General features: G+C 71.7%; 49 protein-coding genes (2 of these 49 cut by a window edge). 26 read left to right on the top strand and 23 right to left on the bottom strand.

Going from position 1 to position 57,671, the window contains the following annotated elements; all coding sequences use genetic code 11:
* The 4 genes from BCD48_RS00435 to BCD48_RS00420 form a co-directional block, all read left to right on the top strand.
* A protein-coding gene (locus BCD48_RS00435) for a (2Fe-2S)-binding protein (RefSeq protein ID WP_116271377.1) crosses the window boundary here: on the top strand, positions 1-425 show its 3' portion. Its footprint begins 259 nt before the window's first position; 425 of the gene's 684 nt are visible here — the last part of the coding sequence; its start codon lies off the left edge, out of view; the stop codon is at positions 423-425.
* The gene (gene pucD, locus BCD48_RS00430; RefSeq protein WP_241841406.1) at positions 422-2,833 is read left to right on the top strand and encodes a xanthine dehydrogenase subunit D; all 2,412 of its coding nucleotides are present in this window, start codon (positions 422-424) and stop codon (positions 2,831-2,833) included. The genes BCD48_RS00435 and pucD overlap by 4 nt, the downstream gene beginning before the upstream one ends.
* Positions 2,823-4,199: an allantoinase AllB gene (gene allB, locus BCD48_RS00425; RefSeq protein ID WP_071046193.1), complete on the top strand. Its 1,377-nt coding sequence runs from the start codon at positions 2,823-2,825 to the stop codon at positions 4,197-4,199. The genes pucD and allB overlap by 11 nt, the downstream gene beginning before the upstream one ends.
* Positions 4,200-4,370: 171 nt before the next feature.
* Entirely contained in the window at positions 4,371-5,921 is a 1,551-nt protein-coding gene (locus BCD48_RS00420) for an allantoicase (protein ID WP_071046192.1), read from the top strand.
* 437 nt (positions 5,922-6,358) lie between these two features.
* Here BCD48_RS00420 and BCD48_RS00415 read toward each other — a convergent pair whose 3' ends face one another.
* Complete coding sequence (locus BCD48_RS00415; RefSeq protein ID WP_274536476.1) at positions 6,359-9,577, bottom strand: AAA family ATPase; 3,219 nt, start codon at positions 9,575-9,577, stop codon at positions 6,359-6,361.
* 502 nt (positions 9,578-10,079) lie between these two features.
* Between BCD48_RS00415 and uraH the strand changes: the two genes are divergently transcribed.
* Positions 10,080-10,406: a hydroxyisourate hydrolase gene (gene uraH, locus BCD48_RS00410; protein WP_071046190.1), complete on the top strand. Its 327-nt coding sequence runs from the start codon at positions 10,080-10,082 to the stop codon at positions 10,404-10,406.
* An 80-nt stretch (positions 10,407-10,486) separates the two neighbouring features.
* Positions 10,487-11,794: a DUF6986 family protein gene (locus BCD48_RS00405; RefSeq protein ID WP_071046189.1), complete on the top strand. Its 1,308-nt coding sequence runs from the start codon at positions 10,487-10,489 to the stop codon at positions 11,792-11,794.
* A gap of 232 nt (positions 11,795-12,026) precedes the next feature.
* On the opposite strand, the gene BCD48_RS00400 is transcribed toward BCD48_RS00405, so the two are convergent.
* Positions 12,027-12,362 (bottom strand): hypothetical protein, encoded by a 336-nt coding sequence (locus BCD48_RS00400; RefSeq protein WP_071046188.1) that lies wholly within the window; start codon positions 12,360-12,362, stop codon positions 12,027-12,029.
* Between the two features lie 498 nt (positions 12,363-12,860).
* Here BCD48_RS00400 and BCD48_RS00395 point away from each other — a divergent pair, with 498 nt between their 5' ends.
* Positions 12,861-13,925 carry a helix-turn-helix domain-containing protein gene (locus BCD48_RS00395; RefSeq protein WP_071046187.1) on the top strand — a complete coding sequence of 355 codons (1,065 nt, stop codon included), beginning with the start codon at positions 12,861-12,863 and terminating at the stop codon, positions 13,923-13,925.
* 1,389 nt (positions 13,926-15,314) lie between these two features.
* Here the strand turns inward: BCD48_RS00395 and BCD48_RS56295 are convergent.
* The 6 genes from BCD48_RS56295 to BCD48_RS00370 form a co-directional block, all read right to left on the bottom strand.
* Complete coding sequence (locus tag BCD48_RS56295) at positions 15,315-15,683, bottom strand: GNAT family N-acetyltransferase (RefSeq protein WP_491677102.1); 369 nt, start codon at positions 15,681-15,683, stop codon at positions 15,315-15,317.
* 388 nt (positions 15,684-16,071) lie between these two features.
* A complete protein-coding gene (locus BCD48_RS45160) occupies positions 16,072-16,884 on the bottom strand; it encodes a GNAT family N-acetyltransferase (protein WP_083417966.1) in 813 nt (270 codons plus the stop codon).
* Positions 16,885-17,042: 158 nt separating this feature from the next.
* Complete coding sequence (locus tag BCD48_RS00385) at positions 17,043-18,338, bottom strand: hypothetical protein (protein WP_071046185.1); 1,296 nt, start codon at positions 18,336-18,338, stop codon at positions 17,043-17,045.
* Positions 18,335-19,390: a helix-turn-helix domain-containing protein gene (locus BCD48_RS00380; protein ID WP_071046210.1), complete on the bottom strand. Its 1,056-nt coding sequence runs from the start codon at positions 19,388-19,390 to the stop codon at positions 18,335-18,337. The genes BCD48_RS00385 and BCD48_RS00380 overlap by 4 nt, the downstream gene beginning before the upstream one ends.
* 81 nt (positions 19,391-19,471) lie before the next feature.
* Entirely contained in the window at positions 19,472-20,545 is a 1,074-nt protein-coding gene (gene add / locus BCD48_RS00375; protein ID WP_071046184.1) for an adenosine deaminase, read from the bottom strand.
* A 10-nt stretch (positions 20,546-20,555) separates the two neighbouring features.
* Positions 20,556-21,998: an 8-oxoguanine deaminase gene (locus tag BCD48_RS00370; RefSeq protein WP_071046183.1), complete on the bottom strand. Its 1,443-nt coding sequence runs from the start codon at positions 21,996-21,998 to the stop codon at positions 20,556-20,558.
* Positions 21,999-22,033: 35 nt separating this feature from the next.
* Between BCD48_RS00370 and BCD48_RS00365 the strand changes: the two genes are divergently transcribed.
* Positions 22,034-22,993, top strand: a complete 960-nt coding sequence (locus BCD48_RS00365) for a TrmH family RNA methyltransferase (RefSeq protein ID WP_083417965.1) — start codon at positions 22,034-22,036, stop codon at positions 22,991-22,993.
* 175 nt (positions 22,994-23,168) lie between these two features.
* Here BCD48_RS00365 and speB read toward each other — a convergent pair whose 3' ends face one another.
* Complete coding sequence (gene speB, locus BCD48_RS00360; RefSeq protein ID WP_071046182.1) at positions 23,169-24,239, bottom strand: agmatinase; 1,071 nt, start codon at positions 24,237-24,239, stop codon at positions 23,169-23,171.
* 226 nt (positions 24,240-24,465) lie between these two features.
* On the opposite strand from speB, the gene BCD48_RS00355 reads away from it, so the two are divergent.
* The 5 genes from BCD48_RS00355 (at position 24,466) to BCD48_RS00335 (ending at position 29,317) form a co-directional block, all read left to right on the top strand.
* A complete protein-coding gene (locus BCD48_RS00355; protein ID WP_241841402.1) occupies positions 24,466-24,879 on the top strand; it encodes a DUF2752 domain-containing protein in 414 nt (137 codons plus the stop codon).
* 143 nt (positions 24,880-25,022) lie between these two features.
* Entirely contained in the window at positions 25,023-25,865 is an 843-nt protein-coding gene (locus BCD48_RS00350) for an ABC transporter ATP-binding protein (protein ID WP_071046181.1), read from the top strand.
* Positions 25,866-26,144: 279 nt separating this feature from the next.
* Entirely contained in the window at positions 26,145-26,630 is a 486-nt protein-coding gene (locus tag BCD48_RS00345; RefSeq protein WP_071046180.1) for a hypothetical protein, read from the top strand.
* A 299-nt stretch (positions 26,631-26,929) separates the two neighbouring features.
* A complete protein-coding gene (locus BCD48_RS00340; RefSeq protein WP_071046179.1) occupies positions 26,930-27,805 on the top strand; it encodes a MarR family transcriptional regulator in 876 nt (291 codons plus the stop codon).
* A gap of 144 nt (positions 27,806-27,949) precedes the next feature.
* On the top strand, positions 27,950-29,317 hold the full coding sequence (locus BCD48_RS00335) for an ABC transporter substrate-binding protein (protein WP_083417963.1): 1,368 nt from the start codon (positions 27,950-27,952) through the stop codon (positions 29,315-29,317).
* Between the two features lie 333 nt (positions 29,318-29,650).
* Here BCD48_RS00335 and BCD48_RS00330 read toward each other — a convergent pair whose 3' ends face one another.
* The 8 genes from BCD48_RS00330 to BCD48_RS00295 all read right to left on the bottom strand — a co-directional run bounded on the left by BCD48_RS00330 (position 29,651) and on the right by BCD48_RS00295 (position 37,981).
* Positions 29,651-30,424 carry an ABC transporter ATP-binding protein gene (locus tag BCD48_RS00330; protein WP_083417962.1) on the bottom strand — a complete coding sequence of 258 codons (774 nt, stop codon included), beginning with the start codon at positions 30,422-30,424 and terminating at the stop codon, positions 29,651-29,653.
* Positions 30,421-31,185 (bottom strand): ABC transporter ATP-binding protein, encoded by a 765-nt coding sequence (locus tag BCD48_RS00325; protein WP_071046178.1) that lies wholly within the window; start codon positions 31,183-31,185, stop codon positions 30,421-30,423. Before BCD48_RS00325 ends, BCD48_RS00330 begins: the two co-directional genes overlap by 4 nt.
* A complete protein-coding gene (locus tag BCD48_RS00320) occupies positions 31,182-33,512 on the bottom strand; it encodes an ABC transporter permease (protein WP_083417961.1) in 2,331 nt (776 codons plus the stop codon). The genes BCD48_RS00325 and BCD48_RS00320 overlap by 4 nt, the downstream gene beginning before the upstream one ends.
* Positions 33,513-33,515: 3 nt before the next feature.
* Positions 33,516-34,079 carry a hypothetical protein gene (locus BCD48_RS00315; protein WP_071046177.1) on the bottom strand — a complete coding sequence of 188 codons (564 nt, stop codon included), beginning with the start codon at positions 34,077-34,079 and terminating at the stop codon, positions 33,516-33,518.
* Positions 34,080-34,408: 329 nt separating this feature from the next.
* Complete coding sequence (locus BCD48_RS51855; RefSeq protein ID WP_198543009.1) at positions 34,409-34,726, bottom strand: hypothetical protein; 318 nt, start codon at positions 34,724-34,726, stop codon at positions 34,409-34,411.
* Between the two features lie 119 nt (positions 34,727-34,845).
* Entirely contained in the window at positions 34,846-35,907 is a 1,062-nt protein-coding gene (locus tag BCD48_RS00305; RefSeq protein WP_083417960.1) for an NAD-dependent epimerase/dehydratase family protein, read from the bottom strand.
* Entirely contained in the window at positions 35,908-37,431 is a 1,524-nt protein-coding gene (locus BCD48_RS00300; protein ID WP_071046175.1) for a helix-turn-helix domain-containing protein, read from the bottom strand. It lies immediately after the preceding gene.
* A 274-nt stretch (positions 37,432-37,705) separates the two neighbouring features.
* On the bottom strand, positions 37,706-37,981 hold the full coding sequence (locus tag BCD48_RS00295) for a hypothetical protein (RefSeq protein ID WP_241841401.1): 276 nt from the start codon (positions 37,979-37,981) through the stop codon (positions 37,706-37,708).
* 426 nt (positions 37,982-38,407) lie between these two features.
* Here BCD48_RS00295 and BCD48_RS00290 point away from each other — a divergent pair, with 426 nt between their 5' ends.
* The 8 genes from BCD48_RS00290 to BCD48_RS00260 all read left to right on the top strand — a co-directional run bounded on the left by BCD48_RS00290 (position 38,408) and on the right by BCD48_RS00260 (position 44,887).
* On the top strand, positions 38,408-39,820 hold the full coding sequence (locus tag BCD48_RS00290) for a nicotinate phosphoribosyltransferase (protein WP_071046174.1): 1,413 nt from the start codon (positions 38,408-38,410) through the stop codon (positions 39,818-39,820).
* Between the two features lie 715 nt (positions 39,821-40,535).
* Positions 40,536-41,270 carry an NUDIX hydrolase gene (locus BCD48_RS00285; RefSeq protein WP_071046173.1) on the top strand — a complete coding sequence of 245 codons (735 nt, stop codon included), beginning with the start codon at positions 40,536-40,538 and terminating at the stop codon, positions 41,268-41,270.
* A gap of 74 nt (positions 41,271-41,344) precedes the next feature.
* Positions 41,345-41,635 carry an ATP-dependent Clp protease adapter ClpS gene (gene clpS / locus BCD48_RS00280; protein ID WP_071046172.1) on the top strand — a complete coding sequence of 97 codons (291 nt, stop codon included), beginning with the start codon at positions 41,345-41,347 and terminating at the stop codon, positions 41,633-41,635.
* A 16-nt stretch (positions 41,636-41,651) separates the two neighbouring features.
* The gene (locus BCD48_RS00275; RefSeq protein ID WP_241841409.1) at positions 41,652-42,251 is read left to right on the top strand and encodes a DUF2017 domain-containing protein; all 600 of its coding nucleotides are present in this window, start codon (positions 41,652-41,654) and stop codon (positions 42,249-42,251) included.
* 281 nt (positions 42,252-42,532) lie between these two features.
* Positions 42,533-43,027: a M67 family metallopeptidase gene (locus tag BCD48_RS00270; RefSeq protein ID WP_491677100.1), complete on the top strand. Its 495-nt coding sequence runs from the start codon at positions 42,533-42,535 to the stop codon at positions 43,025-43,027.
* A gap of 47 nt (positions 43,028-43,074) precedes the next feature.
* Positions 43,075-43,206, top strand: coding sequence for a putative leader peptide (locus BCD48_RS54735; protein WP_274536475.1), 132 nt, complete (start codon positions 43,075-43,077; stop codon positions 43,204-43,206).
* 275 nt (positions 43,207-43,481) lie between these two features.
* Positions 43,482-43,901, top strand: a complete 420-nt coding sequence (locus tag BCD48_RS00265; protein WP_241841400.1) for a MoaD/ThiS family protein — start codon at positions 43,482-43,484, stop codon at positions 43,899-43,901.
* Positions 43,902-43,939: 38 nt separating this feature from the next.
* A complete protein-coding gene (locus BCD48_RS00260; protein ID WP_071046170.1) occupies positions 43,940-44,887 on the top strand; it encodes a PLP-dependent cysteine synthase family protein in 948 nt (315 codons plus the stop codon).
* Positions 44,888-45,051: 164 nt separating this feature from the next.
* Here the strand turns inward: BCD48_RS00260 and BCD48_RS00255 are convergent, their stop codons facing one another.
* Positions 45,052-47,025 (bottom strand): primary-amine oxidase, encoded by a 1,974-nt coding sequence (locus BCD48_RS00255; protein ID WP_071046203.1) that lies wholly within the window; start codon positions 47,023-47,025, stop codon positions 45,052-45,054.
* Between the two features lie 217 nt (positions 47,026-47,242).
* Between BCD48_RS00255 and BCD48_RS00250 the strand changes: the two genes are divergently transcribed.
* The 3 genes from BCD48_RS00250 (at position 47,243) to BCD48_RS00240 (ending at position 50,762) form a co-directional block, all read left to right on the top strand.
* Complete coding sequence (locus tag BCD48_RS00250; protein WP_071046169.1) at positions 47,243-48,778, top strand: DUF2867 domain-containing protein; 1,536 nt, start codon at positions 47,243-47,245, stop codon at positions 48,776-48,778.
* Positions 48,779-49,224: 446 nt separating this feature from the next.
* A complete protein-coding gene (locus BCD48_RS00245) occupies positions 49,225-49,551 on the top strand; it encodes a PadR family transcriptional regulator (protein WP_071046168.1) in 327 nt (108 codons plus the stop codon).
* Positions 49,548-50,762: a serine/threonine-protein kinase gene (locus BCD48_RS00240; RefSeq protein WP_071046167.1), complete on the top strand. Its 1,215-nt coding sequence runs from the start codon at positions 49,548-49,550 to the stop codon at positions 50,760-50,762. Before BCD48_RS00245 ends, BCD48_RS00240 begins: the two co-directional genes overlap by 4 nt.
* 252 nt (positions 50,763-51,014) lie before the next feature.
* Here BCD48_RS00240 and BCD48_RS00235 read toward each other — a convergent pair whose 3' ends face one another.
* The 4 genes from BCD48_RS00235 to BCD48_RS00220 all read right to left on the bottom strand — a co-directional run bounded on the left by BCD48_RS00235 (position 51,015) and on the right by BCD48_RS00220 (position 55,519).
* Positions 51,015-51,905, bottom strand: coding sequence for a 1-aminocyclopropane-1-carboxylate deaminase/D-cysteine desulfhydrase (locus BCD48_RS00235; RefSeq protein WP_071046166.1), 891 nt, complete (start codon positions 51,903-51,905; stop codon positions 51,015-51,017).
* A 144-nt stretch (positions 51,906-52,049) separates the two neighbouring features.
* On the bottom strand, positions 52,050-52,229 hold the full coding sequence (locus BCD48_RS00230; RefSeq protein WP_071046165.1) for a site-specific integrase: 180 nt from the start codon (positions 52,227-52,229) through the stop codon (positions 52,050-52,052).
* A gap of 213 nt (positions 52,230-52,442) precedes the next feature.
* Positions 52,443-55,094: an ATP-binding protein gene (locus tag BCD48_RS00225; protein ID WP_083417959.1), complete on the bottom strand. Its 2,652-nt coding sequence runs from the start codon at positions 55,092-55,094 to the stop codon at positions 52,443-52,445.
* Complete coding sequence (locus BCD48_RS00220) at positions 55,091-55,519, bottom strand: hypothetical protein (protein ID WP_071046163.1); 429 nt, start codon at positions 55,517-55,519, stop codon at positions 55,091-55,093. Before BCD48_RS00220 ends, BCD48_RS00225 begins: the two co-directional genes overlap by 4 nt.
* Before the next feature lie 418 nt (positions 55,520-55,937).
* Between BCD48_RS00220 and BCD48_RS00215 the strand changes: the two genes are divergently transcribed.
* Positions 55,938-56,579 (top strand): sulfotransferase family protein, encoded by a 642-nt coding sequence (locus BCD48_RS00215; RefSeq protein ID WP_071046162.1) that lies wholly within the window; start codon positions 55,938-55,940, stop codon positions 56,577-56,579.
* Positions 56,580-56,718: 139 nt separating this feature from the next.
* Here BCD48_RS00215 and BCD48_RS56290 read toward each other — a convergent pair whose 3' ends face one another.
* Entirely contained in the window at positions 56,719-56,997 is a 279-nt protein-coding gene (locus tag BCD48_RS56290) for a hypothetical protein (protein WP_491677101.1), read from the bottom strand.
* Between BCD48_RS56290 and BCD48_RS52990 the strand changes: the two genes are divergently transcribed.
* Positions 56,884-57,671, top strand: partial view of a hypothetical protein gene (locus BCD48_RS52990; protein ID WP_241841399.1) — the 5' portion only. 19 nt of this gene lie beyond the right edge of the window; 788 of the gene's 807 nt are visible here — the first part of the coding sequence; it begins with the start codon at positions 56,884-56,886; its stop codon lies beyond the right edge, outside the window. The genes BCD48_RS56290 and BCD48_RS52990 overlap by 114 nt on opposite strands.

Here is a 57,671-nt window from a genome sequence, read left to right as displayed (position 1 = left end):
GCTGCGGGTCCTGCTCGGTGCTGCTCGACGGCCAGCTGATCGCCGCCTGCACGACGCTCGCCGCCGACGCCGCCGACGCCCGGGTGACGACGCTCGCCGGTCTGCCGGCCGACGGGCTGGCACCCGCCGTGCGGGCGGCCTTCCTGCGCCACGGCGCCGTGCAGTGCGGCTTCTGCACGCCCGGCTTCGTCGTCGCCGTCACCGACCTGCTGGGCCGGCGCCCGGAGGCCGACGAGGACGAGATCCGGGAGGCCCTCGCCGGCAACATCTGCCGCTGCACCGGCTACGGCCGGATCATCGCCGCCGTCAGGGCCGTCCAGGCCGACATCGCCGCGGCGGCGGCCGGCCGGGCGGGCGTGGCGGGCCAGGGCGGCCCGGCGGGCGCCGCCGGTCGTCCGGATGCCGGTCGGGGGGCCGAGCCGTGAGCACCGGGCTGCCAGAGCCGGGGCGCGAGGGGATCGGGGCGTCGGCCCTGCGCCCGGACGGGCCGGCCAAGGTGACGGGCACCTTCCCCTACGCCGGAGACCTGGCGCTGCCCGGGATGCTGCATGCGCGCACGCTGCGCAGCCCGCACGCGCGCGCCCGGATCCTCGCCGTCGACATCTCGGCCGCGCTGCGGATCCCCGGCGTCGCCGCCGTCGTGACCGCGGCCGACGTTCCCGGTGTCGCCACCTTCGGGCTGATCGGCCTCGATCAGCCGGTGTTCGCGGCGACGGAGGCACGCTACGCCGGCGAGCCGGTCGCCGCCGTCGCCGCCGTCGACGCCCATACCGCCCGGCGGGCGCTCGCGGCGATCCAGGTCGACTACGAGCCGCTGCCCCCGGTCACCGACCCGGAGCTCGCGATCGCACCCGGCGCCGAGCCGCTGCACCCGGGCAGCCCCGGCTACGGCCCGGGCGGCGAGTTCAGCGACCCCGGCCATCCCAACATCTACCGGCAGATCGACATCCTCCACGGCGACACCCCGGACCTCGCCGGCGAGGTCGTCGTCGAGGACACCTACGTCTTCGGCATGCAGGACCAGGCCTTTCTCTCCCCGGAGGCCGCGCTGGTCACCCCGGCCGCCGACGGCGGCGTCGATATGGCCGTCGCCACCCAGTGGCTGCACTCGGACCGGGAGCAGGTCGCCGCCTGCCTCGGGCTGCCGGAGGAGCTGGTGCGGCTCACGCTCGCCGGCGTCGGCGGCGCGTTCGGCGGCCGCGAGGACGTGACCCTGCAGGTCCATGGCGCACTGCTGGCGCTCGGCACCGGGGCGCCGGTGCGGATCGCCTATGACCGCGTCGAGAGCTTCCTCGGCCACCCGCACCGCCACCCGGCGCGGATGTGGTTCCGGCACTCAGCGACCCGAGATGGCGATCTGGTCGCCGTACAGGCCCGGGTCGTCCTGGATGGCGGGGCGTACGCGTCGAGCTCGCGGGCCGTGATCTCGAACGCGGTCACCCATGCCGCCGGGCCCTACCGGGTGCCGAACGCCCACCTGTACGGCGCCTCCGTCCGGACGAACAACCCGCCGTGCGGGGCGATGCGCGGCTTCGGCGTGCCGCAGGTGACCTTCGGGCACGAGGCGCAGATGGACCGGCTCGCGGACGCGCTCGGGATGGACCCGGTCGAGCTGCGGGCCCGCAACGCGCTCGCCGCCGGCGACATCCTGCCGACGGGGGTGCCGATCCCCGGCCCGGTACCGGCCCGAGAGCTGATCGAGCTGGTCGCCTCCCGCCCGCTTCCGCCGCCGCTCGACCCGGCCAGCCCCGGCGTGGGCAGCGGCCTCGCGCTGCCCGGCGGCCGGCCGGCCGGCGCCGACCCGGCCCGGGTGCGCCGCGGGGTCGGCTACGCGCTCGGCATCAAGAACCTGCTGTTCTCCGAGGGTTTCGACGACTCGTCGGTGGCGCGGGTGCGCCTGGAGCTCGGGCCGGACGGGGTACCGCGGGCGTGGGTGCACACCGCCTGCGCGGAGGTCGGGCAGGGCTTCGTCACGATCGCCGGGCAGATCGCGCGCACCGAGCTCGCCGTCGAGGAGGTGGTGCTCGCCCCGGCGGACACCGCCGTGGGCAGCGCCGGCTCCACCAGCGCGTCCCGGCAGACCTGGATGAGCGGCGGAGCGGTGCGCGGTGCCTGCGCCGCCGTCGCCGACCGGCTGCTGGCCAGGGTGGCGCGCGCCCTGGGCCTGCCGCCGTCGGTCATCGAGGCGCCTCGCCGGGTGCTCAGCCTGCGCGACGGGCAGATCATCGGACCAGAGGCCGGTGCGCGGATCCCGCTCGCCGAGGCGCTGGCCGACGGTCCCGTGGAAGCCGAATACACCCACCACCACCGGCGCACCGAGGCGCTCGACGGGCGCGGCCAGGGTGACGCGCACGTGGCCTATGCCGCGGCGGCGCACCGCGCGGTCGTCGACGTCGACCTTGACCTGGGGCTGGTCCGGGTGGTGTCGCTGGCGCTCGCGCAGGACTGCGGGACCGTGCTCAACCCGCTGTCGCTGCTCGGCCAGGTCGAGGGCGGCACCGCGCAGGGCCTGGGCGTCGCGGTGATGGAGGAGCTGGTCACCGTCGACGGCGTCGTCGTCAACCCGACCTTCCACGACTACCTGCTGCCGACCATCGCCGACGTGCCCGAGCTGGACTTCGTCGCGGTCACCTATCCGCAGCCCGACGCGCCGTACGGGGTCAAGGGGGTCGGTGAGGCGCCGACCGGCACGGCGACCCCGGCGGTCGTGGCGGCGATCCGCGCCGCCGTCGGCCGCGACCTGCGCCGCGTCCCGGTCCGCCCGGCGGACCTGGTGACGCCGTCGCCGGGCGGCGAACCGATACGACACGGACGGGACGACGATGACGACTGAGCCGGACGCGCCGGCGCTCACGCTGCCGGAACGGGTGGAGGTGCTGCGCTCGCGGCGGGTTGTGACGCCGCGGGGCGTGATGGCCGCGGCGGTGCACGTCGCGGGTGGGCGGATCACCGCGATCACCGGCCCGGACGAGGTCGGCCCGGGCGCCGCTGTCACCGACCTCGGTGACCTCGCCCTGCTGCCCGGCGCGGTCGACGCGCACGTGCACGTCAACGAGCCGGGCCGCACCCACTGGGAGGGCTTCGCGACCGCCACGAGGGCGGCGGCCGAGGGCGGCGTGACGACGATCATCGATATGCCGCTGAACTCGATCCCGCCGACGACGTCGGTGGCCGCGCTCGAGGCCAAGCGGGCCGCGGCCGCCGGGCAGATCTCCGTGGACGTCGGTTTCTGGGGCGGAATCATCGGCGCCGACGCCACCAGCGTCCGCGACCTCGCCGAGCTGCACGACGCCGGCGTGTTCGGCTTCAAGGCGTTCCTCGCCCCGTCCGGGGTCGAGGAGTTCCCGCACGTGTCGATGGAGGCGCTCACCGCCGCGACGAGGCACACCGCCCGGCTCGGCGCGCTCACCGTCGTCCATGCCGAGTCGCCAGGGGTTCTGGACGTCGCGCCGCCCGCCGCCGGCCGCGCGTTCGCGAGCTGGCTGCGCTCCCGGCCGCCGGCCGCCGAGACGGAGGCCGTCGCCGCGCTCGCGGCGCTCGCCGGCGCGACCGGCGCCCGGCTGCACGTACTGCACCTGGCGGCCGCCGGGGCGCTCGACGATGTGCTCGCCGCCCGCGACGAAGGGCTGCCGCTGACCGTCGAGACGTGCCCGCACTACCTCAGCTTCACGGCGGAGGAGGTCCCTGACGGCGCGACCGAGTTCAAGTGCGCGCCACCGATCCGGGAACGCGCCAACCTGGAGCGCCTCTGGGACGGCCTGGCCGAGGGGCTGTTCGTCGGCGTCGTCTCGGACCACTCGCCCGCGAGTCCCGACGTCAAGTCGGTCGACACCGGCGACTTCGGCACCGCCTGGGGCGGCATCGCCTCCGTCCAGCTCGGCCCGCGCGCGGTGTGGACCGGCGCGCGTCAGCGTTCCCATGGCCTCGCGGACCTGGCCCGCTGGGTGGCGACCGGGCCCGCGGACCACGCCGGGCTTGTCCACAAGGGCCGGATCGCGGTGGGCGCCGACGCGGACTTCGCGGTGTTCGACCCGGAAGGTTCCGATGTGGTGGACGCCGCAATGCTCGCCCACCGCCACCCACTCACCCCCTACGCTGGAAGAACGTTGGACGGCGTCGTCCACGCGACCTACCTGCGCGGCCAGCGGATCGACGGCGGCCGGCCGCCGCGCGGCCAGCTCCTGAGCCGAGCTGGCTGACCATGTTCACTGCCCGCGCTGGCCGACCCTGTTCGCCGCGCTCCGGGCAGCTTCCCGATGGCGGCGCGGAACGCGGCGCCAGGGGAAACGCGGCGCCAGGGAAAACAGACAGATTCGAGCATGCGTCACCCGGGCACACAGGCCTGGGAACGCAGGGAGGACAGACCCCGGATGGCTGACGCGCCCGACCTGACCAACCTCGTCGACCTCGCCGGCGCGCGGCTTGGGGGCTCGGTGGTCGCGGTCAACGACGAGTTCTTCGCGTTCGCCGAGCGGATGCTGCTGCCGGAGCCGCCGATCGTGCGGCCGGGGGTGTTCACCGAGCGGGGCCAGTGGACCGACGGCTGGGAGACCCGGCGGCGCCGGGTGCTGCCGGGGGCCGACTGGGCGGTGGTCCGCCTCGGTGTGCCCGGCATCGTGCACGCCATCACGGTCGACACCACCCACTTCACCGGCAACGCGCCGGAGGCTGTGGAGATCCAGGGTGCCACCGTCGGCGGCTACCCTGCGCCGGAGGAGCTGCTCGACGAGTCGGTGCAGTGGGTGACGCTCGTGCCGCGCACCCCGGTGAACGCGGACTCGGTCAACGTGCTGCCCGTCGAGGGCCCCGGCCAGATCCGGATCACCCACCTGCGTCTGACGATCCACCCGGACGGCGGCGTGGCCCGGCTGCGCGCCCACGGCCAGGTCGTGCCCGACCCGCGGCTGCTCGACCGAGTGACCTCCGACCTCGCCGCCGCCTATCTCGGCGGCGTGGTCGTCGCCGCCAGCGATATGCACTACGGCGACCGGCACAATCTCAACGCCTCCGGCGAGGCCCGGGTGATGGGCGAGGGCTGGGAGACCCGCCGCCGGCGGACCCCCGGCTACGACTGGGCGGTGATCCGCCTGGCGACGACCGGGCGGGTCGTGCGCGCCGAGGTCGACACCCGCCACTTCCGCGGCAACGCGCCGCGCGCCGTCGCGCTCTGGGCGGCGAACGCGCCCGAGCTGTCCTTCTCGGACGACGTCTCGGCGATCACCGAATGGCGCCCGATGCTGCCACCGACCAGGACCCAGCCGAACACCAGGCACCTGTTCGACCTGGAGGTGCCGGTCGAGGCGACGCACGTGCGGGTCGACGCGATTCCCGACGGCGGCCTCGCCCGGCTGCGCCTGCTCGGCGCACCGACCGAGCCGGGCCGCGAGTCGCTGGCGATGCGCTGGCTGGACGCGCTCTCGCCCGGCGCGGCCAAGGAGGAGCTGCTCGCCTGCTGCGGATCGGAGGACTGGGCGGACGCCGTCGTCGCCCGCCGGCCGTTCGGCACCCTCGACGAGCTGCTCGCCGTCGCCGAGCAGGAGTGGTGGCAGCTGACGGAGGCGGCGTGGCTCGAGGCGTTCACCGCGCACCCGCGGATCGGTGAGCGCCCGGCAGTCGCGTCGGCCCCGCCGACGTCGGCGCGCGCGACCGTCGTCGGGCTGGACGCCCCGCGCCGCGAGCAGGCCGCGCTGGAGTCGGCGAGCGCGGAGGTCCGCGCCGCGATGGCCGAGGGCAACGCCGCCTACGAGGAGCGCTTCGGCTACATCTTCCTGATCCGGGCAGCGGGGCGGAGCGCAGAGGAGATGCTCTCCCTGCTGCGGGAGCGCCTCGAGAACGACCCGGACCGCGAGCTGCGGGTCGCCGCCGGCCAGCAGGCGGAGATCACCGCCATGCGGCTGCACCGGCTGATTACGGGCTCCTGACGAAAAGGATGTGGGCTCCCCGGGTGTCCGGGCGTCTCCCAGGGGGATGCGGTGGCCACGAGCCGGCTGTGCCGTCTCGTCACCCGTTCCTGACGGGCTGGCCCCCGGGAGGCAGCGCGGTCCCATTGGGCCTAGGACGGCAAGACGCCGCTCAAGGAGAGGCCTTGCCTTACATGGGATTTTCCACTGTCGGTGGGCTCCTCGGGCGGCCTAGCATCGTCTACGGTGCCGCCCGGACGGTCGTCGGGGGGTCGTTCCTCCGGGCGCCCGACCTCCACGGCCCGGTCCGTCAAAATTACGGGAGGTGACGGCCCGGGTTGTGGAGGACCGTCTCGCCGCCACTTGCGGCGCGATACGAGGTCGGCTATGCGGCGGTCCGGCACGGGGCCGCCGCATAGCCCCGAGTCGCGACCGTCTTCGACGGCCAGGCGCGGCGGTCAGCGGCCCAGGGCACCGTCGGGGCTGTCCGTCGGCGGTGGCGCCGGTCGGGGCTCGTCCGCCTCATCCCGAGGCGGTGGCGGGGTGGGCAGCGGGTAGGCAGGGAAGTCGCCCGAGCCGCGCAGACCCAGGTAGATGCCGGCGAGTTCCGCGCGGGAGGTGACGCCGTGCATCCGGTACAGCTCTCGGGCGACGTTCTCGGCGTGACCCTTCGACATGTAGAGCTCCCTGGCGATCGACTCGAAGTCGTCGCCACGCAAAATTCTCGTCAGCAGTGCCTGTTCTCGGTCCGTCAGTGGCCTGCCGCCGGCGCCGCCGGCCACCGGCCGCGGACTCGCGCGGGCCTCGCCGCTCCCCGCGGCGGCCGGGGAGGCCAGGTGCGTGATCGGCGGCACATCACCCGGGTGCGTGGCGACCGGAGCGGTCCTGAGCGCCGCCCGCCCGCGCAGGGCGGCGATCAACTCGCGGCACCGGCGCGAGTACGTCGCGGCGCCCAGCGCGTCGAAGACGTCGAGCGCGGCGGTCAGCTCGGCCGCGGCCCTGGCGTTGCGGCGCTGGCGCCGGTGCACCTCGGCCGCGCGCAGCCGGGCCTGGGCCGCCGGGAACGGCATGCCCAGCGCGTCGGACTCGGCGGCCGACCTCTCGAACTGCGCGACCGCCTCGTCGTGGCGGCGCTGGCTCGCGCGCAGGACGCCGCGCGCCCTGGCCACGAGCGCGAGCGTCACCGCCGAGCCGCGGGTACGCGCGTCGGCCTCGAGGCTCGCAAGCTCCGCCTCGGCCTCGGCGAACCGGCGCAGCCGGGCAAGTGCCTCGATGTTGAGGTGACGCCACTCGAAGACACCGGGCGGGCGCGTGCCCGCCGGGTTCGCCAGCGCCGCGGCCCGCGAGCAGGCCACGACGACGCCGTCCGGGTCGTCGAGCGCCGCGGCCAGGTGCGCGGCTGTGGTGGTGCGGTAGGCGCAGATCGCCGCCACGCCCTCGACGTCGTACTCGGCCACCCGGGCCAGCATCCGACCGACGGTGGCCGCGTCGCCGCGCGCCGCCGGAACGAGCGCGGCCGTGGCGTGGACGACCGGCAGTGCCCAGAGGTGCCCGGCCGACTCGGCGAGCGTGACGCTGTCGCGGCCGCAGGCGAGCGACTCCTCCCAGCGCCCGGACCGGAAGGCCGCCTCGGTGTAGTGGATCATCCCCATGAAGCGCTGGTGCAACGGATCCCGCGGGGTGTAGGTCCCAGGGCGCAGGTCCGCGACGGCGCCGTCCAGGTCCCCGGACCACAGCCGCACCGCGCCGCGGCCGACCCGGATCGTCATCTGAGTGTGCGGCGTCGGGTCGAGCAGCCGCTCGCCGTCGGCCAGTTCGGCGAGCGCCCGCGCGCCGTCGCCGGTCGCGGCGGTAAGTGCCGACGCGGCCAGCGCCAGCCCCTGCGCCCGCATGGGGGACGGCGCGCCCGTCTCGTCGAACGCCCGTCGGGCCCAGTCCTGGGCCGCGTTGTAGAACCCGGCCAGGATGTAGGCCTGCCCGACCCCAGCGGCGCTCTGCGCGGCGGTCTCGGCGTCACCACGGGCGCGGGCGGCGTCCCAGCTGGCCATGAAGCCGAGAACGCCCTGCTCGGCCCGGTTGGCCAGCAGGTCCAGGTGTGCCCGCACATAGAGCTGGCGGGGCGAGCCGTCGACCTGGTCGCCGTCGTCGGTGCTCTGATCCTCGGCACCGTCGCCCGCGGCCAGCGCCGCCGTGGCCTCGGCGCGTTCGCCGGCCTGGAGGAACGACATCGCCGCGTCGAGGCGCAGTGAGCGAGCCTGGGCGCGGTCCGGGGTGATCGAGGCCGCGAGCAGCAGATGGTCGGCCGCCCAGGCGTAGCGCCCGGAGGCGGACTCCGACCCGGCCAGTTTGATCAGCTCGTCGGCGAGCTCGCTGTCGGGGGTCAACGCCGCGGCGGCCCGGTGCTCCAGCGCGGTCGCGCGGTCGGCCGACGCCTCGGCCACCGCCAGATGCAGCGCGGACCGTTCCTCCAGGTCAACGGCGTGGTAGATCGTCGCCCGGACGACCGCGTGCGGCGGCACGACCCGCAGCGCCGGCGGCGCTCCGGCGGTGCCGACCAGGTCGTGGCGCACCGCCTGCGCGAGCGCGCGAGCCGGCTCGGTGATCCCGGCGAGCGTGGCGATCTCAGCCAGGCCGCCGCCGCGGCCGAGCACCGCGACGGCGGCGGCCAGCTGGCGGCCCTCCGGCGGGCAGGCGGCCAGGTCGCGCTGGACGAGCGAGGCCAGCGACTCCGGCGCCCGCGGCGCGCTGACCGCGCTTTGGCCGACCCCCTCCCAGCGCTCGTCGCCGTCGGCGGTGAGCAGTTTGCTGATCCACAGCGGGTTGCCCTCGGTGGCCTCGACGAGGTGGCGCAGCCGGCGGGGCGGGGGCGGGGGCAGTCCGCGGGCGGCGCACAGCTCGGCCAGCTCCGTCTCCCCGAAACCTGACAGGTCCAGGGCCAGGCCCGCGACCGCGGCGCGCCGGCGCACCCCGTCCAGCCAGGGGGAGTCGTGCGGCCGGCCGGCGATCAGGACCAGCAGCGGCAGCCTGCTCCCGTGCAGCAGCAGGTGCCCGACGGCGCGCAGCGACGGGGCGTCGCACCAGTGGATGTCGTCGATCCGGAGCACCACCGGACCGGTGGCGCAGCAAAACTCGGCGGCGCGGGTGAGCAGCTCGCCGGTCTCGCGGATCCGCTCCGCGACCGCGCCGGCCGCCACGTCGGGGGGGTCGGCCTCGAACGCGCCTGCGGACCCGATCCCGTCGATGTCGATGTCCCGCGCTCTCGGGGCGGCCGGAGCGACGAGAGCCGGAAGCCGGCGGCCGTGGTACTGGCGGCCGGGGTCCGGGGCGGCCACGGCGGCAGGGCCGTCGTCGGCGCCGGCCGGTCGCGCGCCGGGCACCGTCGCTCCCGCGGCGGCGCTCGTATCCGGCGCAGGCGTGAGCTGGTCCAGCAGCCGGTCGGCCAGGTCCAGATCATGGGTGCGGGCACCGTACGCGGCCTCGACCCGGACGATGGTCGGCCTGGGCGTTCCGGGCGGGAGGTCGCCCTCGGCGAGCCCGCCGAGGAACCAGTCGAGCAGCGTCGTCTTGCCGATGCCGGGCGGTCCTTCGACGAGCACGCACCGCAGGCTGGGGGCGACCGCCGCTGCGTACTGCGCGGCTAGCAGGCCGAGCTCAGACACGCGACCGACAAAACGCATCATCTGCCTGCCTCGACCCACTCCACGTCGACCCGTCCCGACTCAGCCCCCTGTTCCGTCCCGACCGACCTCCGCACCTGGGATCCCCGTCGGATCGGCCTCGCCGGTCTAACAGGTCCGGATTCGGTCCTGGACTTACCGGCGGATCCTAGCCGCTTAGTGGCCATTTGGTGACGTAGACGACTCGCTGTGGTCGTGGGCCCGTCTCGGATTGGTCGGCATACGTGTGAGGCCGAGGCCCGCGCGCGCCGAGCCGCCGGCCGCCGGAACCGCAGGTCACCGGGTCGACCGCGGGCCTTCGCGATCCTCACGGGCGTGTCCCGCCATGGGCGGTTGTGCTGAAGTCCGGTTCCGGCCATCGCGAAGTACCACGCTCGTGCCGATGGTGGGCCGTCGTCCGTTGCCGTGGCCGGCGGCGGCCCCGGCCCGACAGGCTCGGGATACTTGCCGGGGGCGGCCATCAGAGCGCACCGTTGCGCGCCGACGAATCGTGAGGGCCCAGATGTCACTGTCCACCCATGTCCTCAACACCGGGGTCGGGTGCCCCGCGGCCGGGGTCGCCGTCCGGCTTGAGAAGATCATCCTTGGGTTTGACGGCCAGCACAAAGGCTGGAGGCTTGTCGCCGAGGCTGTGACGGACGACGACGGCCGGATCGCGTCGCTGCCCGCCGACGCGGCCGGACGGTGGCGGCTGGTGTTCGACACCGCGGAGCTCTCGGCCTTCTTCCCCGAGGTGACCATAACCTTCGTGATCGACGATCCGGCCGCCCACCACCACGTCCCGCTGCTGCTCGCCCCTTACGGCATCTCCTCCTACCGGGGCAGCTGACCACACGCCCACGCCCACCACCGAGACCGGTCGGACGCGAAGCTCAGCGCACCTCCGAGCCCACGTCCACACTGGAGGGCGTGCCCACCCTGTCGGAACATCTGCTGGGCCGGCTGACGGCGCCGCTCGCGCCCGTGGATGCGACGCTCGCGGCGCGCCACCCTGGCGACCCAGGCACCCGTCAGCCCGTGCACACCTGCTACGTGTCGGCCGAGCGGTTCCATCCCGACGTCATCCTCGAATGGGGTGAAAGCGCCCGCGAGGCGCTCGCGGAGCACGCGGGGTCACCGGCGGAACTCGCCGACGCCGTCGGCCTCGGCACGGTGACAGGCGCCGGTGCGGCCGGTGCGGCCGGCGCGGGGGCCGGGCAGGCGGGCGGGGGGCCGGGCGAGGCCGATCCGGCGCTGGCCGAGCGGGTGCACGCCCATGTGCTGCGCACGTTGTCGATGGATCCCATCCAGGACCTGCGGGTCGATCTGGAGGACGGCTACGGCATCCGCCCGGACGACGTGGAGGACGAGCACGCCATCGCCGCGGCCGAGGCGCTGCGGATGGCCTCGGCGGCTGGGGCGCTGCCAGCCAGTTACGGGCTGCGGCCCAAGTCGCTCGACCCGGCGGTGCGCGACCGCGGGCTGCGCAGCCTCGACCTGTTCCTCACCGCGCTCGCCGGTGACGACGGTGGCCCGCCCGGTCTGGTGATCACCCTGCCGAAGGTGAGCGCACCGGAGCAGGTCACGGTCTTCCTCGCCGTGCTCGACGAGCTGTTGCCCCGGATCGACCTGCGCCCGCCGGCCGTCGAACTGCAGATCGAGACCCCGGCGGCGGTTCTCGCCCTGCCCGCGTTGGTGGACGCCGGCCGAGGCCGCGTCACAGGCCTGCACGTCGGCACCTACGACTACTCGGCCGCGCTCGGGATCGCCGCCGAACACCAGGCCAGCGACCACCCGGCCGTCGAGTACGCCACGACGCTCATGCAGCTGGTGACCGCCGGAACCGGGATCCGCGTCGCCGACGGCTCGTCCAACCTGCTGCCCGTCGGATCGACGGACGCCGTGCGCGCGGCCTGGCGCCGGCACGCCGGTCTCGTCAGCAGGGCCTGGCGGCGCGGGCTTTACCAGGGCTGGGACCTGCACCCGGCGCAGCTGGTGAGCCGGCACGCGGCCGTGGCGGCCAACCTGCTCGCCGGCCTGCCGACCGCGCTCGCCCGCCTCTCCGCCTACGCCGAGGCCCGCTTCGCTGGCGCGGTCGCCGACGAGCCGGCGACCGCCAGGGCGCTGGCCGGGCACGTCCTACGCGCCCTCGACGCCGGCCTCCTCGACGACGCCGGCCTAGCCACCGCCGACCTCGACCGCGCCGTCGTCACCAAACTAGGCGGCCGCGCCGGCTAGATCTCGGGGAGGCGCTCCCGGCGGACTGGGTGGTGCCCCACCCGCGTTCAGCGGTCCCGCGTCGCAGCCGGACGCTGAAGCTCGCTGAACCTGGCCGCCGCAGTCCAGGCGAATCACTGAAGCTCGCTGAACCTGGCGGCCCGGGCCGCGGCCGGGACCGGACACGAAAATGGCCGCCCTCGGCGTTGAGGGCGGCCATCGCATGGAACTCCCCGGGGGGTGCGCTCCGCGCTCACAGGAGGGCGGGCACCGTGACCGTGACCTGGGTGCTCGCGGTCGTGAGGAGATGCTGGGGCGAGGCCTCGTGGTGCGCCGTCCCGGCCAGGCCGACCAGGAAGACGATTACGACGGTCACGACCAGCAGGAGCGTCTTCACTGCGGCCATCATCGGGCGAAGGAACTCGGCCGCGATGCCCCAAAGGTGCCCGATGTGCCGGGTCAGCCCGGTGATCAGGGCGGCCAGGCCGAAGAAGGTGACGATGGTCAGAAGGATCATGCCCCCCATGCCGTTCGATTGGGCCACCTGGGCCTTTTCGGCGTGTTGCATGAGGGCTACTGTGGTGAACATTCAGGCTCCGTCCCCGCTCGGATTTGCGCCGTCGCGTGGTGTGCTGGCGCCGTAGGTGGCACTACGGCGGCCGGAGGCACCGCTGCGTCGAGGTGCCGCAAGGTTGACGGGCCGGGCGGACCCGCCTGAGTGCCAGAGCGCCCCCGGTTCTTCGCCGCGAAACGAGGCCGGGGGTGTTCTGCTGTCCGGGGTTCTGCCGCTGGTAGCGGTCCCGCGCGGATCGATGGATGCTTCAACTTCGCCTTCCCTTCTGAAGTTCAGAAGTTCAATCTGAACTTTTGTCGTTTTCGACGATAATCCTGACGGTCCATCAATTCCCACTGTAGGACCAACATGCCGACAAGACTAGGCTTTTTGGGGTTCGGGTGTCCGCAGCGCGCCATGTGGAACTCCGGCCGTCCGCTCGTCGTTCACTGGGGATCTCTGGTACTCTTGCTATTCATCCGAGGCTCAAAGTTTCACTGAAATTCGGTGTCGCCAGTGAAAGGGGTGGAGCCGATGGCGGATGCGAATCTGGCGCTGGCTCGTCGCCTCCGTGCGCTGCGACGGGCCGCGGAGGGCGGGCTGCGGCAGGCCCACGTCGCCGCGGCTCTGGACGTGTCGGTCGCGACCGTCTCGTCCGACGAGAACAACGCGCGCGGCATCCCGCTCGCCAGGTTGCAGCTTTACGCGGTCTTCTACGCCGCGCCCCGGGCCGACGAGCGCACCGCGGCGCCGCGGGTGGCGGCCGAGGACGAGCTCACGGCCGAGGAGCGCGCCGCCCGGGACGTGCTGCTGGCCGAGCTGACGGCACTCCTGCGGACGGCCGCGGCGTCCGCACGCGAGTTGACGGTCGCCGTGCTTCCCACCGAGGCGCCGCGCAGGACGTGGCGCTTCGACGACGGGGCGCCGGTGCGGATCGTGTGCGGCCAGCTTCCGAAGGGGGTCCGACCCCCGCTGGCGTCGCCGGACAACGTCAACTACACCGAGCTTCTTTCCTACGCCGACCTCGACGCGCTCATGGAGCTGTGGGGCCATCTCCGCGCGGAGAACCCCGCCGTGGAAGACGTCCGGTTCATCACCTCGGAGGACGTGGCGCCGGACGACATGTCCGGCCACCTTGTGCTCTTAGGCGGGCTCGGCTGGAATCAGGCTGCGGACTGGAACCGTCGGCAGGCCGAATTCCCGGTGACCCAGATCGAGGTCCCCGAGTACCAGGAGGGCGAGATCTTCGTCATCGACCGTGACGGAACCGAGGAGAAGGTCGTGCCCACGATTTCGAGCGACCCGCGTCTCGGTCTGCGTGAGGATATCGGTCTGCTGATCAGGACGCCGAACCCCTACAATCGGGCGCGCACGCTGACAATCTGTAACGGGGTGTACTCCAGGGGCGTCTTTGGTTCGGTACGGTGCCTTACCGACAGGAACCTCAGAGAACGTAACGAGCGGTACATCTTCGAGCGGTTTGGCGACGCGGAAGAGTTCGGCATCCTGATGCGGATCAGGGTACTGAAGGGTAAGTCGTTCACGCCGGATCTGCACGATCCGGACGTAATAATCTTTGAGTGGCCCGAAAGGACCTGAATCGTCGTGGCTGTGAACGCTGTGGGCGCCGAGGTGGAACCGCCCGGCGACCCCTTTGTCGGCGGGCAGACGCCCGTCACCCACCAGGTGTCGCACCTGGGGCTGCTGCGGCGGTGTGGCCTGGAGAAGGCAGACAGGCTCGACGCGATCGTCGTGCCGGCGTCCAGGCCCGCGCACAACCTGGCGACCGCCATGAAGCTGGCGCTGTCCGTCGACGCGCACCTGGTCGTCATGTGCAGCGGCGGGACGCCGGCGGACGAGGTGGGCCGGATGGTTCTGACCTACCCGGGGCTGCGGGCCACCGTGATCGACCTGTCCGACGGATACAAGCACCCCGAACTCGACGAGTTCGAGACGGCCGGCGTGCTCGGCGCCGCCCCGGCACACCTTGGCGACCTCTACCTCAAGCGCAATATCGGCCTGCTGCTCGGTGCCGCCGCCGGATGGCATTCGTTGCTTTTCCTGGATGACGACATCCGGGATATCCCGGCGGATCTCGTCCAGCGGGCGGTGAAGGGGCTGGACCGTTTCGACGCCGTCGGGATGTGTACCGGGCATTTCCCCGACAACTCGGTTGTCTGCCACGCGAACCGGCTCGCGGGCGGGCGTCAGGACATCTTCGTCAGCGGATCCGCGCTTGTGGTGGACCCGTCGCGTGACGCGGGGTTCTTCCCACAGGTCTACAACGAGGACTGGCTCTTTCTCATCGAGTCAGCACGGCGCGGCGCGCTGGGTAGGGCAGGCTGGGTCACACAACTCGACTTCGACCCGTTCGCGGACCCGCAGCGGGCCGCCGCCGAGGAGTTCGGCGACGTCCTCGCGGAGGGGCTCATGGCCCTAGTGCGCGCGGGGCGCCTCCAAGAGGCCGGCACGGTCGTGTTCTGGGAACACTTCCTCGCGGAGCGTGAGCGCTTCATCACCGACACCATCGGACGGCTGTGCGCGAATCCCGAGGTTGGGGCGGACGCGGCCGAGGCGGCCGTGCGCGCGCTCATGACCGCACAGACGATCAGGTCCGAGATCCGCCCCGAGGTTCTGGTCGACTATGTCAAGCGATGGGAGTCGGACCGTGTCAGGTGGCGCCGGCTCCGGGAGCGGATAGCCGCCCAGGCCTCGCTCGCGGCCGGCCTGCGGTCGCTGGACCTGACGGACCGGGTTGTCGGCCGGGGCGCCATGCCACCCGCGAGAGCGGTGGCCCGGAAGGCTGGGCCGGACGGCCGGTCGCCGCGCCGGCGGCTGACCCCGTGGAGCTGGACACGCGCGCGTCTGGGCGAGCTCGCCGGGCTTCTGGCGTTGGAGGCACCATCGGTGCCGGAACCCGGCGATCACCGGCGCACGTCGGCGGGCACCGCCGGCGGCGACCGGCCTCGTGAGCCGCTCGGCCTCAGGTCAGCCGAGACCGTCGTCGACGGGCCCGCGGGCGACGTCTCTGACCATCCGGACCTCGCTCCGGGTCGCATCACCGGGAAACGGCTGCTCCAACCCCGTCCGTTGGAACCCGAGACGTTCATAGACAGCGATGGCCGACGGGTTGTCCTCCGCGACCCACAGGGAAAGGAACCTGGCCGCGTCGCGCGCCGCCCAGGCCGTGACCGCCGTGATCAGGCCGCGGGCGACGCCATGGCGTCGCCAGGTGGGCGCGACCCAGAGGCTCATGAGGTGGCGCTCGTCGGGCGGATCGGCGGACAGGTCCGCGCCACAGACCAGACCGATGTGCGTTCGGCACGCTTTGGCGACGAACCAGGTCGCGGTGTCCATCCGGGCCAGCCAGTCGGACTCGGTGAAGGCGCCTTCGCGGGCGATGGTGGAGTCGAACGCGGCGGGATCATGGTCTAGCGCCAGCAGGCGCAGGTCGCGCAGCAGGGCCCACTCCCCCTTTTCGAGAGTGCGGATCTCGAAGCTGTGGGTCACCGTCCAACGGTGACAGAATCCGGGCTTTTGTTCACCTAATACCCCCACAGTGTCACTGACCTCGCGCTCCGGGGCGTCCGGCGGCACCCATCAGCGCAGACCGGCGCGGCCGACCAGCGTGAGGCTGCGCTCCTACGACTCGGCGTGGGCCGCCGGGTCGTAGGCCCGCGCGTTGGCGCGGGCCTCGCGGGTCCGGTCGAAGAAGGGCCCGAGGTCGTCGCCCCCGCCGCCAGGTTCAGGGCCCCGTCCGCGGGGTGCAGGTTGGACACCCCGCCGCCCGGTAGGCCAGCCCGGTCACCGTCACCCGGCCGAACACCGTGGTCAGCGCCCTCCAAACCCATTGGACTACAGCACCGGTCGACTCTCGGTCGCAGGATTCAGAACGGCATGAGGGTCGCTCGACCGCTTGGGTCGTCTGCCCTGGTGATGAACCTGTGCATGTGGTACTCACGCCGGTGTCGTCGCCACCACCGCCTGCGGGGCTCGCCACGGTAGCGCTGGGCCTGTCGTCCGTCGGTGAGAATTCGCGGTTATTCTCGAACCAATCCGCTGCCTGGCTATTTTTCTCAAACACCCACAGCCCGATGACGGAAGCACCGTCCGACGCAGCCTCCGTGACTGTCGCATCGACAAGCGCCTGCGCGATCCCGCGTCGCCTGTGGAGTGGGTCTACCCACAGTGCTTCCAGGTGTGGGTGAGGCTTACGGATCTTGGTGCACTCGTGGGGGAAGATGAATGCGGACGTGTTGAGCGCGGCGACCGCGATAGGGGCGACAGCCTCCTTCGCAACGAACCACGTTCCGTGTTGAAAGTGCTCCCGCCACTCCCGCTCGCCGTACTGGGCGGTCACCTTCCAGTCGCCGCCTAGTTCGTCCGGCGAAGTGTCGAGGGACCGGAGTCGAACCTGCCGCAGAACTGACCAGTCGTCCTTTGTGAGTTTCTCGACGGTCCACCCACCTGGGTGGGCTCCATCTACTTGGTTCCAGCCGACCTGCGGACGCGTCAACCGGGCCGGCCGGCGCGCCGCGGCCACCACGTTCCGCCCCATGGCGCCCTCGTTGCTACTGCCCGTGTCGCTATTGTCTGTGTGCACAAGATCACTCTGATCATTGTTGATCACTACGACTCTGCCATTTTACACACGGGTCCGGGGTGCCTGACGGCGCCTTCCCGTGGGCCGAGTCATGTTGAGTGTGCCCAGTAAGCCTAACCGAGCCCTAGGAAGCCAAGTGTCAACGCCATGTCGTTGAGGCGCGGCAGTGCCCCGAGTCGCCTTGCCCAGGCCCGCCGGTCCTGATCGAAACGGGTTAGATACTCCGTGCAAGCGTCGGGAGTGACCGACCTCAGTTGCCGCTGGGCAGCCTTGACGGCCTCCGTGGCATTGGCTGCATATTGGCTGTCGCTGGTGCTGAGGCCAGCGCGGATCTCGTGGAGGAGCGCGCTTCTGGCCGCGAGGAACTTCTTCCAGTACTCGGTCGTTGGTAGCTCGGATTTGCCGAGGTGAAGGCTGGCGAGCAGTCCCTCGGCCAACACGTCACCGAACTCTTCGTACCTGGCTCTTTCGGGCAGGAATGGATTGTATTCGCGCTGTCTTACGAAGCCGACGCGGGTGATTCCGGATCGCCGTGTCTCGCGAAGCAGGAAGAAAAAATCCTCATTGTATATATTCGGGAAGAGCGAGATTTCTTCCGAGCAGTTGACGCCCAACGCGGACCCGCTGGCGAAGACGTTCTGTTTCCCACCCACGAGCCGGAGCGCGTGGCAGACGGCCGAGTTGTCCTCGGTCGGCAGACTGTCCGCGGGACCCTCGGGTGATTCAACGAGGAAGCAGGATGCTCGGTTCGAGTTCAGGGCGGCACTGGCCCGCAAAAGGCCGCCCGGGTCGATGCCATATATGTCATCGTCCATGAAGACGATCTTACGCCATCCGGAGAGCCGCGCTATCAGAAGACCGAGATTCCGCTTCAGGCTGAGGTCCCGAGGCACGGGTGTCGGTGACAGCCGCATAAATATCTCCGACGACGTGGCGAAATCGAGTGTGGGATGCCAGTAGCCGGGCGGTATGTCGATGGCGGTGACCTCGGCCTGGGTGGAATCAAACCGTGCCCGAACCTCGACGGCGCGGGCCTCTCGGCTACAGAGAACAATTAGACGTCGGCTGGCGCCCGAAGCGATCTGCGCCGCGGTGTCGAGATGCTTTGCGGGCCGTACGGTCGGGACGATGACGGCGTCGAGCAGGTCGGCCGAGTCACCGGTGGCCGGTTCGTAGACCTTGAGGAAATCGCGGTGATCGGGGAAGTGATGGACGCTGGTGCCGTTGGCCGGGGCGGGGATCCCGGCCTCGTACTCGGCGACCGGGGAGCGCCTGGCCTGGGCCGCCTGGGCGCTGCCGGGGGTCTCCGCCCCCGAGCCGTGCTGCCGTCGGGGCCGGTCCGCGCACTCGCCGCGATGGCCCTCGGCTCTGGTAGAACGGCTCCCACCTGTTTGCCGTGGCCGTGTCACGCTTTTTCTGACCACTCGTAAAGACGGTTTCTCGGGTTGCTGATCTCCGGTGTTACCGTTTTCGAAATGTTGATCGGGACCCGGAACAGCACGCCATAGCTGATCGCGTCCCCGAATGTCTTGGCCAGGTATTCCTCGTTGCGGTCGCGCAACGAAGGGTTGGTCAGCATCCGCACGGCGCCGAGTACGCCCCGCGAGTGCACACCATTACAGATGGTGAGGGTCGTTGCCGAATTATACGGGTTCGGGAATCGGGCGAAGAAGCCGACGTCCTCGACGACGCCGAAAGCGGCGTTCCTGGACTGCTGGGGGACGTATCGTCGCGGCGGGCTTCCGTCCGCCGGATCGACGACGAAGATCTCGCCGTCGGGGAACGCCTCGTCCTCGACCTGTTGCACCGGCAGGTTTTCAAGGAGAGCCAGAAAGGATCCTGTCGTCTGGTTCCAGCCGAGTCCGCCGACGACGATTACATGATACGAGAGGTCCGCGTCGGACATGTCATCGGGCTGCATGAAGCGGACGTCGGTGCCCGGGTTCTCCGCACGGATGTGGCCGAAAAGCTCCACCATCGCGTCGAGGTCGGCGTAGGTCAGCAGCCTGGTGAAGTTGGAATTGGTTGCCAGGGCGAGGCTGGAGACGTCTTCCATCGGAATCTTGCCGCAGACGAGGCGGACCGGTGTGTCGTCGGGAAAATCCCAGGTACGCCGACGGCCCTGCGCGCGGGGCGACGCGCCGCCGTCGCGGAGCCGTCGCAGCTCCCCGAACAGAGAATCGCGTTCCTCCCGCTCCTGGGGTAGGAACTCGTCCTCACTCAGAACCCGAAGCTGGCCGTTCGAGACAGAGCGGGGCGTCGCGAAGAACGTCGCGTAGAGCCAGAGCTTGTCATCGCCGGGCGCGGCCTGGCCCGTCTCGTAGCTCGATACCGTCGACTCTCCGACGTGGAGGAGCCTGGCCAGGCTCACCTGGGTCAGTTGCCGTTGCCAACGTCCGGTCCGCAGTTCCTTCAGGCGCCGAGCCAGGGGCGGGGGAGTTCGCCGTGGTCCAGGAGCCACGACCACCCCTCTCCAAGGCGATCTCGGTGGAGTCCATGGTAATCCAACGTGGCTTGCTGAGGTTCCGGTCGGACGAGCTGGTCAGGCGGACGTCGGCAGGCGGGCCGAGAGGGCCGCGGCCTCCGTGGAGACGCGGGTGCGCAGGGCGCGTTTGGCGTCGGCGTCGAGCCAGGTCGCCTCGACGCCGTCGAGGGCGATGGTGACCATGTCGTCGAAGGTGTAGCCGAAGGCATCGGCGACCGAGGCGTACTCGTAGCCGAGGTCGAGGTCGGTCATCGCCGGGTCGTCGGTATTGAGCGTCGCGAGCAGACCGGCGGCTCGCATGGCTGGGTAGGGATGGTCGGCGAGCGCGGGGAACGCGTTGGCGATCCGGATATTGGAGTTCGGGCAGACCGTGAGCGGGATGCGCTCGGCCGCGAACCGACGCACCAGCTCCGGGTCGTCGACCAGGGATAGCCCGTGGTCGACGCGTTCGGCGCCGAGGACATCGATGACCTCGGCGATCGCCGACGGCGGCGAGTTCTCGCCCTGATGCCCGGTCAACCGGAAGCCGAAGCCGGCTGCGGCGCGGTACGCCTCGGTAAACGACTTCGGGTCGACGCCCAGCTCGGTGGAGTCCATCCCGACGCCGAGAACTCGTTCGATACCCGGTGCGCCCGAGCGGCGTAGCTCGCCCAGTTCGGTCACCATCTGCAGCCCGGGTGGCGAGCCGAACGCCCGGTCGATGTCCGCGATCAGCATCGCCCGCGACCCGGTCTCCGCCTCGGCCGCCGCGATCCCGTCGGCGAGTCCGGCGACGATGTCGGCGAGCCGCTGCCCGGCGTCGAGGTGCCGGGCAGGGGTGAAGAACATCTCCGCGTAGACCCGGCCGTGCGCGGCGGCGTCGACCACACTTTCGTAGCCGAGGCGAGCCCAGTCGTCGCGTGCGCCCAGTGTCGACTGCACCAGCCAGAAGATCGACAGGAACTCGTTCAACGAGCTGTAGGAGTACAGCTCGTCCAGGTTCTCCGTCGGCAGCGCCAGCCCGTGCCGGTGGGCCAGGTCGAGAACCGTCCCCGGGCGCATCGTGCCCTCGACGTGGCAGTGCAACTCGACCTTCGGCAGCAGGTCCAGCGCCGTGGCCAGGCCGAGCGGCTCGGTTCCGTTCGTCGTCATGCCGCCATCTTCACGCCTGCGACGCCGGGACCGGGCCCACGTCCTCGACGGCGGACTGGATGCCGGTGGCAATGGTGCGGTGGCGGGCCAGCATCTCGTCGAGCGCCGGATGGGTCGGCGCACCATCCTCGACGACGAGGCGTCCGGCGACGACCGTGTGCCGGGCGGCGACCGGCCCGCAGCGCAGCCACGCCTCGATCGGGTCCGACAGGGCGCCGGCGAACGCGACACCCGTCAGCGGCCAGACGACCAGATCACCGACCGCGCCGACCGACAGCTCGCCGATCTCGCCGACCCGCCCCAGGCAGCCCGCGCCGCCTCTCGTCGCGATCTCGAGCGCGTCCCTGGCGGACATCGACGCCGCGCCGTGCCGCAGCCGGCCGAGCAGCATCGCGTTACGCGCCTCCATCCAGAGCGACGCCGAGTCCGCCGAGCTCGACCCGTCACACCCCAGGCCCACCGGTACGCCGGCGGCGCGGAACTCGCGGACCGGCGCCAGGCCACCACCGAGGATCATGTTGCTGCTCGGGCAGTGCGCCACCCCGGTGCCCCACGCGCCCAGCCGGGCGACCTCCTCCTCGTTCGGGCAGACGCAGTGCGCGACCCAGGACCGGTCGCTACCCCAGCCGACCTCGGCGAAGTGGTCGATGGGCCGGCGGCCATAGACCGAGAGGCAGTACTCGTCCTCCTCCGGGTCCTCGGCCAGGTGGGTGTGCAGCCGGACGTCCAGCCGCTCCGCCAGCTCGGCCGTGGCCTTCATCAGCTCGGGGCTCACCGAGAACGGTGAGCAGGGGGCGAGCGCGATCCGCACCATCGCGCCGTGCGCCGGGTCGTGATGCGCGGCGACCAGCCGGGCCGACTCGGCGAGGATCTCGTCCGCGTCCTGGACGACGGAGTCCGGCGGCAGCCCGCCGTCCTTCTTCGACAGCGACATCGAGCCGCGCGTCGGGTGGAAGCGCATGCCGAGCTCGCGGGCGGCGGCGATCTCCGCCGAGATCAGGTCACCGCCGCCCTTCGGGTGCACGTAGAGGTGGTCCGTGGTTGTCGTGCAGCCACCGAGGGCGAGCTCGGTGAGCCCGATATACGCCGAGACATGCACCGCCTCCTCGTCCAGGCGCGACCAGAGCGGGTACAGCGTGGTCAGCCACTGGAAGAGCGTGCCGTGCAGTGAGGGGGCGAAGGCCCTGGTGAGGTTCTGGTAGATGTGATGATGGGTGTTGACCAGCCCCGGGGTAACCAGGCAGCCGTCGGCGCGCAGCACGCGCCTCGCCGGCGGCTCGTCACCGGCCGCGCCGACGCCGCTCACCAGCCCGTCGGTGATCGCCACCCAGCCGCCGGGCAGCTCGCGGCGCTCGGTGTCGACGGTCGCGACCAGCTCGGCTCCGGCCACCAGCAGGTCGGCCGGCTGGCCGTTCGGGGTGGCAGGCGAGGGGGAGTCCGGGTGCGCGGTCATGAGGGCCGATTCTGCTGGCCTGGGGTTACGTCCATATGACGGCAAGCAATCCGCGGCGGCCGGCCACTCCGCCGAGCCCGTCAACGTCGACCGTCCCGGCCACCCCGTCAGCCCCGCCCGAACCGGTCGCCTCGACGGCTCCGGTCGCCCCATCAGCCCCGGCGGGTCCGGCGGCGTTGGCGATCGTGCCGATCGACGACCCGGCCGACCCGCGCGTGGCGGACTACGTCGCCCTCACCGACGTCGCCCTGCGCCGCCTCAGGGAGCCAGCGGAGGGAATGTTCATCGCCGAGGGCGAACGGGTGATCCGGCGGGCGCTGCGCGCCGGCTACCAGCCACGGTCGGTCCTGGTGTCGCCGGCTCGGCTCGACGCCGTCCCCGCCGAGATCGGCCCGGACGTTCCCGTCTACCTCGCCGGGCCGGAGGTGCTCGCCGAGATCACCGGCTTCGAGGTGCATCGCGGCGCGCTGGCCGCGATGGCGCGTCATCCTGCCCGTGACGCCGCCGAGTTGCTTTCGTGGGCACTGCGTGTTCTTGTCCTCGAGGACCTGGTCTCGCACACCAACCTGGGGGCGGTCTTCCGATCGGCCGCCGGTCTCGGGATGGACGCCGTGCTGCTCAGCCCGCGCTGCGCCGACCCGTTGTACCGGCGGTCGGTGCGGGTCTCGATGGGCGAGGTCTTCGCGGTGCCCTATGCCCGCCTCGACCCCTGGCCGGCGAGCCTGGGCACGCTCACGGAGCGCGGCTTCGAGCTGCTCGCCCTAACCCCGGCCTCCGACGCCACCGACCTCTCGGCGCTGCGCCTCGCGCCCGACGCCCGCGTCGCCGTCCTGCTCGGCACCGAGGGCGAGGGCCTCTCCGCCGCCGCGCAGGCAGCCGCCAGCCACCGGATACGCATCCCGATGGCCGCCGGTGTCGACTCCCTCAACGTCGCCGCCACCGCGGCCATCACCTGCTACGCCCTCGGCCGCCCACCATCCCCGCCGCCCGGCTAACCGCGCCTCACGCGCGTCGCCCCCGCAGCACCTGGGGATCCGGACGTCCTGTCAGACGTCAGGGCTACGAAACGGTGCTAGTCGTGGCTCTGACCTCTGACACGATTCCCCGTGACGTCGGACAGTATGAGCGCGCGGCCGCACGCGGGCATGGGCGAACGTTGCCGGTCACGGGTTAGGGGGCGGTTCCGGGCAGGTCCGGCATGCCCCCGGCGGCGGTGCGGCGGCGGTGGGCGAGGGCGGCGAAAACCTCCATCGCGACGCGGTGTGCGCTGTTGACGGTGGTTTCGGCGTGGTCGAAGGGCGGGGAGACCTCGACGATGTCGGCGGCGACGAGCGGCGTGTCCAGGGCGATCTGGCGGACGGCCCGCAGCAGGTCGGCCGGGTTCATCCCGCCGGGCTCCGGAGTGCCGGTGCCGGGCGCGAACCCGGGGTCGAGGACGTCGATGTCGACCGAAAGGTACAGCGCCTTGCAGCCGTCGACCGCCTCGGCGATCGCGTCGGCGATGACGGCGCGTGAGCCGCGGTCCCAGACCTCGTGCATCAGGTGCCAGCGCAGGCCGTTGTCGCGCATCCAGGCGAAGACGTCCGGCGGCGGCCAGTAGCCGCGCAGCCCGACCTGGACGAAGTTGCGGCCGCGGACCGCGCCGGATTCGATCAGCCGGCGCATCGGGGTGCCGTGCGAGGCCAGGTTGCCGTCGATGATGTCGGCCGTGTCGGCGTGTGCGTCGAAGTGCAGCAGGCCGACCTCACCCCAGCCGACCGCCTCCGCGACGGCCGTCGCCGCCGGCCAGGTGATCGAGTGGTCGCCGCCGAGCACCAGCGGGAAGATGCCGGCCCGGGCGACCTCGTGGACCTTCGCGCGAATGTTGGCGTGGGATGCCTCGGTCAGTCCATGCGGGCAGTGCGCGTCGCCCGCGTCCACCACGTCGAGCCACTCGAAGATCTCGATGCCGAGGTCGAGGTGGTAGGTGCCGGGGTCGTAGGCCGCGGCACGCAGCGCGCGCGGGCCGAACCTGGCGCCCGGCCGATGCGTTGTGGCGATGTCGAAGGGGGCGCCGACGACGGCGACGTCTGGGCGGCGGGCGAGCAGCTCCGCCTCGGACTCCAGCCACGGCCGGCCGCAGAACGTGGCGAGACCGGCGTAGCCAGGCCCCTCGGGATTGCCCGCGGCGGCCTCCCGCGCCGCGTAGGGCGGCACTGGCCTGCCCGCGGCCCCGAATGCCTCTTCGGCCCCGTCCGTCACGTCCCCGTCCTCTCCGTCGCCGTCTACGCTGGTCAGTATGAGTCTGGCGGACCAGCCTGGCCCCTCGGCGGCCGCGCCGCCTGTCCTGTCTGTGCCGCCTGTGCCTGTGCCGCCTGTGCAGTCCGCACCAGTCGGACAGACCCAGCCGGACCAGCTGGCTCAGCCCGCTGGCACCGCGGCACCCGTCCCGGGCCATGGCGGCGCCGGCGCCTTGCCGGGGTGGCCGGTGCGCCGCTGGTCGCGGCGCGCGCGGCTCGGGGGCTACCTGGGTGTCGCGGCGCTCGCGGTGGCGGGCTCGACGATGATCTATTTTGTCGACCCGGCCGAGCCGGGCCACTACCCAACCTGCCCGTTCAGGCTGGTGACAGGCCTGGACTGCCCCGGCTGCGGGTCGATGCGCGGACTGCACCAGCTGCTGCACGGCCACCTCGGCCACGCGGCGAACTACAACATCCTGCTGATCGCGGCCGCGCCCTGCCTCGTGGTCGGCTGGACGGTCACCATGGCCCGGCTCCTGGGGCTGCGGGTCCGGCTGCCGCGGATGCCCCCGGCGCTGTACAGGGCGATCCCGGTGCTGGTCATCGCCTTCTGGATCGTGCGCAACACGCCGGGGCCCATCGGCCACTGGCTGCATTCGTAGCCGGCCAGGCGCCGGGGCCTGTCGGCCCGCATGAAGCCGTCGACGGTTGATCACCGTGCCCGCTCGGCGGGGCGCTACGATCCGGCACCTTGGCCGACTTCGCTACAGTTCGGGCGGATGTCGCGGGGACCCTGGGGGTGAGAATGGCGCAGGGCATGGGCCGGCACGCCGGTGAGGTCCAACTGATCGGGCTGACGCATCACCATCCCGGGGCCTCGGCCGCGGCGGTGTCCGGCGTCGACCTCACCGTCGCCCCCGGCGCGTCGCTCGCCCTGGTCGGCCCTGCCGGGGCCGGCAAGACGACCGTGCTGCGTCTGGTCGCCGGGCTCTGTGCCCCGAGCGAGGGCCACGTGCTGCTCGGCGGGGCCGAAGCGGCCGACCTGCCGGCCGCGCGCCGGCACGTCGCCGCCGTGTTCGGGCGCTACAGCCTCTTCCCGTTCCTCGACGTCGCCGCGAACGTCGCCTTCGGCCTGCGGGGCGGCGCCCTCGGGTCGCGCGCCCGCGCGCTCGCCACCCCGTCGGGCCAGGCGGTCGCGGCTCGGCGCGTTCGGGAGGCGCTGGAGCTCGTGCGGATGGGTGACTACGCTCGCCGCCGGCCGCCGCAGCTGTCCCCGGCTCACCAGCAGCGGGTGGCGATCGCCAGGGCGCTCGTGCTGCGCCCGCGGGTGCTGGTGCTCGACGAACCGCTCGGCACGGTGGACGACGAGGACCTGCGCGTCCGGCTGGCCGACGACCTGCGCGCGTTGCACCGCCAGCTCGGGATCACGCTGCTGTACGCGACCAGGTCGGCGGGTGAGGCGTCCGCGGTGGCCGACCGCGTCGCCGTCCTCTCCGACGGGCGCCTCCTGCTGGAGGCCGAGCCAGCCGAGGACGCGGCCGCGCGGCCGCGCGGCGAGGACCCGGCCGCGGCCGACGAGCAGCCGGACGCGGGACGGCGGATGCTGGCCACGACCGACACCCCCGAGGCGGGCGCGCCGGCGGCCTGAGACCGTCGTTGGTTTTGGCTGTCGCCTTTGGCCTTTCCGTTTGGCTTTCCCGCCCCCCACGCCCGTAACCGCTGATCATGGCTCTCCCTAGAGCAAACCGTTCATCGATAACGGCCGCCCGTTGCGCTGGAAACCCGGCCCTCGGGCTGGGAATCGGTGGGAAGCCGATTACTGTGGTCAACGCCGGGAACGGGCGAGGCAGCACCCGAGTGCGCGACGTCCGAGTGAGCGGGGGGAAACACCACCGGGGCCCCGACCCAGACCCACCGGGAGGCAACGATGACCGAGCCCGCCGACTACGCGCGGGACGCGTTCGACTCGTCTGGCGTTCTCGACGACGTGCCGTTGACTGTCGAGGAGAGCCTGGACAGCGACGACCTGGGTGACACGGACGCGGGTCTCGACCCTCTCGACGACAGCTGGGACGCCCCGGACCGGCCGAGCGCCGAGACCCGGCATCGGCCGACGGCCACCGAGGGGCGGGCGGGGGCCTCGCTGGACGACCAGCTGGCCCAGGAGGTCCCGGACGTCGACCCTTACCTGGAGGCGGAGCGTTCCGAGTCGGGCCTGGTCCTCGACGACGACGTCGAGGGGATCAACACGCCATTCGGTGAGGACGGCAGTGGCTCGCGGCTGACCGGGCTGGTGGCCGACGACGCGAGCGGCCCCGGCGGCGACGTGCTGACCGGCCGCCGGACGGAGTACCTCAGTGATCGGGAGACGTGGCCGCTGGCCCCGGAGGAGGACGCACTCCACCTGGACTGACCGACCTGGACTGACCGACCGCCTGGTGTCGGCATCGCCGCGGGGTGGCTCCGGCGGTGAGTCGCGAGGCGACGCTGGCGGTGACCGTGCGGCGGCCGGTGCGCTGGGTGGAACCCTTCCCCTCCGTGATCGTCGGCGCATAGAGGTCAGTGTCCGTGACGCAGGTTCGTGACGCAGAGTAGCTAATCGTGGGCTGACGGGCGCCGACGGGTCGGCGGCGCGCGCCGGAACGAGCACGCCGCGCGGGCAGTTCCACCCCGCTTGTCGGCGAGGCACGGATAACGTATAGCGTCCGCTTCGTGGCTACTGTTGCGGACCGGATTCTCGGCCATCTGACCGAGGTCCCGGCCGGTTTGGACGACGGCAGGCTCGCGGAGGCGATCGGCGCCAGCCGCAGCTCTGTCAACAACGCGTGTCGCAAGCTCGCCGACCAGGGACGGCTGGTACGGATCGTCGGCCCCGACGGCAAGATCCTGAACCGGGTCGCGCAGGCCGCGGCGACCGCTCCGAACGGGCAGGCCGCCGAGGCGCCTCCCGCGGACGCGTCCGCGGCCGAGGAGATCGTCGCCGCGCTCCCGGCCGCCGAGGCCGCCCCGGACGCTGACGGCGAGGCGGCCGACGTCTCGCAGATCCCGGCCGCGCGTCAGGGACCCGACGACGTGCCCGGCATCCCGGCGGCCCGCCTTCCGGGCGACGACGAGATCGCGCCAGCCGCGCCGCCGGCCGAGGAGGCCACACCGGCCGCCGAGCCGGTCGCGGAAGCCGCCGAGCCGGTCGCCGAGGCCGAGCCCGTGGAGCAGGCCGTCACCGAGACTGACGCGGTGCCAGCTGACGCGGTGCCAGCTGACGCGGTGCCAGGTGACGCGGTGCCAGCCGCGGCGCCCGAGCCGGAGCCCGTGGCATCGGCCGAGCCAGCGGCCACCGAGCCGGCGGCTCCCGCGGAGGAGCCGGTCGCGCCGCCCGTGGAGGCGACGCCCGAGCCCGAGCCCGCGGCGGCCACCGAGGCCGAGGTGGCCGAGGCGGAGCTCATCGTGGATTCGGGCTCGGCTGCCGCGGAGGCCGACGACAGCGACGTCGAGGACGTCGAGACGTCCACCGAGCCAGGCCCGCCCGCGCCCGCCTCGACCTCCGGCGCTCGGCGGCCGTGGTGGCGGCGCCTGCTGCCACTGCGCTAGGCGGTCCAGTCCGGCTGGCCTGGCCCAGCCCGCGAGATGTCTCGCGCGCCGCGCAGGTGTGAGCCGCGTCCCGACTGGCTGGCGCCGGCGGGGTGTCGGCACGGGATTAGCGTGACAGCGTCACGGAACTCACCAGGGGAGAGCATGTCCATCCGAGCCCGAGCGCTCATCGCCGCTGTGGCGCTGTCGTCGCTGGCATTGACCGCCTGCGGCAGCCGGGTCCACAACGCCGGGGACGACAACGGCGGCACCGGCGCCACCGGCGGCACCACGCAGGGGGCGTCCGCCAACACGGCGTCCGACACCGGCGTCACCCCGACCGACATCAAGGTCGGCGTGATGGCGGCCGCGAACAGCCCCCTCGGCGCGGACACCTTCTCGGCGACCACGTTCGGCGCGCAGGCCTACTTCCAGGCGCTCAACGACGCCGGCGGGGTCAACGGCCGGAAGGTCACCGTCGAGCCCTGCGACGACAAGGGCACCGGCGACGGCAACGTCACCTGTGTCCACGACCTGATCGACGACAAGAAGGTCTTCGCCTTCGCCGGCACGACGTCGTTCGACTACGCGGGCGCGCCGTACGTCAGCCAGAAGGGCGTCCCCGACGTCGGCGGCGAGCCGGTCTCCGGAACCGCCTACTACCAGTACCCGCACCTGTACTCGATCTACGGTGGCTTCGGCTACCCGCGGGACGGCAAGGCGCCGGGCTACAACGGCAAGCTGTACGCCGGCACCGAGAACTACCGCTGGTTCAAGGAGAAGCTCGGCGCCAAGACGGCGGCGGTCGTGTACTTCGAGATCGGGCCGTCCAAGCAGTACGCGGACTCGATCGAGGCGGGCCTGCAGAAGGAGGGGTACAAGGTCGTCAAGGAGTCGATCAACCTCGGCCTGCAGAACTGGGACGCGGCCGTGCTGGACATGAAGCGCCAGAACGTCGACCTCGTCTTCGACGCGCTGACGGCCGATGCCAACGTCTCGCTGTGCAAGTCGATCCAGGCCCTGAACATGCCGCTGAAGGCAAAGGTCACCACCACGCAGAGCTGGACGGACGCGGCTGGTGAGGCCTACCTGTTGACGCCGACGTGCCTGAACAACCTGTACGCCATCAGCCAGAGCCAGAACTACAACAACGTGAGTGACCCAGAGGTCAAGAAGTACCGGGACGCCATCGCGAAGTACTACCCGGACCGGGTCAGCAAGATGAGCATGTGGATGTTCGAGGGCTACATCTCGGCGATGTGGCTGACGGACGCGATGAAGTCCTGCGGAGCGGACCTGACCCGCAAGTGCGTCGACAACTACATGAGCACGACGACCTATAACGCGAACGGCCTGCTCATCCCGCACGACTTCAAGGTCGTCCCGACTCCGCCGACGACCCACACCGGCTGCCTGAACGTGGTGCGCTGGACCAACAAGGCCCCGACCGGCAAGGCCGGCTGGACGTCTCAGACCGACGACATGACCAAGAACTGCTTCAACGTCCCGATGTTCAGCTTCAACGCCGGCTGACGGTTTCACTCGGCTACAGACGGCGCCCCGAGGGTCGTCTGTAGGGATCTTCAAGGGGCGCTGGCTCCGGCGGACCGCCGCCGAAGCCAGCGCCCCTTGGTGTTCGGCTATCTGGCCGCGCGGATGAGCGTGACGCGGCCCTGGCAGGTCATCCGCGAAACCAGGCCACAGCTCGTGACGGCGCATCAGCGCGGTGCCAACCCGGCCATGTCGTCGGCCCGGACCCAGCCGGGCCACCGTGATACGCCTGTGCCCGGAACCACGTGCGAGGGCGCTCAGCGCCCGAGGGCGCCGCCCGGTTGCGGGCGCGGAGCGTCCGGCAACGGGAGCGCCTTAGGCGTGCGCGAGCTCCGCGGGGTCGCCGACGAAGGAGCGCTCGCCGCGGTGCAGGACGTAGGCGAGGTCCGCCATGCCGAGCGCGGCGTCGGTGTACTGGTCGGCCAGGATGACCGTGGTACCGGTCGCGGCGACGGTCGAGAGCCACTCGAACAGCTCGGCGGCCACCTTCGGCGACAGGCCCAGCGAGAGCTCGTCGACCATCAGCACACTCGGGCGGGCGAGGAGGGCGCGAGCGAGCGCGAGCATGCGTCGCTCGCCGCCCGACATGGAGCCGGCTCGCTGGGGCAGCCGGTCACGCAGCTTCGGGAACGCCTCCAGCGCCGGCGTGATGTCCGGGTGCCCGGTGGCCTCGGCGACGACGAGCAGGTTGTCGCGTACCGAGAGGCTCGCGAACACGGCCCGCTCGTCCGGTACCAGCAGGAGGCCGCGACGTGCCCGGTCGACCGTGGACATCTTGGTGATGACCTGGTCGCGCCAGGTGAGCGTGCCGCTGCGCAGAGGCACCAGCCCGGCGAGCACCCGAAGCGTCGTGCTCTTGCCGGCACCGTTGACACCGAGCAGCGCGGTCACCTTGCCGGACGGGATGACGAGGTCGAGGCCATGCAGCACCTCGACGACGCCGTAGCCGGCGCGGGCACCTGACAGCCGCAGCTCGATGCCGTCAGGGGCCGGGGCGCCGCCCGCGCGCGCCGCCGCGGCGGCGGCCGCCAGCGCGCTGGCGGACGAGCCGGCCGCGATGGCGGCGGACGATGAATCCGGAGCGGTCATGCCTTCGTTCCCTGCGCGAGGTAGACGGACTGGACGGTCGGGTCGGCGCGGACCGCCGCCGGGCTGCCGTGGGCGACGACCCTGCCGCCGACCATCGCGTAGACCTGGTCGCACACGGTGAACACGAGGTCGACGTCGTGGTCGACGAGCACGATCGCCACACCGTTGGCGGCGATCCGGCGCAGCAGCTGGGAGAACCGCTCGGTCTCGGCGGCGTCGAGGCCGCTGGCCGGCTCGTCGAGCAGCAGCACGTCCGGATGGGTGCACAGCGCCCTGGCGCACTCGGCCAGCCGCAGCGCTCCCGTGGGCAGCGACCCGGTGATCACGTTGGCCACGTCGGTCAGGCCGAGGGATGCCAGCATCTCGTCGACGACCTCGTCGTGCCGCGCGTTGCCGCGTATGCCGCGGCCGAACAGGCCGCCGGCATAGTCCCGGCGGCGGTTCTCGACGCCGACCAGCAGGTTGTCCCGCACGGTCATGCTGGTGAACAGCGACGGCACCTGGAACGTCTGCACCAGCCCCAGCCGGGAACGCTTGTCGGGGCGCAGCTTGGTGATGTCGCGGTCGCCGAGCATCACGGCGCCCTCGTCGGGCTGCTCGACGCCGGTGAGGAGGCTGAACACCGTCGACTTGCCGGCACCGTTCGGACCGATCAGCCCGGTGATCAGCCCGGGCGGCGCGGACATGTCGACGTGGTCGACGGCGGTGAGCCCGCCGTAGCGGCGGACGAGGCCGACGGCGCGTAGTTCGGCGCGGCTCACCGCCGGCCTCCTTCCAGGTGGTTGCTGCTCGAGGCGGCCGGCACGGAGCCCGCTGGCTGGCCGGCGGCCGGGCGGGAACCGCTCGGCGTGACCTGGCCGGCGGCCGGCGCGGGGATCAGGTCGGCTGCGCCCGTGGCCCCCGCGCCCAGCGTGCCGAGCAGTGCCCGGCCGAACGAGGTGAGCGTAAGCCCGCGCTCGGCCGCCACCCGCTCGGCGGCCTCGATGCCCGTCGTGCCGGCGGCCAGCGGGCCACTGACCCAGACGGCCGCCGGGGCCGTGGCGGAGGCTCCAGCCGGATCGGCGTCGCCCATCCGGGAGGTCTGCTGGGAGGCCCAGGTCGCCGCGTCGGCCGGTACGGCGGGGCGGGGAATCGCCGCGCCGAGGCCCGCCGGGACCGGCGTCCGCCGCGTGGGGCGGGGCAGCTCCTCGGGCTCGACGAACTGGTCGGCGAGGCGCTGCGCCACGAACCGCACCAGGCCGCGGACCGCCGAGGCGAGGCCGCCGGGCAGCCAGCTCAGCGAGAGCGCGAGGATGCCGATCGCCAGCGTCGACGAGCCGGACGGGGCGAGCACGTCGATCGCGACGATCAGGGATGCGCCGATGATCGCGCCGACCGCGCTGTCCGCGCCGAACACCACCATCGCGGTGAACCACAGCAGGCTCTGGATCGGCTGGAAGGTCGTCGACGAGAACGATGAGGCGCCCTGCACCAGCAGCGCGCCGCCGAGGCCGGCGACGACCGAGGACATGGTGAACGCGATCAGCTTGAGGTTGCGCACGTCGACGCCGACCGCCGCCGCGCCGCCGCTGTTGTCGCGCACCGCGAGCAGCGCGCGGCCCAGCCGGCCGCGGTGCAGGCTGCGCACGGCGAGCAGGCCGAGGCCCAGACCGACCAGCTCGATGATGTAGAACGCCTTGTCGTTGAGCTGCCAGCCGCCCAGGTACAGCGCGTTGACGTAGAGGCCGCTGGAGAACTTGGGCTGCTCGAAGACGAACTGGCTGACGACCGCGCCGACGGCGAACGTGGTCAGCGCGAGGGTGAGGCCTCGCCGGCGGATCGCCGGGTAACCGGTGATCAGGCCGACCGGGGCGACGAGGATCGCGCCGACCAGGATCGCGAGCAGCCCCGGCAGCCTCGGCAGGCCGAGAAAGTCGCCGTTCGCCAGCTTCAGCGAGAACAGCGCGCCAAGGCCCGCGTAGCCGGCGACCCCGAGTGACACCTGCCCGCTGTAACCGGTGACGATCACCATCGACAACAGGATCAGGGCGACGGCCGGGACGTCGAAGGCCGAGCGCAGGTCGGCTGGCCGGAACAGCAGCGGCGCGAGCAGCATGATGAAGCCCGCGAGCTTCCAGACCAGGTCCTTGCTGCGTTCCTCGACCGTGCCCGCCGCGTCGGGTGCGCCACGGCTGGAGAACCGGCCGGCCGAGCCGGCGTCACCCAGCTCCCGCAGCTTCGGAATGGCCAGCAGCAGCACCAGCAGGGCGACGACGAAGAGGTTCGACTCGAGCGAGCGGTAGACGTCCGCGAACTGGCCGTCCACCTTGAACTGGGTCAGCTCGCTCTGCAGGATGCCGATCGCGAGGCCCGCGAACACGGCGATCGGCAGGCTCGCGAGGCGCGCGGCGACGACGACGGCGAACGTCTCCAGCACGACGAGCGACAGCCCGTACGGGGAGAGCTGCAGCCGGGGCGCGAGCAGCACGCCGGTGAACCCCGCGAGCGTCGTGCCGAACGCCCAGCCGACGGCGGCGACCCGGTCGGCCGGCACCGAGGACAGCTCCGCGAGCTGGCGGTCGTCGACGACGGCCCGCATCTGCCGGCCGAACTTGGTGCGGTTCTGCACCACCCCGAGCGCGACACAGCAGACGACGATGAGGACGAGCGTGCTGATCGTGTCGACACCGATGCGGTGCCCGCTGATCCCGACCGACTTGTTCGGGAACAACGGCGGGGTGTCGTTCTTGGAGCCGAGCCCCCAGATGCCGGCGCACATGCCCAGCGTCAGCACCAGCACGCCGAGGCTCGCGACCAGTGACTCGGCGGCGGAGGCGCGCCGCCGGGCGAGCGGACGGAAGACGAACCGCTCCAGCAGCAGGCCGAGCAGGGGCGACAGGATGGCGAGCGCGATCACGGCCGAGAGCCACTTGGGCAGGCCCCACTCGACCGCCATCTGCCGGTACACGTAGGCGACCAGGGCCGCGATGCCGCCCTGGGCGAGGTTCAGGACGCCGTTGGTGCGGTAGGTGACCAGCAGGCCGATGCCGGACAGCGCGGCGATCGCGCCGATGGCGAGGCCGGCGATCGCCAGGTCGACGCTGATCATCGGTTAGCCGACCAGGATCGGCGCGCAGACCGAGCACGGCGAGAGGCCCCGCCCGGTCACCTGCGACGCCTCGACCCGCTGGGCGGCCTTACCCGCCAGCAGCTCGCAGCCGGGCCGGTGGAAGGTGCGCCCGCCTGGCACCGCGTAGACCGAGCCGTCGTCGGCCGCCTGTGCCGGCGACTGGACGGCTGGCGCCGCCGTGGGCGCGCTCGAGGGCGCCGCCGGGGCGGCGTTCGCGGCGGCGACCACCAGGGCGTGCAGGTCGTCGACCTGCGTGGCGAGGCGCCCCGCAGCGGCCGTCGCGCGGCTGGCCTGCGTCGACTCCAGCCGGTCGGCGATCAGCAGGCCACTGCCGACGAGCACAAGGGCCAGCCCACCGAACCCGCCGGAGACCACGTAGGGCAGCTGGAGCCCCGGGTCGGTCTCGCCCGAGACCCCCAGGTAGCAGCTGAGCAGCAGGACGGCGCCCGCCGCGATCACCACCCAGCCTCGTAGCGCCCGGACGACGTCCACCACCAGCCGCGAGGTGGTTCGCGACTCCGTCGCGCCAGAGCTCTGTTCGTCCACCTTGTTCCCCCAGGAACGTGTTCATCCGGAAGCCGGGCGGGACAGTCCGCCGGTCCTCCGCCAAGGCGACCCACATAGCGACACGCGGACACGCGCGCCGGGGAGATCGCCAGCCATTAGACGCCAGATTAGTGTGCGGAGGTGGCGACGTGTGCCCATGGGGGTGGTCGAGCGGAATCGCGTATACGACTGCTCCGCCTGCCGACCAGCGACTTCGCCGGAACCGGTCGTCTTCATGACGCTGTGCGATCTCCTGCCGGGCCCGCCCCCCGTGGCCGTCCTCGCCGCGGCCCCGCGGAGACGGTCCGGGAGGTCACGGACCGTCCGCGTCAGCTGGGGTGGCGGGGGTGCGGCGGGGCGAACGCGAAGGCGGTGGCGGCGGTGGCACGCGGTGCGTCGTCATCGTCGATGGTGTTGGCGGTGCCCGCCGTCTCGGCCGGCGCGGGGAAGGGCGCGCAGTAGTCGGCCCAGACCCGGCGGCGACTGTGGCGGCGGCGGTCCTCGACCTCGAGCGGCGCGGGCAGCGCGCTCAGGGCCACCTGGAGGTGCGCCCACTCGTGGGCGGTCTCCCAGGCGGTGAAGGAGCCGAGGTGCTCTCCTTCGTGGTCGTAGACGTGGTACGGACGGCTCACTCGGGCGGCAGGCACTGGATCGTGACCTTCCGCGTGCTTCCAGAGGCAGCTGGTCATGGGCCTCGCTTCCGTCGCGACGACAACGACCTTTCCAGGGTTCCGGCGGCCGAGGGCGACGGTCCAAGGCCCTGACGTCATAGCGGTGCGGTTCTTCTCACATCGGTGTGGGCGCCCGTCGCGCCGCCCACGTCGCCCCCTACACCACCGCCGTCTAACGGGTTGTGCAGGAGCGACCATCGCCACGCGTCGGCGATGATCTGGTCGAGCTTCGAGTGGCGGGGCTGCCAGCCCAGCTCGGCGCGGATCCGATCGCTGTCGACCACCAGGGCCCGCGGCTCGGTCACCGGCGGGCCGAACTCCCGGCGTACCGGCCGCCCGGTCACCCGCTCCACGGTGGCGAGCACCTCGTTGACGGACACGCCCGCCCCGCCGCCCACGTTGTAGACGCGTCGCTCGCCGGGCGGGACGGCCGCCAGCGCCAGCGCGTACGCCTCGGCGACGTCGCGTACATGCACGTACTCGCGCAGCGCCCGCCCGTCACCGTTGATCCGGAAGGTGTCCGTCCGGCCCGCGGCGACCAGCAGCGCGGCCGGGATGATCCTGGTCGTGTCGCGGTCGACATGCCCCGGCACACCGCCGGACACGTTGAACGAACGCAGCACGACGGCGCCGATCCGGCCGGTGGCCGCCTGGTGGGCGATCGCGTGCTCGGCCGCGAGTTTCGAGGCGGCATACGGGTGCACCGGCTCCGGCGGCTGGGACTCCGGGACCGGGGCCAGGCCGGGGTCGCCGTAGACCGTGCCGGTCGAGCCGAATACCACCACCGGGCGCGGCCCGCCCACCACGACGCCGCGGTCGAGCGCCACGAGCAGGTTGACCGTCCCGGTCACGTTGGTCTCGAAGTAGCGCAGCGGCTCGTCACGCGACTGGCGCACCCGGGTCAGGGCCGCCAGGTGACAGACCCCGTCAAAGCCTCGGTCCAGGCCCGCCTCGGCCAGCGAGCGCGGGTCGAGCAGGTCGGCCACGACGACCTCGATGCTCCGCCGAAGTGCCGGCATGTTCTCGGCCGGCTCGCCACGGCGGACCAGTGCGGTCACCTGGTGCCCCCGTGCCGCGAGCAGGTCGGCGACGACCCCCCCGATGAACCCGCCAGCCCCGGTGACCAGGATCCGTGAGCGTCCCCCGCGAGATGGCACTCAGGACGCCGCTCGAAGCCGAAGCCCCGGCAGCAGCTGTTCGCGGTGGCGCCAGGCGAGCTCCAGACAGGCGGCCGCGGCCGGCGCGAGCGGCTCGCTGTCGATCAGTCTACGCAGGGTGGCGTAGGTGAACGGGATGCCATCGGCGACGGCGCGGTGCGGCCCCGCGGAGACGACGGTGCCCTCCGCGTTGCTGTGCACCATGTCCGCGAACAGCGCGTCGAACGTGTCGGCCTCGATGACGACGACGGTGAGGATCTCGGCGAACAGGGTCAGCGCGTCGACGCCGACGCCGAAGCAGGACACCCGCACCCGGCCGTCGCGCCGCGCCTCGTCGAAGGTGCGGAACGGCTCGTCCGCGTCGTAGTCGATCGGGGCGGACGAGTTGCCGTCGTGCTCGGTGTTGCCCAGCAGCTCCTCGGACAGCTCGCGCATGATGTTGCGCCACAGGTCGAAGTCGGCGCGGTGGTGGAACGGGGTGATGCCGGACGGCTGGAAGACCCCGGCCGGGATGACGTGGTAGACGCCGCCCGCGGTGGCCACCGACCCGGCGCTGCGCCGGTGCAGCAGGAAGCTCGCCGAGTCGCGGTCGGCCCGGATGGTCAGCGTGTTGACCGACGGCAGCACCGGCCGGCTGGCCAGGTCGAACGGGTCGCCGACGCGGCGGCGGAACGGCAGCGACGGCCAGGCGAGGCCGCCGGACATCATCGCGGCGGCGGTCTCGTGCGCCACCGTCTCGCAGACGTCGACGGGGTCGAAGTAGGTGGTGTGGCCGAACGTGAGCATGGGGCGCCCGGCGTCGTGGCCGCCGGACCGCGCCCCGCCGCTGGTGAGGCGCCGCGGAGCGTCCTCGTCGCAGTCGATGTCCACGAGCCGGAAGCTCAGCCTGTTCTCGAACAGGGTGGGCCGGTCCAGGTCGCGCATCGCGCGGGTGTAGCGCTGGTAGCGCACGTACGGGCCGCCGTCGGCGATCAGCGGACGGGCGCCGTCGGTCTCCGGCTCACCTCCGGTGAGGACCGGCTCGGGGACGTCGTCGGTCCAGCGCAGCCCGACCTCGTCGATGTCCAGCGGGCGCGGCCAGATCCAGCCCGGCCTGGCCAGCAGGCCGGAGAAGAGGCGGTATGGCTCCGGGTAGAGGCCGGAGGCGGCCTTGGCAAGCTTGATCCGGTTGCGGTTGAGGGTGTCCCGGGTGACCCTCCAGGCGCGCTGGCTCGCGGCCGCCTGCTCGGTGAACGCGTCCCGCGCGGCGTCCCGGCGCCGGTCGCTGAGCGTGCCCGGGGCGAGGCCGACGTCCTCGGGCGAGAGGTCGAGGTGGCGGGCGATGTGGCGCAGCGTCGAGATGTCGTGGATCGCCCGCCGGCCGCTCTCGACCTTGGAGACATACGACTGGTCGAAACCCAGCTGGTCAGCTAGTTGCTGCTGGGTGAGGCCGTGCGCCTGCCGGTAGGCGCGAAGCAGCTGGCCGACGCCGACGGGAGCAGGGGTCGGCCGTGGCGGCGTCCACAGCCAAGTCTGACCGGTCACCCGGTGTCCTCTCGGGTCGTAGCTGGGTTACAGGATGTGAGCCTAACTAGTCGGGCATCTGCAGGCGCATCGGACAATTGGTACATACATCCGGGGAGGGTGGCCGTAGTGGTGCGGATCGCCGACTGCCCACACGGGCGGATGCGATGGAGACCCACCGGGATCCCGTCGTGGCGAAGGGCCCGCGCCGTCGACCACTGCGTCACCTTCATCAGGTGTCCGTCGATGTCCCGGTGTTCCCGAGATGTTTTGTTGCTTTTTAGTTGTTGACGGGTCACTTGTTCGGGATGCCATCCGCCAGGTCGAGGAAGACGACGATCACGATGGCCACGGCGACCCAGCGCAACAGGCCCATGCGGCCCCAGATCTCACGCGCGAGGCTTCTTCCGGCCCTGCCACCGAGCACCAGCAGGGCAAACAGCGCCCCGCCGACGACGACCAGAAATACCCCCGCATAGTTCCCGTGCACGGTCACAACGATCGCATGCCGCCCTCCGCGGACGGTCACGTCATCCGGGACCACGCCGTCGACCGCGACGCTGGGCGGCACGATCCAGGACGGCGCGGGCGCTGGCCGACCAAATGAGGTGACCAGTTCATCAGCGCACGTCCGGTGGGCCCGCGCACGTCCTAGCCTGCCCGAACCCGCCCGGCTTTCGACCCGGCCCGCCCGTGTCGGGCGTGATCTCCCTGTGTGCTCCCCCCGCGTCGCCGCCGCGTGGCGTCGCCGAGGCCGCCGGAGGCCCATGGCGGTGGGCTTTTTCCGGTCGCGTTCCCGTCGCGCGCCCTGGGCGCCGCCCGCCCAGTCCAGACGGGCATGGCCGGGCTGAGCTGGGTCAACGCGCCGCGCCCGTGTCCCCGCCGACCCCTTGAACTTCGCGGCGCCAGCCCTGGCTGGTGAGGACACATCGGGGCGGCGCCCGCTGTTCGGACCATTCCCGCGCGTCAAGGCGTGGGGATACCTACCCTGGTCCGGATGTCCACGGCGCTTCTTACAGATCATTACGAGCTGACGATGCTCCGCGCTGCCCTGAAATCGGGTGCCGCCGGGCGACGGGCCACCTTCGAGGTGTTCGCCCGGTCACTGCCCGCCGGCCGCCGGTACGGTGTCGTCGCCGGTACCGGCCGGTTGCTGGAAGCGCTCGCTGACTTCCGGTTCGGCCCCGACGAGCTGAGTCTGCTCACCGGCACCGGCGTCGTCGACGCCGAGACCGCCGACTGGCTCGCCGGCTACCGCTTCTCCGGGGAGATACACGGCTTCGCCGAGGGCGAGCCCTACCTGCCGGGAACCCCGGTGCTGGTGGTGGAGGGCATGTTCGCCGAGTGCGTGCTGCTGGAGACGCTGACGCTGTCGGTGCTCAATCACGACAGCGCGATCGCCGCCGCCGGCGCCCGGATGGTGCAGGCCGCCGGCGGCCGGCCGCTCATAGAGATGGGCTCCCGGCGCACCCACGAGGAGGCCGCGGTCGCCGCCGCCCGGGCGGCCTACCTCGTCGGTTTCGACGCCACCTCGAACCTGGAGGCGGCCAGGCGCTGGGGCGTGCCGACCAGCGGCACCGCCGCCCACGCGTTCACGCTCATCCACGCGACCGAGCGGGACGCCTTCGCCGCTCAGGTGGCCACCCTCGGTGCCGGGACCACCCTGCTCGTTGACACCTACGACACGCGGGAAGGCATCGCGGCGGCGGTCGCCGTCGCCGGCCCGGGCCTCGGCGCCATTCGCATCGACAGCGGCGACCTGGCCGCCGGAGTGCGCGCGGCCCGCGCCCAGCTCGACGCGCTGGGCGCTACCGGGACCCGCGTCATCGTCACCGGGGACCTCGACGAGCATGGGATCGCCCGGCTCGCCGGTGTCCCCGCCGCGGGCTACGGGGTGGGCACCAACCTGGTCACCGGCGCCGGCGCGCCCACCGCCGGCTTCGTCTACAAGCTGGTCGAGGTCGATGGCCGCCCGGTGGCCAAGACGTCTGTCGGCAAGGCCACCCGCGGTGGCCGCAAGGAGGTGCTGCGCCGGCACGACGCCGACGGAGTCGCGGTCGTCGACCTGGTGGTGCCCGCCGGGTACCGCCCCGGCGGCAGCGGCGCGGGCGGCCAGCGCACGACGGGCGGCCAGGCCCGCGCGGCTGACGGGCTGCCGGCGGCGGCGCTCGACGGGCCGCTCCCGCCGGTCCTGGCCCCTGGCCACCTGGGCGCCCCCGGGTATGACCGGCCGCTGCTGGTGCCGCTGGTGCACGCCGGCACGCCGGTGGACGCCGCGTCGACCGGCGCGACGGGGCTGCGCCGCGCCCGCGAGCACCATCGCGCCGCGATCGCGGACCTGCCCGCGCACGCCCGCTCCGTCACCTTCGGCCAGCCCTGCCTGCCGGTCATCAGCGCCGTCCCACAGTGACATTGGTTCGCTCCGTGCGGGCGCGGCGCTACGGCCCCTTGCTCGCCTGGCGGCTCGCAAGGGACCTCCGCGCCGCGTCCTCCTCCGCTCACGGGCGCTCCGGCGACCTCGCTGCGGCCCGGCCCACGTCGCTTCGCTCGTGGGCCGGGCCTCCGCGAGGCGCGCCTCCGCGCCCAGCCCGGTCCCCTGACGCTGGAACGTCACCAAACCGGGTACGGACTCCCGGTGACTTCGCTTCGCCCGTAGCCGGGCCTCCGCATAGGCGCGCCTCCGCGCCCAGCGCGGTTGCGTTGCGTGGCAACGTCACCAACCCGGAACCGGCCCTGATCCGAAGTCAGAGCCGTAGGGAACCGCTGCTCGGCCGTGAAGCCCACCGCACGAGCGCAGCGAAGTGCCCCCCGCGGCCCGTGCCCTGCCCGGTTTCCGTGACGCTCCAGCGGCGGGTGACCGTGCTGGGCGCGGAGGCACACCTCCGCGGAGGCGTGCCTACGAGCGAAGCGACATAGGCGCGCCGCAGCGGAGGTCGCCGGAGCGCCCGTGAGCGGAGGAGGACGCGGCGCGGAGGTGTCGTCCGAGCCGCCAGGCGAGGACGGCGCCGGAGGGCCGTGCCCGCACGGAGCGAACCATGTCAAACCTTCCCGCCCGACCCCGTCCGACTCCGGCGCTCGTGGGACGGGCCTCCGCGAGGCGGCCGGCCGTGCGAGAAGCTGGATCGGTGAGCCCAGCGACGACCCGCGACGAAGGGGGAGCCACGGAACACGGCCCGCCGAGCACCAGCGTCACCGTCGACGTCGTGCTGCTGACGCTGCGGGCGGGGCGGCTGTGCGTGCTCGTCATCCTGCGCGACGAGCCCCCCTTCCAGGACTACTGGGCGCTGCCGGGCGGCTTCGTGGGTGCCGACGAGGACCTGGACTCCTCGGCGCGCCGCCAGCTCGCCGAGGAGACGGGCGTCACCACGGCGGGCCACCTGGAGCAGCTCTACACCTACGGTGACCCGGGACGAGACCCGCGCGCCCGCGTCGTCAGCGTCGCCTACCTGGCGCTGCTGCCGAACCTGCCGCAGCCGGAGCCGGGCCGGCGCGGCCAGCAGGCACGCTGGTGGCCGGTCGAGGACCTGGACTCGCCGGAGGGCCCGACACTGGCCTTTGACCATCCACGCATCGTCGCCGACGGGGTGGAGCGGGCACGGAGCAAGCTCGAGTACACGCCGATGGCGGCGGCCTTCTGCGAGGAGCCGTTCACCCTCGCCGACCTGCGCCGGGTCTATGAGGCCGCGTGGGGGGTGAGCCTGGACCCGCCCAACTTCCGGCGCAAGGTGCTCAGCACGCCGGACTTCGTCGTCCCCGTCGGCGCGGTCAGCTCGCCACGCGGCGGCGGCCGTCCCGCCCAGCTCTACCGTCGCGGTTCCGCGACCGCTCTCTACCCTCCGCTGCTGCGTCGCTCCGTATAGCGACCCGCCCAGGTGTCGGTGTGGAGCTCCCGCCCGACGGGAAGGCAGCCGCGGAGTGCGTAACAATAGGGATCGTGACCGCAACGACCGTCTCACCCGCCGACGTCGAGGAGATCGACGAGGAGCTCAGCGACGACCGGCCGTGGGTCACGGTCGTCTGGAACGACCCGATCAACCTGATGTCGTACGTGACCTACGTCTTCCAGAAGCTGTTCGGCTACGACAAGGCGACGGCGCGCAAGCTCATGCTTGACGTTCACCACAAGGGCAGAGCGTCGGTGAGCAACGGCACCCGCGACGAGATGGAGCGCGACGCGGCCCGTCTGCACACCTACGGCCTCTGGGCGACCGTCATACAGGATTAGCTGGCTCGTGAGTTCGATGCGCCCCCAGAGCTGGGGCATACCGCTGGATGGGGACGGGAACGTGGGGTTCTACTACAGGTTCCCGGACTGCTTCCGGCGGACGGCCGACGGCGTGGAGCTGCGCCTGCCTCGCTGGGAGGGCACGATCCTCGCCGAGCTGGTGCGGCTGATCGACGGGATGCTGGAGCCGCCGCCGGTCGACGACCCGCTGGAGGCGCTCGTCGGCCTCCGCGACACCGCCCCGCCGCCGCCCGAGGACCCGGCCCTCGCCCGCCTGCTGCCCGACCCGTACCCGGAGGACCCGCTGGCCTCCGGCGACTTCCGCCGCCGCCGCACCGACGACGCGCTGGCCCACAAGCGGGCCGCCGCCCGACGGGTGCTCGCGACCCTGCCCGGGCCCGACGAGGTGCTGCTGCTCGACGAGGACGCCGCCCAGGACTGGCTGACCACGCTGAACGACCTGCGCCTCGTGCTCGGCACCCGGCTCGGCATCACCGACGACGACTACCTCGACGAGCTCGGCGAGCTGCCGCCCGACGACCGGCGCGCCCCGTTCGTCGAGATGTACGAGCTGCTGACCGCCCTCGTCGACAACCTCGTCCGCGCCCTCTTCTAGGGCGCTCCCGTTGCCGGACGCTCCGCGCCCGCAACCGGGCGGCGCCCGCGGGCGCTGAGCCTGACCTCCCAGATCGGCTTCGCCGATCCGGCAGGGACCCTGCTCCCCACGTGGTTCCGGGCCCTGGCATATGGCGGTAGTCAGGCTGGGTCGGGCTGACGACGTGGTTGGCAGACCTCCCAGATCGGCTTCGCCGATCCGGCAGGGACCCCGGGCGCCAGCGCCGATGCGCCGTCACTGGCTTTGGCTGGGTGGCGTGGACGGCTCGCCAGATGCGGGCGGTGGGCGCCCTCCCGGGGCTCGCGCGGTTCCGGGCCCTGTCGACTGGCGGGCAGGCGCGTGGGATGTCGGCGGCGGGTAGCTTGTTCGGCGTGCTGCGAATTGAGCGCGCCCTGCATCAGGCGATCGTCGACCATGCGCGCCGTGACCACCCGGACGAGGCCTGTGGTGTGATCGCCGGCCCGGCCGGCTCGGACACGCCGGCCCGGTTCGTCGCGATGGAGAACGCGGAACGTTCGCCCACTTTCTACCGGTTCGACTCGATGGAGCAGCTGCGCGTCTGGAGGGAGATGGACGACAGGGACGAGGAGCCCGTCGTCATCTACCACTCGCACACCGCGACCGAGGCATACCCGTCGCGCACGGATGTGTCGTACGCCTCCGAGCCGGGCGCGCACTACGTGCTGGCCTCCACCAGGGAGCCGGACGTCACCGAGTTCCGGTCATTTCGGATCATCGACGGCGCCATCACGGAGGAGCCGGTCGAGATCGTCTGAACCGCTGTCCACGGTGGTGGTGTCATATCTGTGCAACGATGGCTGCTATGACAGCGCCCCGCCACCCGATGCGGCCATACGCCGCGGTGGCCGAGGGCGTTCCGGAACTGCGCCTGGTCGCGCGTCTGTACGTCGACCTGCTCCGGGTGGCCAGCGCCAGCTGTCGCGGCGCGCACTGACCTTCGCCGCGGTCGCCCGCGCCGCCGGGAAGCGAAGGCAGCGCCGACGGTGTTCCGGCTAGGGATCGCCGAAGACGCGATCATCTCCCTGGCCGCGGGCCCCCGAGGCCCAGAACCCTGAAACACTGGAGGCCGCTCGCCGCGCCGGTCAGGCCGTCCGGCCGCGAGCATGGACGCTGGTTACTACGTGTACGTTTCGCGCCCGGACGCGCCGGGCGCGCCGCCGCCGCCCGCGGGCGAGAGGCGCGAGTGAACCGAGGGAGACGAGGAACACCATGGCAGTCAAGGTCCGCGTGCCGACCATCCTGCGCACCTACACCGGCGGTTCGAAGCTCGTGGAGGGCACGGGGGACACCCTCGGCGCGTTGTTCCTCGACCTCGACACCCGCCACGAGGGTCTCCGCGGCCGCCTGGTGTCCGGCGATGGCGCGGGCGAGCTCCACCGCTTCGTCAACGTCTACATCAACGACGAGGACGTCCGCTTCCTCGGCGGCCTCGACGCGAAGCTCCCCGACGGCGCCGAGGTCACCATCCTGCCCGCCGTCGCTGGCGGCTCCGCAAGCTCCGCGATGATGCCAGCGACTTTGGGCGAGGTCACCATCCTGCCCGCCGTCGCTGGCGGCTCCGCAAGCTCCGCGATGATGCCAGCGACTTTGGGCGAGGTCACCATCCTGCCCGCCGTCGCCGGCGGCTGACCGCGGGCCGCGAGCAGGTCACAGATCGGTAGCAGATCATGCGTTACGACTCCCTGGTGAGCTCCGTCGGCCGGACACCGCTCGTCGGCCTGCCGAGGCTGTCACCGTCCGCGGACGTGCGGCTGTGGGCCAAGCTGGAGCAGGACAACCCCACCGGCTCGATCAAGGACCGGGCAGCGCTGTGGATGGTGCAGGACGCCGAGAAGCGCGGCGTGCTCAGCCCCGGCGCGACGGTGTTGGAGCCGACATCCGGCAACACCGGGATCTCGCTGGCGATGGTCTGTCGCCAGCGTGGCTACCGCCTGATCTGCGTCATGCCGGAGAACACCTCCATCGAGCGCCGGCAGCTTCTGGCGATGTGGGGCGCGGAGATCATCTACTCGGCGGCGGCGGGCGGCTCGAACGAGGCGGTCGCCGTCGCCAAGCGGCTGGCGGCGGAGCACCCCGACTGGGTGATGCTCTACCAGTACGGCAACCCGGCGAACGCGCAGGCGCACTACGAGACGACCGGCCCGGAGATCCTTGAGGACCTGCCGAGCATCACCCACTTCGTCGCCGGCCTCGGCACCACGGGCACCCTGATGGGCACCGGTCGCTACCTGAGGGAGCGCGTGCCGGGCATCACGGTCGTCGCCGCCGAGCCACGCTACGGCGAGCTGGTCTACGGCCTGCGCAACATCGACGAGGGCTTCGTGCCTGAGCTCTACGACCCGGCGGTGCTGACGTCGCGGTACTCGGTGGGCCCGAAGGAGGCGCTGCGGCGTACCCGCGAGCTGGTCGCCGAGGAGGGCATCTTCGCCGGCATCTCCTCCGGCGCGATCCTGCACGCCGCGCTGGCCCAGGCCGACCGCGCCGTCAAGGAGGGCAAGCGCGCGGACATCGCGTTCATCGTCTGCGACGGCGGTTGGAAGTACCTGTCCACGGGCGCCTACGCGGGAACGTTGGAGGACGCGGAAGCGGCCCTGGAGGGCCAGCTCTGGGCCTGACCGGGCCGTCGAGTCAGGGGCTCCAGAGCTGGTCGACCGGCATGACGTGGATGCGGTCTTCGCAAGGTGTAGGCGCGGGGGCCGAGGTAGAACGTGACGCCGGCGAGGAAGGCGTCGCCTGAGTCAGATGATCCGAGGCATGCGGGCCGGATGATCTGAACCACCTAAGCTGGAGATTCCTCACCCGAGTGGCAGCAGGGGCCGCCGCTGTGCCTGGGGGTGTTCGCCGGGACGTTCAGCGCGGGGTTGCGGTCGAAGAACCCGTACGGGATCAGCGCGAACTTGGCGTAGTCGACCGGCATGACCGGCCAGTCCTCGGGCCGCGGGAAGTGCGTCACGCCGAAGGTGTGCCAGATGACCAGGTCGGCGCCGTCGAGGTCGCGCCCGGCCGCCTGGTAGGCGGGCAGACCGTCGCCACCCGGGTTCTGGTTCACGAACTCGCCGGCCGGGTAGCGCTCGTCCGGTGAGTAGGCGGTCACCCAGACCTGCCTGGTGGCGTAGGCGGCGCGCCTGGTCACCGACGCGCCCGGGTCGGCCAGCAGCGTCGGGTTCTGCTCCGCCTTCAGGAGGTATGCGGTCGGCTGCCCCAGCCGGTTGGTGCGCTCGGTGCTGACGATGTGCCAGGCCCGGCCGGTGGATGCGTCCGCCGACCGCGCGGCGTCGGCTTCCGAGGCGATCCGCGTCCTGGAGTAGGTGAACGCGTTCCCCCACGGGTTGGACTCGCTCACAGGCACGCGGACGGCCTCGACCTCGTCCACGGCGTTCAACGGTCCATCGACCATCATGTCCAGCCGGGCACTGAACAGGTGCTGGTGGAACGGCGCCCCCAGCCCCGGCGCGACCTCGGTCGCGTACGGCCACTCCTCCATCCCCTTGTAGGCGGACGGGAAGAGGATGCCGGTCAGCTTGGCCTCGCACTCGATCTTTCCGTCGAGGTAGAGGTACCAGTAGAAGCCGTAGTCGTAGTTACCGACGGTCGTGAAGAACGAGACCACCAGGCGGCGCTGGCGGCGCACCTCCGAGACGCCCTCGACGAAGAGGTCCGTGTGCTTCCAGAGCGTGCCGAAGTCCTCCTCGTGCATGCAGACCGCGTTGCCGATCGTCTGCGGGTTGCCGAACTCGTCGGCGAGCGTCACGTCGAAGTACCTGATCTCGCCAAGGCAGTCGCAGCCGAGGCGGAGGCTGTTCGCGAAACGGCCGAAGATGTACTCGCCGGTGTCGAAGTAGTTCTGCCAGTAACGGGTGGGCGACGGGTCGGCGTACGGGACCACCATCTCGGCGATCGAGGCCCGGTAGATCACGGGCCGCACCTCGCCGCCGTGGTCGGGGTCGGCGAAGGCGAGGTTGTGGAGGACCAGCCCCTCGCGGGCGTCGAAGCCGATGCCGAACGACCAGTTCGCCCAAGTGACCCGGTCGCCGTCGACGATGAACGACGGGCCCTCGGGCTGGGTGATCTCAATCGGCTTGAGACCCGCCAGCGGCGCCGGGCGGCCCTCCTCCAGGTGGAACTTGCTGGGCTCCGGCGGCACCGGCAGCATCTCCGCGTCGAGGACGCGGATGACCTGCCTGGCGATGACGTCCACATACGCGCACAGGCCGTCCACCGGGTGCGCCCACGGGTGGTCGGCCGGGTCGGACGACTGGAAGGCGAAGACGCGGATGATCCGCCTGCCTTCCTCGCCGGGGTTCTCGTAGTGGCCGGGTGACAGTGGCACGGTTGCCACCTCGTCGGCCGCGAGGCCCCGCCTGGCGAGCGCGGCGACCCACCCGTCGTCGGCCCGCACGATCGGGTCGATGGAGGCGAACTCGTCGATGAGGATCGGTAGCTGACCTCGGGACGGATGGACCGTGGCAGCCGTGACGGCACGCGTCGCGAGGTTGACAGTCGCGTCCAGGGACGCCCCGGACGCGGTGTCCAGGAGGAACACCCTGGCACGCCGGTCGGGGACGGGTCCCGTACCGGCGAGCGCCGCGAGGACCTCGGTCTTGTGCGGCTCGAGCAACCCGACATAGGCGAACCGGGTCGACTCCGTGACGTGCCCCGCGTCACGCAGCAGCTGGCTCGCGAGCCGGATCTCCTCGGCGGACAGGCTCGTCAGCGGCGTGCCGGTGACGCGGCCGGTGATCTGGACGGTCATGGCGGTCCCCTGTTCGGAGATGGTTTCGATGACTGCTCGGAGACGATCTCGTGTCGGCTCGTCGCCCGGGACGAACCGGCTCAACCAGCGTCGGACCGCGACGTTCCACCCACACTTCGGCGACGCAAAGATCTGGCGGCCCCGCCGAGAAGGCCATGCCAGGGGCGCCGACGGCCGGCGGAGGGTCGAAGGAGCCGGAGGCGGGAAGCGTCACGGCATGAGATGCGTGGTGGTCGGCGCGACCGGCTACGTCGGTAGTCGCCTCGTCCCCGAGCTGCTCGACCGGGGGCACTCGGTGCGGGCCGGCGCCCGCAACCCCGTCAAACTGGCCGACGCGCCCTGGCGCCACCGGGCCGAGCTGGTCGCGGCGGATCTCACCGACGCGGACCAGATCGCCGCCGCCCTGGCCGGGCAGGACGTTCTCTACTACCTGGTCCACTCCTTGCACCAGCGCGATTTCGTCGAGCGCGACCGCGCCGCCGCCCACACGGTCGCGGACGCGGCCCGGCGGGCCGGTGTACGACGGATCATCTATCTGGGCGGAATCAGCCCGTCCGGGCAGGAACTGTCCCCGCACCTTGCCTCCCGTGCGGAGGTCGGGCGGATCCTGCTCGACTCCGGGGTGCCGACGGTCGTGTTGCGGGCCGCCGTCATCATCGGCTCGGGGTCGGCCAGCTTCGAGATGCTCCGCTACCTCACCGAACGACTACCGGTTATGATCACGCCACGCTGGGTGCGCACTCGCGTCCAGCCGATCGCCATCCAGGACGTGCTGTACTACCTCACCCGCACCGCCGACCTGATGCCCGCCGAAGTCAGCCGTGGCTTTGACATCGGCGGTCCGGAAGTCCTGACGTACTGGGAGATGATGAGGCGATACGCCGCGGTCGCGGGCCTTCCTCGCCGGGTCGTCGTCCCGGTGCCACTGCTCACGCCGTGGCTGTCCGCCCAGTGGGTCAACCTCGTGACGCCGGTACCGCACAGCATCGCTGTCCCGCTGATCTCGTCGCTCGTCCACGAGGTCCGCTGCCACGACCGTGACATCGCCGCCCACGTCCCGGATCCGGCTCGCGGCCTGATCGACTACGACCAGGCTGTCTCGCTCGCACTGGCCAGGACCCGGGAGACGGCCGTTCCCTCCCACTCGTCGCGGGCCACGGCGCAGGCGGGGCCCCCACGACCGCCCTCCGACCCGCTGCCCACGGATCCCGACTGGTCTGGCGGCACCGTCTACCAGGACGTACGAGAACTCGCCACCGCCGCGGATGCCGAACGGCTGTGGCAGGCCATCGAGACCGTGGGCTATGAGTACGGCTGGTGCCCTCTTCCGGTCACCTGGTCGCCCCGGAGATGGATCGACCGGCTCGTCGGGGGCGTCGGGACGCGCCAGCGCGAGCAGGTCGCGCATGGCCAGGACGGCCAGGGCGGTCCGCACCGCCAGGGCGGACTGCGTGTCGGCGAAACCCTCGACTGGTGGCGCGTGGACGATGTCGAACGGCCACGCCGGCTGCGGCTGCGCCCGAGACTGCGCCTGCCGGGCCGCGCGTGGCTCGAACTTTCCGCGGCGCCGAGCGCCCAGGGTTCCGTCTACCGGCAGCGCGCGATCTTCGAACCTCACGGTCTCGCGGGCCACCTCTGCTGGAAGTCCCTCGCGCCGCTCCACGGCGTCACCCTGGGCCGGATGGCGCGTGACATCACCGACCTGGCGGAGCATCCGGCGTCGACGTGGCAGTCGGCGTGGCAGTCATGGTGACGACGCTGGCGGCCTTCACCGCTGGCGGCCTTCACCGCTGGCGGTTTGTACCCGGGACCTCCGGGTGCACGACAACCCGATGCTTGCGGCCGCCGCCCACGAGGGCACCCGGCGGGACGGCCCAAGCCTGGGGCGTGGGCGCATCGGGGTTGCCAGCCAGTGGTGCAGGAAGAGGGTCTCCGCTGCCACGGGCGGTGGCCCGGGCGCGGGTGTCGCGCCTCTGACGCCGGACCGCGGGCACCGCCGGTCAGGTCTGCGCGAGTGAGATCCGCGCTGGGGACGCCCACACGATCAGGGGTCAGAGATAGGACTTCGGGGCCGAAACGCTGGGGTGGCGCACCAGCCACGAAGTAATGCGGTCCGTCGGTGCGGCCGGGAGCGAGACATACCGACAAGGCGCCTGGCGGAAGCCTGACACGCTAACTCTGACTGTGTAGAGTTAGTGCATGACCCGGACCCGACGCCCGTCCGCGCAGGCCACGGCGGTGGTGCTGGCGCTGGCGGAGAAGCCCACCGCCTGGCGGTACGGCTACGAACTGTGCCAGCAACTGGGCATCAAGCCCGGCTCGATGTACCCGATCCTGATGCGACTGACCGACCGGGGCCTACTGGAGACCACCTGGGACACCGACGTCCCCCCCGGCCGGCCACCACGCCACCTGTACCGGCTGACCGGCTCCGGCCGGGTGCTCGCCACCGAACTCGCCGCCGCCCCGACCATCACGACGGCGCCCCGACGGTCCGCTTCGACGGTGGGGTGGCAGGGCGCATGAGCTGGACCCTGCGCACGTTTCAGACCGCCACGACCTGGGTCATCGTCGTGGTGTGGGCGGTGTTCTACGGTGTCGCTCTCGCGCATGCCAACCCGCTACCCGCGCCCGACACCGCCGTCGTGTTCCTGGTACTCCCGCCGCTGCTGTGGGTGCTCGCCGCACGGCTCGCGCTGCACCACTGGTGGTCCGCGACCGGCTCCCAGATGTCCACGATGGACCCGCCCCAGCGGTTGCTCACGGCCGCGGTCGCCGCGCTACCCGAACGCCGCCGCGAGTGGGGTAGAGCGATGACCGCCGAGCTGGCCGAGGTAGATGGGCGTTCGGCCCGGTGGCGGTTCGCGCTCAGCAGCGTCCGGGCCACGCTGTCGCTGCGCCCAGCCGGCGGCTGGCCGGTACTCGCGCTCATGGCCGGGCTGCTCGTTGCCTCGGTCGCGGCCACCGGGCCGGCGGTCGGCGCCGCGGTGCCCGGACTGAGGGCGTTCGCGATGACCTTCACGGGGCTGGTCGGTGCTCTGGTGATCCTGGCCGCCGCCCGCTCGCGCCGGCCACGGCTGCCAGCGCCGGCTCCGAGCGTCCTGGTGACCGCCGGCGTGGCCGCGTCGATCACCGCAACCGTGATCTTCCTGCGCCGGGAGCCGACCGCGGCCGAGTACCTGCCGCCAGCGGCGGCCGCGTATCTCGCCGCCGTGCTGGCCGGCTGCCTGTGGGTCGCACTGGCAGCGCCGCGGTGGCTGGGCACCGACCGGCTCGCACCCCACCTCGGCACCGCCGCCGCTGTCGTGTTCGTGGCCTGGTTCCTGCTGGTGATCCGCAGCGACGGCACGCAGCCCCCGCTCCCGCTCGTGCTCGCACTCGCGCTCGTGCTCCCGCTCGCACCGGTCGCCGTCTTCCTCGTCCCGGCGTTCGCGGCGAGGCGGGCCGGCCGGTCGTTCCGCTCGGGCCTAAAGGCCGCCGTCTGGATGGTGACCGCCGTCACGCCACTCACCTACGCCCTCTGGCTGTCCGAGGGGCTGCGCCGTCACGCGATCGACGGCACGCTACTCACCGGCGAGGGCGAGCCAGCCGCCGTCGGCGCGAACCTGACCGACGCCCTGGTATTCGCCCTCGGCATCTTCCCCGTGCTCGGCCTCACCATCGGCGTGATCGGCGCCGGTCTCGGAGCGCGGAACGCACGCCCGCCCGCTGCCTCTCCACCACAATCCCCCACCTGATCTCTGCCCGGTACCTCGGATCCCCGTCCCGATCCCCGGACTGACCCCGGCGAGCACAACCCGCAGCTGACACACCGCCAGCGGCGGTGCGGCTGACGCCTCCGCGGTCACGGCCCGCCTACTTCTCGACCCCGTCCCAGCGCCGAACACCAGGCCGCCAATCGCGCCGGCGGCGGTGATCAACAGTGGAGACTGGACCCGGACCCTGGGTCAACCGGTCGGTGTCCGCGCGTACTGCCCGCGAGTATCACCTCAAGGTCTGACGACGTCCTCGCATCGGCCAGTGATGATCGCGACGACGGTCGAGCTGGCCGGGATCCGCCCGTCGGCGACCATCGCGAACAGGCCGTACATCATCTTCGCGACGTACACCCATTCCAGGACCAGTCCGTGTCGGTCGGCGAAGTCGTCGATGAAAGCGTCCAGCGCCGGCGTGCGTCGGGCGTAGCCGCCGAAGTGGAACTCCTCGACCACGCGCCAGTTGGCGGTCGGATGGCCGAATGCGGCCCGCTGGAGCGTAGCGACCTCGTCGGCGAGGAAACCGCCGCCTTTAAGCACAGAGATCCCGATCGTCTGCCGGTCCGGAGCCAGGCCGCCGGCGAGGCCTGCGAGGGTACCGCCGGTGCCGACTGGGCAGACCACCATGTCGACGTCGGGGACCTGGCCGATGAGCTCGGCGGCCAGCTGGGCGCAGCCGGCGACCGCCAGTTCGTTGCTGCCGCCTTCGGGAAGCAGGTAGAACGGACCGAACTCGGCGGCGAGCTCGGCGATCAGGACCGGGTCTTGCTTGGCCCGGTAGCGGGTCCGGTCGAGGTAGGTCAGCCGCATCCCATGCTGCTCGGTTGCGCGAGCCAGAACCGGATTGAGCGGCAGGTGCTCCTCCCCTCGAATCACACCGACCGTTCGGAAGCCGAGGTGCCAGCCGGCCGCGGCGGTCGCTGCGATGTGGTTCGAATACGCCCCGCCGAACGTGAGCAGCGTGCCTGCGCCCTGCTCGGCGGCCGCGGCCAGGTTGCCGGCCAACTTCCGCCACTTGTTGCCTGGGAAGTCTGGGTGGATCAAGTCGTCCCGCTTGAGCAGGAGCCGCACCCCGCGCAGCCGGTCGTCGGACAGCTCGGCCACCGGCGACGGCACCTCAAGCACCGGCCTATGTTCCTCGGCCGGTCCGCCCACCTACCAAGCGTGCCATCCGCCGAGGCTGCCCTTGATGGGCGCCTCGACGCCGACCATCCGTGCGAGCGCGGAGATCCGCCGCGTCACTGAGTCCGGGAGCAGTTGGCAGGTGACCTAGTCGAGCGCGAGGGTTCGCTTCCGGTGAGTCTTGGTGGCCTTATGGAGCTTCTTGCCGCCCCGGACGGCGTAGTTCTGCGCGACCCGCATGGTTCCGGCGGCGAGGTCGAGGTTGTTCCAGCGGAGTTCGCGCAGCTCGCCGCGGCGCGCGCCGGCGGTGACTGCCAGCCACTCCATCGAGCGAAAGGATCACCAGTCAAGGCGCGGTCCTCATCGACGGCGATGTCCAACTTCAGCTACGCCGAATCACGACAGCGCTGGGGATCACCAACCCGCCCGAGGCCGGCCGGAAACAGGTACCCATCCCGCCGCGCCCGTGGGTTCTGGACCGAGGCGACGAGGTTGAGGTGGGCCTGTGTTCCCTGTTCCTGGTGCGCCGTTCGTCTTGCACTATTCGTGGTCGCCGGTTGCGTCGGGGACGACCGTCGTGCTTCGGAACTCGGCGAGCGTCGCTGTGACCCGCTCGGTTTCGGGTACTCCTATCCGCCGGTAGATCGTAAGTGCCCGCTGGAGGTGGTTGACACCATCCTCGGTATCGCGAGCGTGGATCAGGCACCGGCCGATTCCCTCCAGGGCACGCGCCTCCTCGAGAGGGTTATGCAGTTCACGGGCCAGGCGGAGGGCCTGATCGTGGCGTTCGCGCGCATCGTCTCGACTGGAGGAAACGAGTAGCAGCTCGCCTTGGCGGTTGAGGGCTTCTGCCTGGCCGAGTCGGTGGCCGAGGTCGCGGTAGAGGTCGAGGGCGTCGGTGAGGGTGGCGGTCGCGGCCGGGTAGTCGCCGGTCGCGTGCTGCACAGCGCCGAGATCGTTGAGCGCCATGGCCTCGCCGAGTCGACGGCCGAGGTCGCGGTAGAGGTTGAGGGCGTCGGTGAGGGTGGCGGTCGCGGCCGGGTAGTCGCCGGTCAGCCGCTGCACGATGCCGAGGTCCGTAAGGGCTTCTGCCTGGCCGAGTCGGTGGCCGAGGTCGCGGTAGAGGTTGAGGGCGTCGGTGAGGGTGGCGGTCGCGGCCGGGTAGTCGCCGGTCGCGTGTTGCACAGCGCCGAGATCGTTGAGCGCCATGGCCTGGCCGTGCCGGTCGCCGAGGTCGCGGTAGAGGTCGAGGGCGTCGGTGAGGGTGGCGGTCGCGGCCGGATAGTTGCCAGTCAGATGTTGTGCGACGCCGATTTGGTTGAGCGCCGTTGCCTGGCCGTTCCGGTTGGCAAGGTCGCGGTAGAGGTCGAGGGCGTCGGAGAGGGTGGCAGCCGCAGCCAGGTAGTCGCCGGTCAACCGCTGCACAATGCCGAGATCGGTAAGTGCGTTGGCGAGGCCGAGGCGATGGCCGAGTCCGCGATGAAGGGTCAATGCCTCGGTGAGGGTGGCGGCCGCGGCCAGGTAGTCGCCGGTCAGGTACTGCATGACGCCGAGTTGGTTGAGTGCTTCTGCCTGACCCTGCCCGTCGCCGAGGTCGCGGTAGAGGCCGATGGCCTCGGTAAGGCTGGCAGTCGCGGCCGGATAGTCGTCGGTCAGCCTCTGCATGGCACCGAGATCGCTGAGGGCCCTCGCCTGGCCGAGCCGGTCGCCGTCGAGGCGTGCCGCCGTGACGGCGGTCTGATGTATGGCGAGGGCTTGGTCCCAGTGTCCCGCGCTTCGCAGGAAGGAGTACATCGCGGCGGCGAGGTGGTTGGCGTGGGCATACCGCCCGCTCGCGGCGGCGTGGTCCACGCTGGCGGTGAGATTGGGGCGCTCGGTTTCCAGCCACTCCAACGCCTTGCTCCGGGTGTCCACGTCGGGAACCGCGGCCGCGGAGTGGGCAAGCGGAGGCTCGGTAGGGTCGCTGCGCCACGCGATATGGCGGTTCGCGGCGGCCGCGGCGCGTAGGTAGTAGCTGTAGAGCCGGTCGACGGCCGCGTCGCGCTCAGCGGGGGCGTCGTGACGAGCGAGATTGTGGGCGTAGGCGCGGATCAGGTCGTGGAAGCGGTAGCGGCCGCGAGCTGGTTCGGTAATGAGGTGGTGGTTGTAGAGGGTGTCAAGCGCCCACCGGGCGTGGGTGAGATCGGTGTCGTCGAGGGCAGCGGCCGCGTAGGCGTCGAGGTCGGGGCCGGGGTGAAGACCGAGGCGGCGGAACAGGCGCTGTTTCTCGGCGGGTAGATCATTGAAGGACAGATCGAACGCGGCCGTGACAGCGACGTTCTCGGCCTGCATGTCAGCGAGCCGGTCCTGCGCCGTCCCGAGATCGGCGGCCAGGTGCGTCACGGTCCAGGACGGACGGTGGCGCAACTGGCCCGCCAGCAACCCGATGGCTAGCGGAAGGTACCCGCACAGATCCACCACCTGGGCGACGGCGTCCGGCTCACTGCGGGAGGCGGGAGCCAGGCGAGTGAACAGCTCACTGGCCTGTGCCGGGTGTAGCGTGTCCAGGCTGAGCGGGACAACGTCTTCCAATGCGGCAAGGCGACGTCTGCTGGTGATCAGCACGAGGGAACCGGGCGTCGCCGGCAGCAGCGGCCGTACCTGCTCGTGGCTCGCAGCGTCATCGAGCAGGATCAGCATTCTGCGTCCGGCGAGCCGGTCGCGCCACATCGCGCTACGACTGTCGAGGTCGGCGGGTAACAAGTGCGCGGCCACCCCGGTGGTCAGCAGGAGAACGCGTAGAGCGTCGCCAGCGTCGACGGGGCGCTGCCCGGGTGTATGGGCATGCAGGTCAAGGAAGATCTGTCCATCCGGGAAACGGGGAGCCAACAGGTGCGCGGCGTGGACCGCGAACGCCGTCTTACCAACCCCCGCCATCCCGTCTATCACGTGTATCCCCACGGCTTGGCCCGACTCGGCTGCCCGGCTGCCGGCATCGACCAGCCGGTCCAGCTCCCTCCTACGGCCGGTGAACGCGGAGATGTCTCGAGGCAGGGTCCGGATCGCCGTGGCCAACGCGCGGGGTGCCGGTCCGCTGTCAGCCGCGTAGTAGATGTGTTGAGTGCCCTGTCCCAGCTGTATGACGCTGGCGTGCCCACTCGCGTCTGCGTGAAGCTGGATCCGCTGCGGATCAGCCTGATCGGGTTGGCTCATCGGTCGACGATGCTCTGGGTTCCCTGGCCGAGCTGGATGATGTGACTGTGGTCCGAGGCCGTCGCGGTCATGCTGATCTGCCCGATACGTGCCTGGTCCATCTCCGGCAGCTTCGGGGTCAGCTCGGCCACGATCTGCCGTAGCTCATTGGCGAGCTGCGGGTCGCTGGCCAGCAGCCTCCGCAGCCGGGACCGCCATTCTTCGGCCAGCACCTGCTCGGTTCGCTCATCGCCGGCCTCACGCGCCGCAAGCACCTCGGCGCGGATATCGACCAGGTCAGCCTCGACGGCGTCCGCACGGTCGGGATGCACCCGCCGCCAGAGGCTGCCCATCGCGCTCTTGGCCCGTTCCCACCCGTCGGTAGCCAGCGACGCCACCAGCGTGGTGGCCGCCGTAGCAGCCAACGCCGCCAATTCCGGATCCACGCGATCCCCCCTTCATCACGTTCTGCACCGTAGTCGTGCAAGTCGAGACTGTGGCCTTCGCGTCCTGATATCGACAGTCGGGAGACCAGTCGTCCTGGGGATGCCGATCGGTCGCGGTGTCGGGCTGGCCGGTGTCGCACGGGGGCAACTCGACCGGAGAGTCAGACTGCCGGCGGACGTCGAAGGTGAGCACCGCGGTCCGTCGATCGACGCCCGGCAGGCCTCGGCGCTCCCCGCGTTTCACCGTAATTCCGGTGAGGAATGTGGTGTTGTGGCGGCGGAGGACGCTACCACGTCTCTGGTCGCTGTCGGACATTGAGGCGTGACAAGGCGCTCTTCGTCCTGGCCGGGAGGGTTCATGCTGACCCGGCTGGCGGCCTCGATAGCGTTGCCTCATCGCAACCTTCCGAGGAGGGACATGGTCGACATCGTCGGCGCGGGCTTCGGGCGCACCGGAACTCGCTCACTCAAGGCCGCCCTTGAGCAGCTCGGCTTCGGCCCCTGCCATCACGGCTCTGAGGTGTTCAAGCGGCGCGATACCGTTTTCGACTGGCTGGACGCGGTCGAGGGCAAACCCGTCGACTGGGACTCCGTATACACCGGTTACAGGTCGACCGTCGACTGGCCCGGCGCCCGGTTCTGGCGGGAGCTCGCCGCCCACAACTCCGCCTCCAAGGTAATTCTTTCGGTACGTGACCCGGAGAAGTGGTACGAGAGCATGAACAACACGCTCTTCCGGGCGATCCAGAACGCCCCGGCAACCCTGCCGCCGGAGGTCGAGCCGCTGGTCAGGCTGCTCAACAAGGTGATCTGGGACGGCGTCTTCGAGGGACGCTTCGCCGACAAGGACCACGCCCTGCGGGTCTACGAGGAGCACGTCGCCAAGGTGACGCGCGAGATCCCGGCGGACCGCCTGCTGGTCTTCAACGTCACCGAGGGCTGGGAGCCGCTCTGCATTTTCCTAGGCGTGCCAGTGCCCGCGGAGCCGTTCCCCCGCCTCAACGACCGAGGCGCCTTCGCCACGCTGCAGCAGGCCCGTAGGGCCGGGGCCTCCGCCTAGATCCGACGCCGCTACACCGCGGCCCGACAACCGAGACCCAAAACCTAACCGATGAAGATCGACAGCCGGTGAAGATCGACCGTCCACCTCGGGCGCGCCCGTCTCACTGGAGGACGGATGGGCCCGTCGATCAGCTGGCTCAGCCAGTGCGACGTCGACCTCGGCGAGCGCGCCAGCGATCCGGTCGTGTTCCTCTTGGAGCAGTTGGCAGGTGACTTCGTCGAGTGCGAGGGTCCGCTTCTGGTGAGTCCTGGCCTTGTGGAGCTGCCGTTGCAGAGCTTCCGGCAGGCCCCCTCAGCCGCGCGTGCATGGTCTCGAGAGCGCGGGTGCGGATCTCGCGCACCGTCTTCTTGCCGATCGTCGGCACGATGTTGCGCCGGGCGTAGCCGGCGTACGTGTGCCTGGTCGTCGGCGCGATATCCGCGGTCGCGAGGTACTCCTCGACCAGGCGCTCGACGGTGGCGTTCCGCTCGGGTCGTCGGCCAGCACCTGCCTTGGCGAGCAGGCGTGCCCGCGCGGCGGCGACGTCTTCGGAGCGTTTGACGGTCTCCTTGAGGTAGATCGGCTTGCCGGTCACGTCGTCCCGGCCGGCGAACACGACGACCCGCAGCGAGCCGCTGGGGAGCCGTTCGACATGCCCTCGGTGGACACAGCGTCGTCGGTGCGGTCCTTGGCCATGCGCGGGTGGCAGCTGATCCAGAGGCCCATATTCCACGACGTATTCCACGTGGATCTTCACCGGCCACCGCTGCGACCCACGCTGCGCGTAAAAAGCCTGGTAGATAAGCTGGTGCACCTCCTTGGCCGCTACTTGAACCGGCCAGAGTGGCTCCACGACCTCCGAACCACCTGGTCCGTGGTGTCTGCCGGCGACGATCAAACGGACGCTCCGGGGCTTGCCGGCCTCACGGGGTCCGGCCAAGTGCCTCGACGGCACGCGATCGTTGACCGGCTCCCGGCCTCGGACATCGAGTCCCTGATCAGCGTGTACTTGGCGGGCGCCACTGCCCGCGGCTTGGCCGAGCGATACTCGATCAGCCAGACGGCCGTAAAGGCGCTGCTGCGCAAGCGCGGCGTCCGCCGAGATCGGCG

The organism is Pseudofrankia coriaricola (genome assembly GCF_001854805.1).
Classification (GTDB): Bacteria; Actinomycetota; Actinomycetes; order Frankiales; family Frankiaceae; genus Pseudofrankia.
Note: the sequence above shows the minus strand (reverse complement) of the source record. Positions and strands in the feature narration are given on the sequence as shown.

What these genes read in the sequence shown, in the direction of transcription:
- BCD48_RS00230 (WP_071046165.1), bottom strand. Translation starts at nt 52,229, where the DNA reads ATGGAGTGGCTGGCAGTCACCGCCGGCGCGCGCCGCGGCGAGCTGCGC.
- BCD48_RS00245 (WP_071046168.1), top strand. Translation starts at nt 49,225, where the DNA reads ATGACCCGGACCCGACGCCCGTCCGCGCAGGCCACGGCGGTGGTGCTG.
- BCD48_RS00350 (WP_071046181.1), top strand. Translation starts at nt 25,023, where the DNA reads ATGGCGCAGGGCATGGGCCGGCACGCCGGTGAGGTCCAACTGATCGGG.
- BCD48_RS00240 (WP_071046167.1), top strand. Translation starts at nt 49,548, where the DNA reads ATGAGCTGGACCCTGCGCACGTTTCAGACCGCCACGACCTGGGTCATC.
- BCD48_RS00370 (WP_071046183.1), bottom strand. Translation starts at nt 21,998, where the DNA reads ATGACCGCGCACCCGGACTCCCCCTCGCCTGCCACCCCGAACGGCCAG.
- BCD48_RS00260 (WP_071046170.1), top strand. Translation starts at nt 43,940, where the DNA reads ATGCGTTACGACTCCCTGGTGAGCTCCGTCGGCCGGACACCGCTCGTC.
- BCD48_RS54735 (WP_274536475.1), top strand. Translation starts at nt 43,075, where the DNA reads ATGACAGCGCCCCGCCACCCGATGCGGCCATACGCCGCGGTGGCCGAG.
- BCD48_RS00335 (WP_083417963.1), top strand. Translation starts at nt 27,950, where the DNA reads ATGTCCATCCGAGCCCGAGCGCTCATCGCCGCTGTGGCGCTGTCGTCG.
- BCD48_RS00330 (WP_083417962.1), bottom strand. Translation starts at nt 30,424, where the DNA reads ATGACCGCTCCGGATTCATCGTCCGCCGCCATCGCGGCCGGCTCGTCC.
- BCD48_RS00420 (WP_071046192.1), top strand. Translation starts at nt 4,371, where the DNA reads ATGGCTGACGCGCCCGACCTGACCAACCTCGTCGACCTCGCCGGCGCG.
- BCD48_RS00250 (WP_071046169.1), top strand. Translation starts at nt 47,243, where the DNA reads ATGAGATGCGTGGTGGTCGGCGCGACCGGCTACGTCGGTAGTCGCCTC.
- BCD48_RS00290 (WP_071046174.1), top strand. Translation starts at nt 38,408, where the DNA reads ATGTCCACGGCGCTTCTTACAGATCATTACGAGCTGACGATGCTCCGC.
- BCD48_RS00395 (WP_071046187.1), top strand. Translation starts at nt 12,861, where the DNA reads ATGGCGGATGCGAATCTGGCGCTGGCTCGTCGCCTCCGTGCGCTGCGA.
- BCD48_RS00265 (WP_241841400.1), top strand. Translation starts at nt 43,482, where the DNA reads ATGGCAGTCAAGGTCCGCGTGCCGACCATCCTGCGCACCTACACCGGC.
- BCD48_RS45160 (WP_083417966.1), bottom strand. Translation starts at nt 16,884, where the DNA reads ATGGGGCGGAACGTGGTGGCCGCGGCGCGCCGGCCGGCCCGGTTGACG.
- BCD48_RS00415 (WP_274536476.1), bottom strand. Translation starts at nt 9,577, where the DNA reads ATGCGTTTTGTCGGTCGCGTGTCTGAGCTCGGCCTGCTAGCCGCGCAG.
- BCD48_RS00400 (WP_071046188.1), bottom strand. Translation starts at nt 12,362, where the DNA reads ATGTTCACCACAGTAGCCCTCATGCAACACGCCGAAAAGGCCCAGGTG.
- uraH (WP_071046190.1), top strand. Translation starts at nt 10,080, where the DNA reads ATGTCACTGTCCACCCATGTCCTCAACACCGGGGTCGGGTGCCCCGCG.
- BCD48_RS00275 (WP_241841409.1), top strand. Translation starts at nt 41,652, where the DNA reads ATGCGCCCCCAGAGCTGGGGCATACCGCTGGATGGGGACGGGAACGTG.
- BCD48_RS00365 (WP_083417965.1), top strand. Translation starts at nt 22,034, where the DNA reads ATGACGGCAAGCAATCCGCGGCGGCCGGCCACTCCGCCGAGCCCGTCA.
- BCD48_RS56295 (WP_491677102.1), bottom strand. Translation starts at nt 15,683, where the DNA reads ATGGACACCGCGACCTGGTTCGTCGCCAAAGCGTGCCGAACGCACATC.
- BCD48_RS00255 (WP_071046203.1), bottom strand. Translation starts at nt 47,025, where the DNA reads ATGACCGTCCAGATCACCGGCCGCGTCACCGGCACGCCGCTGACGAGC.
- add (WP_071046184.1), bottom strand. Translation starts at nt 20,545, where the DNA reads ATGACGACGAACGGAACCGAGCCGCTCGGCCTGGCCACGGCGCTGGAC.
- allB (WP_071046193.1), top strand. Translation starts at nt 2,823, where the DNA reads ATGACGACTGAGCCGGACGCGCCGGCGCTCACGCTGCCGGAACGGGTG.
- BCD48_RS00345 (WP_071046180.1), top strand. Translation starts at nt 26,145, where the DNA reads ATGACCGAGCCCGCCGACTACGCGCGGGACGCGTTCGACTCGTCTGGC.
- BCD48_RS00320 (WP_083417961.1), bottom strand. Translation starts at nt 33,512, where the DNA reads ATGATCAGCGTCGACCTGGCGATCGCCGGCCTCGCCATCGGCGCGATC.
- BCD48_RS00225 (WP_083417959.1), bottom strand. Translation starts at nt 55,094, where the DNA reads ATGAGCCAACCCGATCAGGCTGATCCGCAGCGGATCCAGCTTCACGCA.
- BCD48_RS00215 (WP_071046162.1), top strand. Translation starts at nt 55,938, where the DNA reads ATGGTCGACATCGTCGGCGCGGGCTTCGGGCGCACCGGAACTCGCTCA.